We start from the raw sequence: 57,671 nt of genomic DNA, 5'->3' as shown, positions 1-57,671 counted from the left end.
ACTTTATTCATATAGTCAGTCGGGTCTTCGTCATTAGGTAATAACTTATAGAACATAACGCACTCTCCACCTTTTAAATAAACAAGAAATTTTATGTATTCATTACCTTTAAAAACACTTAACATCGTGAGAGTTCCTCCTTAGTGAATATCATTTGTCTTAAAGTCATTAAATTAAACGACTTTATTTTCGATATAGTACAATTCCTACCTTATTTATTAAGGTTTTTTGCTATTATTTTTAAACTCTTTTATTATTACTGGACATATGGGAATTAGGTTCAGAATCCTCTTGAATATTCTTAGGTTTCCTTTGAAACGTTTGCAAATACCTATCGCTTTTAATGATCATTTCCGTTTTCTGCTGGTCCTTATATTCATTTTTCCTCAAATTCCCGAATACGAGAACATTCTTCCCTACTAGCTGCTTTTCCGTATAAGTGAACTCTTTCCAGTGCTTTTGGAAGATAACAATGGTGAAAGGTACTGAGTTTTCTTCTAGGGTAATATACATAACCTTTTCTAACTTGATTAGTTTTGTCACCTTTCCATAAACAAAGTATCCGACGTTCTGAAGGACATTGTCATTCCATAAAAGTTCATGGGCTTGCTCCTGGTTAACTACTAATTCAGATATAGGTACCTTTCTACCTCCGCCGACATTTACTAGAATTGACGATAATATATCAGGTTCATATTCCGTAAGAAGCTTTACAACTCCTTTGACGGAGCTAATAGATTGAGGTGTCAGATTTTCATTTTTCAACTTCACTTCTTTTTTCGTCTTTTCGCTTTGCTCTCTTTCGGTTGTATTTTTCTCCTTATCTGGGTCTAACCCACTCATACTTAGTCGAATGACAATTTCTTTTACCCCTTTATTCAAGACTTCTGCTTGATACTCCTTTACCTTTGAAATTGATTCAACAAGGTCCAGCCGTTGATAGAAGCCACAATTAGCCACGTGTTTTGAATCTCCTTTTCCGGAGGTCTTAAAATGTGCCACTCTCCCTTCTTCAGCTGCATCGATATAAATCAATGGAGCATTACAATTTTTATCGAGACAGTATATCCTGGTCCCATGTGTAGATTCATTGTATTCTGAAGATGAAATAATTCCTCCGTTATGCAACTTCGCTGATAACATACCAATTCCCCTTTCCACATGAAAAAAGACGCACGTTCCCTAGAAATTAAGGGAATGTGCGTCCTCCGCCACATTTCAAATATTTGTTATTAATTATAATAAATTATAACATAGCAACTAATAAAAAAGAACCCTCATACGAGGGTTGGAAGGTTGTATTATAGCTTTACAATTGAATTTATACCGATGTTTTTAGCTGTTTCATTTAATGCTTCTGTATACTCATATATTTTGTTTTGAATTTGATTCACTAATTCATTTGTATCTCTTTGAAGAAACTTGATTAATTCTCCCATTTCCTTCAAAGTATTACCCGACTTCTGAATTCGGACTTCTACAAATAAATCGTGGCCACCAATTGGTTGTTCAGTAAAATCCTTTACCGTAACTAACGCATAATCTTTATTTGTTTCAATAAGGATCAGTGCTGCATTGTCCGTCTGTTGAATAATTTCTTGTGCAACTTTAGTTACTCCAAATACTTCAGTTACCTTTTGATTTAAAATTTGGTTGTTTAACATGTTCATTCCTCCAAGTGTATGTGATTTTAATATATATATAAAGAAGTAGAGTTATTCCAGATAGAGTAACCTTACTACATTTCTTTCTAATAACCGATACAGCCTATCGTAACTTAATTCTATTTTTCATTGAAATATTTTCTACAATAATTTATCATGATTCACACTCATAAGTCTTTAATAAATTGAAAGCTATTATATAGAGTATTTCCTTCCGATTACAGTCTTTTCGGGATATTCGTAAAGATTATCTAACCACGTTGAGTAATCATAGGTAACGATAATATCCGCACCAGGACAACCAACGTGTAAACTATCTAATAAAACGGCCAGCTCTCTGTGGTCCTTTTCTGTATAATAACAATGGTATATATCTTTTCCTTTTTTTACATATGGGGGGTCAAGAAATATCGTCGAATCATCTGACCAATACGCTTCTTCTATTAAATTTATAGCATTTTCTTGAGTCACCACAATATGGTCACTCAACGAATGGATTTTTTCTATTCTTCTAATTAGTTCTTCTGGATTCCATCTTGAGAGCAGATCCTTAACAGTTCCTTTTTTTCCGCCAAGAGGATTAGCCTTCGGTACACCACTATACGCTAATCGATTAACCAACAGCGAAGACCAAGCAGCTTCAACCATATCTACTCCTTCATAGTCAGAGTTAATAACATCTTGTGCTTTAAAGTAAGCCTTATGAGTAGGTTGTTCGGTTTTAAGGCGGTCAATAATTTCGTATGGATAATGCTTCATTAACCACCAAAAAGAAAACACTCCTGTATCTAGGTCGTTTAAATGTAGTTGATCAACAACTCCAGCATTAAGCATTGCTAACTCAAAACTTCCCCCACCCGTGTACGGTGATACAATTTTTTTGGACTTTTTTTCCTGAAGGTGAGAGTACAAATATTCAACTATTCTACTCTTTCCTCCTGGATATCTGTACGGTGACATACGTTTTGACAATCTCTTTCCTAAAGGTGAAATTTGAATTTTTTCTGCATGTTTATCCTCTAAAATAAGTTTAAATCGGTGCTTAGTTGTTTGTTCATTTAGATAAGTATACCCATCACAAATTTCACACCAAAACCCTTGTTCAATAGAATCCATCTGAAAGTCTTCACTATCCGGAGTATCCATATGTCCGCAAAATGTGCATGTAATCAACAAAGCCACCACCTTTCAATCACTCGGAGAGTTTAGTCAGCATATCGTCAAACTATAACCTCCCTAGCTGCCTAAGTACTGGTTTTGAAATTCTGAGTTGCTAGTAAGTAGTAATAAATAATTAAATGTGATTATTCTTCTTTGGGTGAGGTAACCAAATTTCACCATCTTTTTGGATAACACCATATTGGCCATATCCATTTTCATCAACAAACCAGACTAGGTGTTTTCTAAACTCAGATGATTGAATGTGAACCGGTTCATTTGGCGGAGCTACACTCTTTCTTACAAACGGGCTCCATCCAAATTCGATTTCATTATTTACAACAACATCTCCATTAGATTTATTAAGGATCCAAACACCGAAATTTTTCTGTTCATCTGTAAACCAAATTAAATCATCAATAAGAGGTTCCCCAGGAGGATTAAAAGGATATCCTTCATAAAATGTATCTTTACGATGCTTATTTCTCCATTCAACTCCTAGTTCATGATACTTCATGAAGCTATCTGCTTCTTCTTTGGAGAATATCGCGTAAACTCCGCCTCTATTTTGATTTACTCTATCTATAGGGAATTGGATTACTTTTGCATTTGCCATTTTATCAACTCATTTAACTATACATATATATGTATATTATTTGTATTTCTGATTATAAAGGAATACTTGTTTTATTGTCTAGTAAAAATTAAAAAAAATAAGCTTCGTTCAAAACGAAGCTCAATAAAATCGTAAAGCAATGTATGGTAAGAACGCAAAAAAGACTGCAATAAATATAAATCCATATGACCAAAATCGCCACATACGTTGAGACTTAGGATTTTTCCTTACTTTATAAACCTTAGCCACTACAAAACAAAGTAAAGCCCCAACGATACAAAACATTACTCCCCATTGTTGGCAAAAGGAAAGGACATCTAAGAAGAAAGATTCTGACTGCGTAGTATTTGGAACTTTAGGCAATAAAGTGTCCTCTTCGAACTGGACTAAGGGTGCACTAGTTGCATTACCTAGAATCATTCTTCTTCCTCCTCATCATCCGCAAGAAAATCATCTAAATTATATTTTGGTTTCCCCGACCGTTCCAAGTCTTTATATGTACCTTCATTATTTACTGTACAATTTATTATTTTGCCGTTCTGAAATTCAACGGTTAACCTCCCTTGCGGGACAATACGTGTCGCTAAGTATCTTGTAATTATATAATACAGGTACCTAATGTTGTTCTTTAGATAGAGTTCATCATAATTCTTTGATGGAAATAGAACTTCGAAATCACCACCACTATTACTAATAATAGAATATTTATCACTGATCCTTGGTGGTGAATTAAAGGCATAAATAATCTCTAATATACCATGCCCGTGCTCAGGGCTAGATAAATGCGGTGATTCCTCTGTTAAGCGTTTGATCAATAATTCCATTGTCATGTCATTAAGAGTTTCTGCTGTATAGACAATTTCATTCCTCTTCATAACTATCCCCCGTGACTTTAGTTTTACAAATATATATAAGTTCCGACATAAATTGACATTATTTCCATTCTATTATACATATATATGCGTAATATTTAAACGATTTTTTTAGATTTTCTATTTTCTCCCTCTTTAATAGGTCTTATTTACGAAGTCATTAGACTCATATAAAAACCGATTAAAGAGAGAGAAAAAAATTTTCTCTCTTCCCGTAATCATATAGCTTCCTTCACTTCTTGCTCAGTCTTGTTATTGTTAACTTCCCAAATATTAATAAAATGCCATACACCTTTATGGACTTCTACTTGCGAAATAATCACATCTCCAACAGACAACGTTTGGACTTTATTGTGATAAACCATTCTCTCTCCAGTTCCATCACTAATAACCGCTGACATTTCATCTAACACATCCATAACCTTTCCCGCAACGTAATATAAACCTTGCATTGGACGGTCATTCATATGTAAATCAACTTCAGGGAATGAGAACCAGGCTGCAGGTTCCTCATATACTGTAACGTTTGGTAGCTGAATTTCCTCTTGTTTAGGTTGAAACTTGCTAACAAACTCTAATGCTTTTTCATCTAAATCAAGTTCCTTCAACTGAACTTCCTTTACAGGGAAATCAATTACCTCTTGACCTAGATCATGAGTAACGGGTTGTACTGATAGTGACTTCTCGATAGGAATATCGGATGCAAGCTTTACACTTTTCAAGGTAGATTTCTCCAATTCAAAAAGTTCATTCCGTAACCTTATAGACTCCGCTTCTTCTCTTATTTGTAAAGCATAGAATTTTTCTGTATTTGCCCTAGCACGCTGTTCAGCACTCTTTGAGAATAAGGATAACGAAACAGCAAATAGACCAACGCAAATACAAACGCACAAGAATCCTAGCACAAACATATTATTCCTCCTAAGTGTATTGTAAATAGTTATCTTCAATTGCTCGTAAAACCCGGAAAAACAAAAAAACCCCACGGGCAAAATTCTCCTAAAAAGAAAATTAATGCAACCCGTAGGGTTTAAAACTTCAAGTTCAGGCTCAAAAGAGCAAATAAAAAAATAACTACGATTAGTATACCAATTAGCAAATAAAAACTCAATCAACTTTCACGATTTTATTTTCATAACTTTTATAATTTGTAAAGTACGCTTCCATTTGTTCATTAGAATCAGTTGGTGAAAGGACCATTCGCTTTAATTGTCTCTGACTACCTGGGAATGAAAATGATATAGAATCAATAATATTTGAGAGCCTACTTACAATCGGTCTAGTTCTCTTATATTCAACCTCTAGCTGTTTATTGGATTTGAATCTTCTATCCATTAAAGCCCTAGCTAGGTATTCTATGTCTTCATTATTTATTTGGTCACTCATAAGTTTATTAAGTCGATATTCATCGCCTGTTACTTTTTCTTTTTTCCAATATGTTAGTGAACAATAATCAATAAGATATTGAATCAAATCATTTGCTTCTATATAAATTCGTGTTCGAGGAAAGTTTACTCCTGTGACATGTAAATGCCGTACGCCAATACCAACAATCTCATTTTCTAAAATATTGCGCTCAAATGTAGCCCTTGTTAGATCAAGCATTTCTACGCAATCATTAACGGATGTTAAATACTTAAATCCAAGTTCCTTCACTACATCATGATTCTGAAGAAAGGTCAAACCTTCTTCATATGAAACCACATTGTCCGCCTTAATATTAATTTGTATAGGTACCACATTACGAACACTCATATTATTAAAACCTCTTCTATTAGATTATATAAAGGATAGTATAGCATATATATGTATACCATGTAATATTATTCTCAAAAATTAAGGTATATTGTACTATATTTTTGTTAATATATTGAATAAATTATAAAACACCCTAATTCCGTTATTATTAGGGTGCTTTAATTTTACTCAATCGCATTTGTACTTCTTAAGTTTTCTATATTCAGGTAAATACACAACTTTATGGCTACTGACTTCTTTCAATGTCTTCTTAACATCAACATCACTAACAGCAAGGATATTAGTAGCAGGAATCCTTTTAACTTCCCGCTCCCGAGTCAAAACCGTAAAATGGTCTTTTTCTCTACCGATAACTGTTACTACAGTTTCATCAAACTTCACTAAAGTCATGTTGCTTGCCTCCTTTAACAAGTTTAAACTTCTCAACCTGTTCATCAGTAATAAAGCCGACTCTTCCTCCACTCATACCTGTCTGTGCATTAAAATTAAGCACATGATTGAAGATAGCTTGGCTATGGAATAAATTATTCATGATATTATTAGCTAGAAGAGCAGCCATTCGATTTGTTGCGGATCTCTGAGGATTATTGATTACTAATTCACCACAAGACTCGTCTGGAAATGAACTCTTTGCATCTTCTAGCATTTCAGGAAAAATATCGGTGACCGGTTTTAAAATGACTTCACCTTTATATTTTAAACCGACAACTACTTGGCCCGAAAACCCACTTTGTTGAACAGATAGTCGTTCTTCCTCTGTCCAATATTCCTCTGGTTTATCAAGCACCTCTACTCCTGTCACACCTGTATCAATCCATATTAGACTCTCTACATGGTCCGAATAAAAATAATCATGGAATAGTTGGCGTGTTTTGTTGTTATCGACCATACCCAATAGGAACTTCACTTGTTGATAAGAATCATTAACATCTTTATCGATAAATAATCGGTCCAGCATATCAAAGTCTTTCACATAACTAGTTACAGTTCCTGCTGATACATCGTAAACATCAGAATAACGTTCAGCCAAGGCCTCCACTTTAAAATAACCTAAATCTTCACTCAAACATAATTGATTCGCTAAATTTTTCGGCTCATATCGGTCTGCATCACAAAGGACAAGATTAACACCGAATGTAACAGCATCCTCCTTTTTCGACCTAAAACTAGCAAAATGTGTCGCTATATCTTGGCAAAGTGACCTAAAGAATGCTCCACCATTGGCACCTGCGCCAATTTGAACAAGGTCAAAAAATAATTTCTTTTTATCGTTTTCCAATATATTTAATAAATTTTTCATTAGAATATTCCTCCAAATTCGTAATGTACTATTACCATTTTGAATAGTAAAAAAGAAGAAGAGCAAATAGCCCTTCTTCTATAATCTCGAAACTCTTTTGTGCCAACTAGCTGGATAATCAGCTTCATTGGTTAAAATCGGTTCATCGAAGATGTAATCCAAAGGTAAATCGTAAAAATGACCATTCACACCTGCTCTTAATTTCATACAGGGTTGTTCTTGATCTACCTTACCGACCACTCCATAAAGTAAGAAACGTTTCTCATCATTATTGTCAACAGTTGAGAAATAGGCATCCATACTATTATGAGAATGTATTTGAAGCACCTCAATGAACCCTTCTTTTTCGTAATTAAGTTCCTCATATTCGATACGAACTTTGGAAACCCTCTGTATCGGACAATCGACAAAGTAGTCTTGCGTCTTAGGATTATAGAAAAAACTAACCATGACTTCTAAATCTGTCCCATTACTACAATAATCCCGAAAGAAAGTGATAGCTTTAGCTAACTTCTCTCCTGGAATATGTGGAAGGTTAAATTGAAAACCCTGTGGTATTTTTTCTAATTTCCTTAAATGTTCAGCAGGTACTACAATCGTGCCTAATCCAGAATGACGAATCTCGTACAATCTCCCATCATTACCCGCTACAACATTAAAAGGCTGCAAGCCACTCTCTAGTAAATCTGAGAGTGACCAGTTATAGGTGTGGATTCCTAATTTCATCCTTTAGCACCACCCGATACTTTCGGATATAACCTTTTATTTTCAGCGTCATAATCAAAGTGTGTACGTTCTTTCTCCATCTCGTAGAATTCAAGAACCATTGCTTCACGAAGAGTTTCTGTTGTAATGCCCTCTTCAGGAATATCAGGCACAAACTCAGTTACTTCATGTCGATTTCCGTAATAGTGGATTGTCCAATCTGCAAAGACCCTAATCTCCGGCTTTTTAATTGGAGCTTTCGACGTAGAAGCAGCACCTTTCGTTCCTTTAGTAGATGTGGAAACTTTCGTATTACCCTTTTCGTTCTTTACTTCCTCTTCCTTTTTTGTAACTTTAATTTCTTGATCTCCAAAAAGATTTAATTGATTAAACATATTCATTTCCTCCTAAGTGTAAGTGTGTTTTTTATACTAAAGTCTTTTTCAAGACGCCTAGCCATTCTTCAAAAGTCATATCCAACTTAACCAATGTTTCATTATCAAAATCTTGCCCTTGCAAACCCTGATACATTTCACCTAAATTCGTTCCTCGAAACGCATGATCATTGTTTTGAGAATGAAGAAAAGCAAAAGGCATCGTTCCTAAATGGGCTACAGTTTTGATTTGATACGAATTAAGGTCCGGCCAGCATGTACGTGTATCTTCAAATACATTACTGAATGGATACCGATAAAGTTGTGTATCAGGAGTGAGTACCTGGTCTTTTACACAGACTAATTGACAACCTAAAACCTTCTGTCCTCTAACAGTAAATAAAAATAGCATCTTCGGGTGTCCTACATCTTCAAACTGCTTACGATGATAATGGATATCGAAACGTTGGGAATCAACTTCAATACCAACAATCAGTGCACCATCCATCATTTCTTGATAGATGAAACAGTTTTTCGGAAGTAAAGGGCTCGAACATACCTTCTTTTTCGGAATATGGCGTTCTAAAACCTCTAAGACCCAATCTCGCTCAGCTACGAGAGACGTTGCTTTAAAAAGCGAGTGAATCATTTCTATGTCCAGAGTATTTTTTTTGACACTTTTAAGTAGTTGCTCCATTATCTTGCCAGCAAACTGTCCTACCATTTCCGTTCCTAATAAATTTATTTCTTCCAATAAATGAGTAAAGAGCTCCTGAATATGAGACCTATCCTCGAAAGTATAAATCCTACTCAGAAAACGTCTCAAAGCTTTAATTGTTTCCTCTTCGGAAAATTCTGTTGGATCAAATTTAGAAACAAGTGTTAGGAAAAATTCTGTAACAGCTTCATCATCTTCCGCTTTCTGAATATAATCAAGTGCCATACCAAGAATCGTTTTCATCTCTTCTATCATGGATTCCCCGTTAATATGTTGAACATTAAAAAAATTTTCGAACATATCATCAAAGTTCTTTTCTCTCAACAAATACTGAACTACCGCTTCATCCTCTAAAATAACTAACATTGATAATGCTAAGTCAGATGGAGTAATAGCCCTTCTATTCATTGGAATCCCTGTATTAATGTTTTCAACGATAGCTTCATGTTCACGAAGCGTGATACGTGTCTCGTTTACTTCCTTTTGTGTATTCATAATAATAGCCCTCCCAAATTTGTAATTGTTTATTAAGTGCACAAATAAACGCAAGGATTGTTTCTAAAATTTCATGAAACAGTGTGTATTTACTAGAACCGGCTATCTCTAAAATAATTCCCTGGTCTATGAAATGTCCCTCTACTTCTGCGTCACAATAATCACTTAAAGTAAATAAAGTGGATTCGATTCCAATTTGGACCATTCTGAACGCATAAAACATACTTGTTTCCTTCAATTGTTTTGTAAGATGCTGCCAACGACTTATTTCTTCGTTACATAACACAATTTTCGTCTTCGTCTCGTGTTTTTTCTCATCATATTCTTCATCAATCTTTACATCCTGAAAGAGAATATTGAGAGCATCAAAAAACAAAGACGAATCATTGTTGCTATTTTTAACGTAGAACTGCAAATCTGGATCTAACGGTCTTCCATGGTCACTCATCATTTTGGCAATCAATAAATTGTCAGCTGTATAACGAGCTTCCTCTAGGAATTGAACAGGATAAAAACAGACTTTGGCCATTAAAAAAACCTCCTAATCCTATCTCTCTTAGGTTTTAACTTTATGATTGCTTGGTTAATACCTGCGAGGGCGTTGATTTCGTAAAGTGGATTTCCTAAGTTAATACACTCTCCATCATACTGCGGATCGGATACTTCATCAGATTGATATTCAAATAGATCATCAATAACAGACTTTACTTCCGAAGCACTAAATGAAGAAAAATCAACATCCTTTAACTTTTCTGCTGTACCGAACTGCATGATATTCAAAAGATACATTCTTTGATTCAATGTGCTTTGCTCACCAAGTGCATATTCGTCTACATTTGCATTAAAGCGTTGTAAAATACTCAATATAATTCCCTCCTAAAAGTAATAAAAAAAACTGAAAGTGTAGGTTGAATAACCTATACTTCCAGCTAGTAAACGCAAAAAAGCACCCTATAATTAGACGCAATTCTGCTAAGGAATCTTCCAAAACAAATATGCATCCCATAGGGTGCTAAAACTTCCACATCAGGCTCATAGAGCAAATAAAAAATAACTATGTTATTATTCTACCAAATTCTACGAAGTACAACAATATATGTTTTTTACTAACTGCCAACTTTGGATTAGACTTTTAGTAAAGGTAACTGTGATTGGTTAGACCATTTTAAATTACTACTCTAGAAATGAACAACGATAATACATAAATTCACCAATATTAACCAAAACGCCAACACCCTCACTATTAAAAATTCAGCATCGATAAGGTAATAACAAGTCTTACTTTTCCTTTTCCCTATAAAACATAAAAATTGCCACCTTATATATTAACGGCGACAATTTCTAATCCATTCCAAGCTGTAGACCTCTTAAATTTTTGATTAATACTTAAATAAAGAATTAAGGAAGATGAACTCTTATATCGTTACTTTCTCCTTATTCAATTCTTCCATCAGCAATCTTACACCTTCAGGACTTAATGTAAGATTATTAAAATACGTTTTGTTATCCTCTCGTACTTCCCCCGTAACTGCACACTCCTTATAAGGGATAAACTTTTTCAGAATGATTTTATCCTGGTCAGTGTAAATTTCGATTGGATCCTTTTCTTTAATATTAAACGTCTTTCTTAATTCAACAGGTAATACGATTCTGCCAAGCTCATCTACCTTTCTAACTACTCCAATACTCTTCAAATTAGTTCCCCCCTAACATGTGACCCAATAGTTATTAACGTAAGCATACGCTATGCCTACATTAAATGGATCAAACCTTACTGGAATATTCTTTTCCTCATTCTCTGGATGAAGCAATATCTCAGACCAATAATAGAAATAGTTAATTTTAACTCCTTGTCCTGAGATAACTTTCGCTATATCCTTTCTAGTTGTAGGAAGAGTTAGCATAATAAACGTCTCATCGTATTTAATATATGTGTTCTTACGTTCTCCGGTTTTAGCAATTCTTTTAACAAATGTTTCTTTAGGACTCTCACCTAATGTGGTGTGTAGCATGTTATCATAAATTTCATAACACCACTCTTGTAGCATTAATTGCAGATCTTCAAGAGTCCATACCGCATGATTATCAGGATTTACTTCTTTGGTTACTTGTCGCACATTTTTCATAATTTTGGTGTTTCCTAAGCAATTGTGAATAAATTCAGAGTTTAATGTTCCAAAAAGTCTTTCACAGACTGAACCAAATCTTGGTTTAGCTCCTGGTCTTATTTTCTTCCCTTTGTTATATCTCGCAAGTAGTGTTTCAAAATACATACTTTGGAAATCCTTTCCACCGTCTACAACCACCATGTTTGGCAATCGAGAGTGTCTTCTTACGCATTCTCTTAAAACCATCATATTAGATCTATAACTTGGGGGATCAAACTTTAAATAGAAAGCGAGTATTCTACGTGAATATGCATCAACTAGAAATGTCACCCACGGTTTTCCTAAATTTTCTTCTGTTTGTGAGCATATTAATTTAATATCTAATTCAGTATGGTCAATATGACAGATTTCAAATGGCCTATCTCCATGTCTAGGAGCGGTTTCCTCTAATTCAAAATAAAAAGGTTCTGTATCATAGGCTGCTCTCGAGCCTTGCATTTTCTCTGTTTGCAAATGTTTTGGACGCTCTATGCTTCTTGTACAAAAAAGTTTTATACGATGGTGGTGAGTACCCTTTTTTCTGGCATTCTTTTTTTAAAGCTCTGTGAACTACGTTCCTTTTTTTCTGAATAATGGTTTCATATTGTTCTTCTGTATAATTGTCCATTAACTCAATTACTTCTTTCTCCAATCATTCCGTTCTATTCCCTTGGCGGTGTCTAGCAGAAATAAGACCAACATACCCATTTCCAAATATTTTTTCCGCATCTCGATATTTTTTCATCCAATCCCTAATAGTACGAACAGAAATATTATAATCGGTGTATTTACCACCATTTAGTATCCCTTGTACGACTGTGTATTTTCTATTAGCATGTTCTAATTCTATTTCTCCTGCAGATCTAATAATATGGAGGACTACTTTTTCTTCCTCATTCTCTTCCAAATGTTCAATTTCCTTAATTGCTCCCTTTGAAATTAAATCTTCAAACACAATAATAGGCATTTCCACTATCTTACCAATCTCATCTAGTAAACTTATGACACTTTCACCAAGATTTACCATTGTCAAAACTCTAGCTTCCCAATGAATTTTGTTACCTACAGATATATCAAGTGTACTTGGCTTAAAAGTATAGGATTAAATGCGTGTTGCATATTGAGATAAGCTTTATATGTTTCCCTATTTAAAAAGAGTGGGAATTTATCAAAATCAACGATTGGGTATTTATAAATATCTACATATATCATTTAGTACCATCATTGTATATACATCATAGCAGTAATGCTGTTTTGGTTAGAGAGAAGTTCATCCAATAAAATAAATGTTTATCTCCAATTAACTTCTGAATGATCTTTGATGCATCATCTGGAATATGCAACTTCTCATCTAATAAAAAATCCTCCAAAAAATGAATATTTCTTTGATAGGTCCAATCAATGTCTTTTGAAGATCTTACTCGAAATGACAGTCCATATTTTTCAGCATGTCACATGGAGGACAGCGCCAGTTCCCTTTTTCGTCAACACGATATCTATTAGGATTTTTTTCAGAGAGTTTTATTAACTCTTCATCTGTTTTCCACTCTTCCCACCCAATCTAATCCTTTTCAATTACAAAGAAATCCGCAGTATACCTGTGTCCGTTCGTTTTCTTTTTAGAACCCTCTGGATTATCATATTTTATTGGAAATGAAGGTGGCTGATCATAGTATTCTATGACATTAGGGTCATGTTCTTTTCATAAATTGCAGCTAATTCAAGCTTATGACTTTCAAATTGTATGGTTACTCCCATTTTCTTGCTCGGATAAAAACCTGGTACGTTTTTTCCCCCACTTTTTACTTTCCTGGAAGGTTCTGAACTTCTTACATTTTCAATTTGCTTGATAGCTTCCTCTGATAGATTAAATTTCTTTATTTGTTGATCTATATCCCTAATCGTCATAGCATCCTATCACTTTCAAAAAGTTAAATTTAAAAAGTCGAAAGATATACAAGAGTATATTACCGAATTATACGAATGTTTTAAATTTTTAAATAATTTATTTTTAGACTATTCCACTGTTCCCGTATATTTTTTTCTTTTACAAAATATTTTTGTTTTAATAATTTCTCTACTTTCCTTCTGCTAGGGTACTCTCCATTTTCAGATAGTTGCTGAGCGATATTATCTAATTGTTTTTTAATATTATTTTCCCTTCTCAACTTTTGTTCAGTTATATAACTCTGATAATTATCAACTATTTTTTTACATTCGATCGGGAACTTTTTATATAGTAATTTCCGATCATAGCCTATGATTTCTGCAACTTTCTTAAGAGATTTTGAATGTTCACTAATGATTTCATTATCCAAGATTCTTTTAATTATTTTATGATCAAATTTGTTCCTTAGTTTAGGACTATTTTTAGATAAATCCTTTTGAGGTAATTGAATGTTTATTGGAAGTTCTTCAATTCCAAACAATTCCAAAATAGAAATGTTTAATTGCAGACAAATTTTGATTAAACTAGGTAAAGGAATCAAATTAATTCCTTTAGTCCAATATCTAAGCGTAGTTTCAGGGATTTGAATAAATTTAGCCATTTTACCTATTTTCCCTTCGAAAAATTGCTCAGATACGTTCTTTATTGCTGAGAAACTATATTTTTTTCAAGATTCATAAAGCTTTCAGAAGAACTATTAGATACCAACTCCCCTTTAAGAACAGCTGCTCTATAGTTTTCTTAACTAGACTTCATTGCTATGGGACTATCATTTATACCTAACCAACCATAATAATGCTGGAAATAACCTGGAAGAGCCTTCCTTGAGAGAATTTGCATTGTTTTAGAACAGTTCGGACACTGCGTTCCTAAGTCTATTTTGTGCTTAGGGCAACATAGTACTTCTTTTACATACCATATAAGTTGATCATAGATTGGTGCATTATTTATCATTTTTTCCTGATAACAGACTCCACACCGAGCTTTCTCTGCTCTCATTAATCCTCTTGTTGGTAGGACCTTCCCCCAGGCTAGTAAAGTTGTCTTTTGTAAATCTGTTCTGAAATTAAGTTTCTGAATTATATTTATAAAATCTATAGCTAGTTTACCTATTCCATTTATACCACTGGATGAATCAAAGAATCCGTTCCCTCCTCTTTCAGCAATTTGTTCAATGTAGAATTTATTTAATTGGGGTGAAAGTAACTTGGATATTAATGTACCTGTCAGTACACAATGGTAACTGGCTATTCGAGAAATATAACTGGTTAAGGATTAAACAAAGAGAACTTCGTGCAAATATTTCCCTAAGATCATTCAATATTTACAAAGTTATTATTCCTATTAAAAGGATATCAATGTAACAAATTGTCTTTGATTATATGAATGACAAATTACTACCCTATGTAGTGCAGTTAGTATGGTTCACTCAATATCGGTTTTGGATCGCTAAAACCTGCACAATTTCTTCACAACTTTAAGGTAAAATTAAGTTATATAAATTGAATTAAGGTGAAAACATTGAAAAAACTTTCTATAAAACTCGGAATCCTATTTTTCTTGATCATTTTCGGTCTAATGACTTTTATGTTCTTCATTTTACATTCCGGGATAACCGATACAAGGGTAAAAGAAGAGCTACAATCCTTACAAGCAAGAGGAAATTCTCATAGGGCTATTTTAGAGAAGCACTTTGATAAAGAAACAATAGACCACGTTGTCTTAATGGAGTCAGAATCGACAACAGATGTAGTTATTACCAACAAAAATGGGAAAGTCATGGGTACATCAACACTCTCTGATGCCATAAATAAGTATCTAAATGTACCATCGGAGAATATCCCCAAAAACGGGAAAGTACTAGAGGGGGATTGGAAGGAAGAACCATTTGTTTCCACAATTAGTCCTGTGTTGGTTAACAACCAAGTGATAGGCTATGTGTTCATGTTTGAAAATACAACATCCGTTCATGCCTTGATGAATAGTTTAAATGAACATTTTTTTCTTGCAGGTTGGATATCTGTATTCTTAACTCTCATCATTATTATTTTTCTTTCAAAAGGAATAACAAAACCTCTTATAGTTATGAAGGAAGTAACAAATGAGATAAGTAAAGGAAATTTTAATGTTTCATTACCGAAAATGGCTGATGATGAATTAGGGGAATTGGCAAAATCAATAGAAACACTTGCAACAGAGCTTAATTATTTGAAGCAGCAAAGAAGTGAATTTTTGGCGAGTATCTCACATGAGTTACGAACACCTTTAACCTATATCAAGGGATATACAGATATTGTGACTAAAAGGAATCTATCTGATAAGGATAAAAGAAAATATCTTAACATAATTTCAGATGAATCAAACCGCTTATCCTTACTAATCAAAGAATTATTCGAACTAGCTAAAATGGATCAAAATTCCTTTGTCATTCATAAAGAAAATATAGATTTAAGTCTTTTTTTAACGAAAATTGAGCAAAAGTTATCTCCAGCATTTCTTGAAAAAAATATCGATTTCAAACAGGAGTGTGAAGCTAATTTATTCTTAAAGGCAGACCCTTTGAAACTTGAACAAATCTTGTTAAATCTTTTAGATAATGCAATGAAGTATTCTTCAGAAGGTTCAAATGTTATTGTAAAGGCTTGGAAATATAAGAACTCATTCCACATTACTATTGAAGACAACGGTAGAGGTATACCCGAAAAAGATATTCCTTTCATTTTCAATCGTTTCTATCGTGTTGATAAAGCAAGAACAAGGTCTACTGGGGGAGCCGGGCTTGGTCTAGCCATTGTTCAAGAGCTCGTCTATGCACATGAAGGTAAAATTACCGTTACAAGTAAAGAAAATGTCGGGTCTAAGTTTGAATTAATCTTTAGAGGAGAGTAAATGATGAGATCAATTTTACTAATTGATGATGAACCAATAATGCTTGATTTGTTGTCTTTGTATTTATCCCCAAAATATAATTGTATAAAAAAGGAATCTCCTTTAGATGCAATCCGGTATTTGGGTACCCACTCAGTAGATCTTATTTTACTGGATGTTATGATGCCAGAAATGGATGGTTGGCAAGTATGTCAGGAAATCCGAAAGCACTGGGATACCCCTATCATTATGCTAACCGCTATGAGTGAAAAGACGGATATCGTAAAAGGATTGCAATCTGGAGCAGACGATTATATTTCAAAACCTTTTGATGAAGAAGAACTAATTGCTAGAATTGAAGCTGTATTAAGAAGGCAAACAAGTAAAGTAGACAAATTTTTTTTTGATGGGTTAGTTCTAGATAATGATTCCCATCAACTTCAATATAAAGATCAAGAAATCTCATTAACACGTAAGGAATTTGCCCTTATGAATCTCTTTCTTAACCATCCAAACAAAGTGTTTACGAGAGAACACTTAATTACAAACATTTGGGGCTATGAAGTCGCAACTGAAGATCGCACCATTGACTCACATGTTAGAAATTTACGTGATAAACTTCGAAAAAAGGGGTTCCCTGCAGAGGACTATTTACAAACTGTCTGGGGCGTTGGCTATAAATGGACTAGCAAGGAATAACCTATTGATATGACAGAGCTATTTCCAAATAGTCCACTTCTAGCTAGCTTATTGAGTATCCTTCTTAATATTGCTGTTGCAATCACTGGGATAATACCCAGTACATTTATTACAATCGGAACGGTTAGTATTCTTGGTTTAAAAATAGGAATAGTAATATTAATTCTAGGGGAAGCTGCTGGTGCACTTATTAGCTTCTCCCTTTATAGAAGGGGAATTCTTAAGTTATCAAGAAACTCACAATTTAATAAGATCGAAAAAAAATTTTTGTTTAGGTTAAAAGATTTTAATGGGATTCAAGCATTTTTCATTGTTATCTTATTAAGAGTACTACCATTTGTACCATCTGGAACTGTTACTCTTACGGCAGCTGTAAGCAAAATAGGTACCATTTCTTTTTTTATGGCTAGTACGTTAGGAAAAATTCCTGCTCTAATAATTGAAGCATATTCAGTTGTGTATATTCTTAATTTTGGTACAGAATTACAAATATTAATAGCAGTAATGGTATTGTTGATGATTTTCACCTATATAATTTTGAAAAAATCCTCCAATAGGAAATCGTAGACATCAATTAATTTTACAGACAATTATAATCTCTATTATGAGCAAAATGCTCAGATATGTTCTGAGCATTTTTATATTGAGCCATCTTCTATTGTTTGGTTTCCCACTCAAGCTTCCCCTCCCCTTTTGAGATGAGGTTTTCAACACCTTCTGTGCAGGTTACTGTTCAAACTAATGAAGATCAGCTCAAGAAAATAATCTGTTTGAACCCACTATTTTTTATGGAGATGTTAAAAGAGGATACAAAGAATTATTCACAACTTGCTCATATTTTCTCCATAATAACTCCACAGTTGATCGATATGATTAAGGTAAGAAAGGAGATGAAGGTGACATGAAAAAGAAAATACTTGTAGGAATTCTAACAGGAGGATTAATTTTAGGTGCCGGTACTTTTGCTTTTGCCCAAACGAACGAAGAAGGGGATGGAGTAAGTAAATTTGAACAAATGCAACCCCAAATTGAAAAAATGCACCCTGATTTAACTGAAAAGGAGCAAAAAGAAATGTTTGATGCATGCCATGGAGATGGCGGTATGATGCAAAATCATCACGATAATAATAGCAGCAGCAATATGATGAATGATTTTTGATTTAACTATTGTATTTATTAAGACACAAGAGGTACTGGAGTTTTCGACTGTAGATTTATTAGCAGTCATGAACAGCTCTCAGTACCTTTTCTATTACATTATTTAATGTAGAACATGAAAATAAAGAAAGAGTTGACATATTACCAACAACCCTTTCTAGTTATACCATTCATTTACTTTTTCTTTAAATGAGCACCAATATTAACAGTTTAATCTTCTATTATAAGATAGAGTTGATAATTCTCAACTATTTTTTGCACGCGTTAAACTCTATGTACCATTGGCAATGAGAATAAATATATATTAGCCAGAGTCAAAAGCAACATAAAGAAATAATATGGAGCTAACTGCTTAAGAGGACCTTTATTACCAATCCGATAGACTGTATACATAGAGCCAACAAAGCCAAGAAATACGATTGCGTATTGAATCCATTGGACAGATGAACCTGATAATAAAGACAAATCACCACTCATATTAATCCCAAATAGTCCAACTGTATTAAACCAAATTGCTTTTCCTTCAGTAATAATATGAAATAAATTGTGTGCTAAGTGTCCAGCTAAATCCAAAGGAATAATAGCGTATCCAAAGCGAACAAAATTCTCTTTAACCTTCTCCTCATTGCCTTTTAGCAAAGTAGCAACTTTAGCTGTACCTAATAACAAAAGAATAGGTAGAATCATCGAGATTACAAATGCAACGGAAAAGTTTACCGTGTAATTTGTTGTTCCTGTAAACGAGCCGATTACTCCTAATATATCTTCCCAAATTTCTAACATGGTAATGTTTTGTACAAATACAATTCCCATAATGACAGCTGCAAGTGATGCATGTTCCAATTTCGGTTTCTTTATTCCCCATAATTCCTGAGTTGGAACACGAGGAGATATTCTAATTGAATTATTAGGGCAGGATTTAACACAATTTCCGCACAAATTACATTCAGCACTTGAATCCATCGTTCTAACAAATTGAAACATTGGACAGCCTTCTGCATTTTCACTACCTTTAAAACAAGATTGAGTCTTACATGTTTTGCATATATCTGGTGTTCCACATAATTCCAACATGCCAGAACGTGAATAGTTCCCTGCAAGTCCTCCAAGGAAGCAAAGATTTTTACAAAAAGTTCTTCTTTCGTAAAAAACCGAAGTAATTACAACCATAGTTACTAAAACCAGTAATAAATATCCGGAACCTCTTGGTGATTCAACAATCCCCCATACATGATCACTCCAGGTAATCATGATAAAGAATAGGTCGATTAGCCAAATACCATACTTTTTTAGAAACTTAGGTGTTGGTTTTTCGCTGCCCGCAAACTTTCTAACAAGGTCACTTAATTTTCCAAAAGGACATACGGCACACCAAAATCTTCCGGCAACAATAAAAAGTACTGGAATAATTGGCCACCACAACACCCAAGTCATAGAAGTTCCAAAATTTCTACTTGGATTAACTGTACCCATTACCAATTCATATACGATTATGGAAAACACTATAAATGCTATCCATTGGAAAATGCCAGGATACCATCTACTCTTAACAAACTTCTTAATAATTGGTATATCTAAAAAATTGAAAGGTCTCTTGGTATTCCTAACTTCTTTTCTAGGCATCGCCAATTTATACCACCCTCTTCCTTATTCTTTTATTCCATAATCCAAAGGCAAGAAACGAAAGATTAATTGCTCCAAATATACTTAAAACAGTATAGTTAGGAGGAGTTTCTACAATCACCTCTGTTCCATGCCCATGTCCGCCTTCTGAAGTAGCATCTTTATGATCAGAACTTTCTATCCCATTCATATCGCTATGTTCATCAGGTGTCATGTTGTGTTCATTATGGGTACCATCTCCACTTACCTCACCATCTTTAAACATTTCAATATCCTCAGTTATTTCTTTTGTGTCGTCATGCCCCTCGTCTGCTATAGCATAGGACGCAGGATATAACAATAAAGCAGTCACAACAAATACTCTTAATTTCAACCTGTATCACCACCTTGTTTGTTAACGTAGTAATTATGAGAACTCCATAAATATAAATGATAATTTTGCAGAAACCATGGGGAAATTAAGGAATGTTTATGACTGCCCTGTGAATAAAGTCACTATACAAAAATCAAAAAACTACCTCATAAGAGATAGTTTTTTTGATGATTCAAAGAAAGCGAATCTATTTATTATTTAGGCTCTGTTAAAGGTAAATGTTGCTAATTGATCCTGTTTATTATGCAATTTAATTAAATTTAGATTTATCCAAAGTAAGAACCGAAATATTAAAACCATCTATTAAATTCGAAACAATAGATGGCTTTGTGTAGTTTATTTTATTTTACAGGTTGGCAACATAAACTGCCTTCACCTTTTTCAAGAGCAGACTTTAAGCTACTTAGAACACCTGACCAAGCCATTTGATGCCATTCAAATGCTTCTTTCCAATTATCATCTTCTTTAAATCCTGTATGTTCAATAATAACTTTTGTAGTTTTGGTATCAACTGGTTCAAAACTAACATTTACGGTAGTTAATTCATTTTCAATATTCATTATAGATTCAAATTGATCTGGGCCTTTCCAAGTGAATCGTAATTCTTTTTCGTCAACCATTTTAACAATCTTGCACCCTTTCGTATTCATTCCAGTTTTATTCCCAGGAATAAAATAAAGTTCATAAGCCCCACCTTCTATAGCTTCTATGACTGTTTCAGGTGCGAACCATTCTGAAACCCGTTCAGATATTGTCCAAGCGTACCAAACTAAAAGTAAAGGGGCAATAATTGTAACTTCATTAATAATGGTTCTATCATTTGTAGTGGTTGTCAAAACAAATCCTCCTTTTGTAAATATTTTCATTTGTAGAATACCATTAATAGTAAATAGAATAAAGAATTTTCTGATTTATCTTTTCAGAAGAAAGATTGTGAAGGGTTGAACTTAAAGTAATGAGTTGCGTTAGTTGAACAAGTATAAAGGAAACCCTATTTATAAGAATTTCCTTTAATTTTTACACCTTTATCAACAATAATTTTTAATAGAGACTATATTTAGGAGAATTAGTTAGATGTTCTAGGTCCAATTTAGTTAATTTTTCAAAGTTCCTTTATCCATTAATGTTTCCCAATTTTGTCCTCCGTCTTCACTAATGAGAAGACTATTTTCAAACGTTACTACCGCAATTTTTTCTGTATCCTCTGGATTAATAGCAAAATAAGCTACAGCATCTTCTTCAAGGTACAGACCTATATTCTTCCAAGAAGCCCCATAATCTTTGCTAATCATAACTCCAGCTTCATTCTCTAAAATAGAATAGCTTATTAAATCATTCGTACCTGGAATAGTACTTATAGAAGTAATTAAACGCGAATTATCAACGTTTTCCCAATTTTGTCCTCCATTCTCGGAACGCAATACACCTTCATTCGTTCCTGCAAGCAATACATTTTCATCACTTGGTAGAGAGACTAAAGTATAGATTCCATGTAAATCTTTAGGTAACCCTGTTGCTTTTATTTTCTCCCAGCTACTTCCCTTATCTATACTTTTATAAATTCCTGCTTCATATTTATCACTTTCCATCTGAATGACTCCAAATAATAGATTTGGGTTTGAATGATTTGAAGTTAAAACATGGAAATCAACCTCTCCAAGTAATGATTTTGATTCCCAATTCTGACCATTATCGTTGCTTTCCATTAATCCTAAAGGGTCTGGAAGATCGGACTCAGGCCCAGGATGACCGCTTGTTAACATAGTACCGTCGGATTGTACATGAAATCCCATGAAGTCAAAATCCACATCACCTGTAAAGGACCAATTTTCTCCATTATCCTTTGTTTGAATTAACCCTTCATGAGAAGCAAGATATATCGCATTATCCTTCGTATATGCAAGACCGTGGACATGTTCTACTTTATAGTCACTATCAACTTTCTTATTCTCTGCGCTATCATCATCCGAACTACACGCTGACAAGGATAATCCTGCTACTAAGATTCCAGTAAGTATTTTTATTTTCTTCATTTCATTCTCCTTCTAGATTGGCTGACATCGCTTTTTTACTAACAAAATAAGTTTAGTCAAAAACTATGCAGATTTTATGGAGTTTCTATAATTTTCTTATCCGGGCTTAAGGTTAACTCTCTAAAGATAGAACTCATTAATAATATGTGTTTATCTATTTTAAGATCTGCTCTCTCTATATTTCCTATCGTATCCCTATTTACATTTGCTCCCCATAACCTTACAGTCAGTGGATTTAGAACATCCATTACCAATCCTATTAGTTCTTTATCACTTCTCATATGTTCTAACATATAGATTTGGCCAGTTGGTTTACACACTCTCCTTAATTCCATCAGTCCCTTTATAGGATCTGGTACTGAGCAAAATACACAGGTAGATACTATCGAATCAAAACTATCATCTGGAAAGGGTAAATCCTGAATATCCGCTTCCCTCAGTTCAGTGGGAAATTCGAAACCCCCACTTATTACCTTATCTTTAGCATGCTCAAGCATTCCCCTACTAAAATCGATTCCAGTAAGTGAAGTAATTTGATTTGAATAATATTGTAGATTTACTCCTGTCCCAATTCCAACTTCAAGTACTTCACCAGATACCTGTGAAAGTAAATCTACTCTCCATTTTTCTTTTATCATTCTATCCATCATTTCATAAATACCAGAAATACGATTATAGCGCTTTTTAATTTCTTCACTTGTATTCATTTTTTGGATCCCACCTAACCTAACATTTTTTATCTGGTTTTAATTTAAAAGGCTCTGTACAAGCGATTGAATAATTAATAGGACAATGAAGATTATTTTTTAAGACCATTTATTCTTTTATCAGGACATCATAATTTCTTCTTTTGCCTTTTAATTATTTATTCCATACCCCATGTTAGTAATCTATTCCAGAACAATTTTAAAAGATAAATGTGAAAATTTTATGCAGATGGAGGTATGTCATAAGAGTAAAGACCCAACTCGAATATTTCAAATAAAAATGACCTCCATTTTCAATAAAGGTCATTCCAACTAAATAAATCTTTTCTTCGTTATCTTTATTTCAAAAAATTAATTATCATGTTGTTCCATATTAGAATGAGTAGGATCTTCGGATGGACCAGTTACTGCTGTAATTCCATAGTAAGACCCTACCACTACAAGAAGATAAATAGTTGCTGAAAGTATCCATTTTTTCATTTTGCATCTCTCCCTATAATTTTACTTTTTGTAGTCGTAAGGCATTTAATACAACAGATACTGAGCTAAAAGCCATTGCAGCGCCTGCAAGCCAAGGAGCTAAAAGTCCAATTGCAGCGATTGGAATACCTATCGTGTTATAAGCAAGAGCCCAAAAGAGGTTTTGCTTAATATTTCTCATCGTTTTATGACTCATCAAGATAGAATCTGGAATACTGTTCAAATCTCCACGAATCAAGGTGATATCAGCAGCTTCCATAGCAACATCAGTGCCCGTTCCAATTGCCATTCCAATATCAGCAGTCGCAAGTGCTGGTGCATCATTGATACCGTCCCCTACCATTGCTACAATCTTACCTTCTGCTTGAAGTTTCTTAACCTCTTCAGCTTTTCCTTCAGGTAACACCTCAGCAATAACATGGTCTACTCCAGCTTGTTTAGCGATTGCATTAGCAGTTTGTTGATTATCACCTGTAATCATAATAACTTGTAGCCCCATTTCCTTCATACGTTTAATAGCTCCTGTTGAGGTTTCTTTTATTGTGTCCGCGACAGCAACCAGACCTGCATATGAGCCATCAATAGCAACTAACATAGCTGTTTTTCCTTGTTTTTCGAGATCCTCCATTTTCGCTAAGACATTCTCGACATTCACATTGTTTTGTTTCATAAGTCGGCGTGTTCCAACAAAAACTGTTTTGCCGTCAACAACTGCTTTTATTCCATATCCGGGGATATTTTCAAAGTCTGTGACATCGTTTAAATCTATTGACTTTTCTTTAATTCCTTCTACGATTGCCTGAGCTAAAGGATGCTCAGATTGTTTTTCGGCAGATCCCACTAAAGACAGAAACTCCACTTCATTTTGCTCTGTTATTACATTCGTAAGTACCGGTGCTCCATTTGTTATCGTACCAGTCTTATCTAGTATGACGGTATTTACACTGTGAGTCTTTTCAAGATGCTCTCCACCTTTAAAAAGGATTCCATACTCAGCAGAACGACCAGAACCAGCCATAATTGACGTTGGTGTTGCAAGCCCCAATGCACATGGACAAGCAATTACTAGGACAGCAATTAATTTCTCTAGAGCTTCAGCAAAATTTCCTGGATCTACCCATATATACCAAATTAAGAATGTAATAACTGCAATGCCTACAACAATAGGAACAAAAATACCTGATATAGAATCAGCCATACGCTGAATTGGAGCTTTTGAACCTTGTGCTTCTTCTACTACTTTTATGATTTGTGCCAAAGCTGTTTCTTTTCCGACCTTGGTGGCCTTAATCTTAATAAATCCATTTTTGTTAAGTGTAGCCCCAATAACTTTATCTCCAATTGTTTTATCCACTGGAACACTTTCTCCTGTTAGCATTGATTCATCAATAGCAGAGCTACCTTCTATGACCTCTCCATCAACAGGAATTTTTTCTCCTGGCTTAATCAATAAGATATCTCCAGAAATCACTTCTTCCAACGGAACAATCTCATCTCTTCCATCACGAAGGACAGTAGCAGTTTTAGCCTGCAACCCCATTAATTTTTTGATTGCCTCCGATGATTTTCCTTTTGCTCTAGCTTCGAAAAGTTTTCCAAGAATGATTAATGTAATTAAGATCGCACTCGTTTCAAAATACAGACCTACTGAATGAGTACTACTTCCAATCGTTTGAATCGCGAGGTAAACACTGTAAAAGTAAGCAGCTGAGGTACCTAGTGCAACCAGTACATCCATATTGGCACTTTTATTTTTGAGTGCTTTATAAGCACCTACATAGAACTGCTTACCTATAAAAAATTGCACAGGTGTCGCTAAAGCCATTTGGACCCATGGATTCATCAGAGCTTCAGGAACATAAAGGCTTGAGGTAAAACTAAAGTGTCCAAACATTGCCCAAAGCAGTGGAACTGATAGTATTGCCGAAAAGATAAACTTCCCTTGTTGTTTCTCAATTTCCTTTTGGCGATGGTCAACCGTTTCTAGTTCATTTTCATCACTTTTTATCATGGCTCCATAGCCTAAATCCTCTACCTTTTGAATCATATCTTTCGTAGAAACAACAGAAGGATTATATTCTACTGATGCTTTCTCAAGTGCTAAGTTAACACTTGCTTGGACAACTCCATCTAATTTATTGAGCCCCTTTTCAATTCTTGTTGCACATGCTGCACAAGTCATTCCGGTTAGAACTAATTCTTTCTTTTCAGTTACAACATCGTAGCCTAGGTCCCTTATCTTTTTCTGTATATCTGTAGGGCCCATGACATTAGAGTCAAACTTCACCATCGCTTTTTCAAGTGCAAGATTTACATTTGCCTCTTGGACACCATCCATTTTCCTTAACCCTTTTTCAATTCTTGTTGCACATGCAGCACAGGTCATACCGGTTACTTGAAACTGGTTTTCTAAAATTTTCTCACTCATACTTTCAACACCTCATACCTATACAGGGTATATTTTTTTGTAAAAGAAGACGTGCTTTAACAGCACGCGCTTCTGTTTCATTAATCTACATCATAACCTTGTTCATCGATTGTTTCTTTAATGGTATCTAATGTTACCTTGTTAGAATCGAATTCTACATCTACAGTACCATTTTCTAAATGAACTTTTACTTCAGAAACTCCATTGAGCTTTCCAACGCTTCCTTCTATGGTATTTACACAATGTCCACAAGACATTCCCTGTACGTTAAGAGTTATTTTTTCCATTTATATCGACTCCTTTTATTTTTTAATTAATTTATCAACGGTTATAAGAACCTCATCCAAAACATCCATATCTCCTTCTTGAATTCTATCTACAACACACTCTTTTAGGTGTGTATCAAGAAGAATTTTCGCAACACCATTTAATGCTGCTTGACTGGCAGAAATCTGAGTAATGACATCATCACAGTAAGTATCTTTTTCAATTAATCCTTTTATACCCCGAATTTGACCCTCAATCCGGTTTAGCCTAGTTATAAGATTTTTTTTAGTCTTTTCAGAATGGTGGCTTTTCCTTTGACTTGAAATTTCAGTACAATGTTCCCCAGTTATTGGTTCTTTATCAAATTCGGTTGCCATTTTATCCCCCTCCTTGTTTTTATAATACTATACCCCCCTACCCTATGCAAAGGGTTGTTTTGTTAAAAATTCATTTTTTACTTTTGTTTTCGCTGTAACAGAATCTCTAATTTTAGTATGCTAAGAAAAATTAGTTAAAAACCATGAATTAGATCCGGCGAACTTAATTTTTCTTAATCATTGAAGAGAGTGTGCTTATTTCTTTTTGAAGCCGTTTATTTTCATCTTCTAGTACAGATATTTTATAATCCAATTCATTGGAAGAATTATGATGCTTATGTCCTCCCCCATGACTATGTCCCTTCATCATGAAAATCATCATCAACGGACATACAAGCAACAGTAAATATTGAAGCCATTCCATTTTAATCACTCCTATCTTTTTCTTAATCATACAAAGAAAATATGGAGTTTTTATCAAGATTTAATTGTACTTAAAATTTTCACCCTCCAATTGAGTTAATTCACGTAAATGTAATAAGATGTAACCCTTTTGTTCTTCTCTCTTCAAATTCCTTTAGACATAAAAAGAGCTCTCCTTTTTGGAAAAGCTCTTCTTTATATCTAAGAATATATCTTTATTCCGCTGGTGATAATTCACTTTCTGTAACCCATTTGTGATTTTTAACTTCCTCACCGCCAGTAGTTGGTGTGAAATCAACCATATAGACTGTTGTTTTCTCAGCTGAATCAATTTCGACAGTAGCGTCTTTCATCCCTTGCATATGTGAGGCATCTGTCTTCACTTCCGTACCTGGAGCAAGTGGAGCTTCTCCTGCATCAATGAGTTCTTCATGAATAACCCATTTATGATTTGTAACTCTCTCTCCACCTGTGGTCGGGGTATAGGAAACTGCATATGCCGTTGTATCAAAAGCCCCTACAATAGTTGCTTCTGCACCTTTCATCCCTTCCATGTGATCAGATTGAATGATTGCTTTGCCGCCAACTGGGTAAGTTGGGTTTTCTTCCGACTTTATGCTTTCTGGAATATCACCCGAACTTGACATGTCCATATTATCGTGTTCCATCCCCTCCATACCTTCTGCAGAATCATCAGTCGATTCTCCCATATCCATATTTTCATGACTTGTATTGTCTGTGTCTTCATTCGTTGATTTGTTATCCTCATTATTTGCACATGCACCAAGAACTAGTAGTAAAGCTGCAAGCATAATAAATAGAATTCCTTTTTTTCTATTGTTATGTTTCATTCTTACATCCTCCTTTTCTCGATGTAGTATACCCAAAAGTTATGCAGATTTTGTGCATTTTCATATTTCTACTATAAAAATTAATATAATTTAGATCTTAATCTAATCGAAACTGCAAATAATAAATAACAATATTAATATCTTCTTGCAATTTGAAACATCAACCATTAAGCAGTTACTTGTTCTTTAATAATTTCGATTCCAATACGGTTAACAAACTTAAAAAATGGTTCTCTTTTTTTACCTTTGTCCGCATATATCTCAATTATTTTATCAATGACTTCATATAATTGTTCTGACTCCAACTTTTCCATAAATAACGTCCCGATCTGGGCATCTTTCCCTTTTGCCTTACCAGCAAGGTATAAATCATATCTTTCCCTTACTTTCATGACACCTATGTCATTGACTAATGGTTCACCACACCCAACAGGACAGCCTGTATAGGCGGGGCGAAGTGTAAAGGGAACTGGTTTACCTGCTATCCGCCTATTCAGTTCAATCGCAACCGGCATTCCTTCCTCTTCTTCTCCTTTACAAAAATTGCAGGTTCTTAAACTTTTTACAAAATTCCCAACCGGATATACGGAAATACCCACTTCTCGGAATTTTTCTTTGGTATCTTCCAACTGACTTTCAGGTATTTCAATGTAGAGTTGCTGGAATGTGGTCAATTCTAGTTCGGAATCGCTCCCCATATGTTCAGCTATTACAGAAAGTTGCTTGGCACTTAATTTGCTGCCAAATTTTATACCTCCGTTTATGGCCAGTTTGACCATCGTCTCTTTATTCTCCATGAGTAAATCCCCCTTTTCATTTAATACCTTCTTTATACATTGCTTATGAAGATATTCTCTTTCAGCTAAGCTCAGTACATATCATATTAAATTATACCCCTAATAGGTATATTAAGTGTATTAAATTTTTGTGCAGATTTAGTGCAGAAGTTAAGAAATCTGCACAAAAACTTCAAACTTTTGTACTAAAATGTTTTCATATCAACCTATTTTGTTAAATGAGGAGAGTACATATGAACAACTACTTCGTCCAATTGTTACGAGAATATCGTTCAGATGTCGAATCGGTATATCAAACATGGTTTATTAATAATGATGAACGTTTAAAGGCATTTAGAACAATACGAAATGGAATAAAACAAGTAATAGAAGACATTGAAAATGATGAATTCGGGAGTGATTTTAAGGGTTCTTCTTTGGAAGTAGTTGTAACAGCTATCGCGGAACAAAAACAAGTTTTTGAAGGTGCAGCTCACGCATTTTACTGGAAACCAAAACTTAGAATACCTGATATCTATGAAAATGAGGAAAATAAAAAATCATTCGGAGGATTCCTTGAGAGTTGTCTTCAGTGTACAAAAGAGCAACAGTTAATCAACGAAGTAAAAAAGCTAAATGAGAAAAAAATAAAGGGTCTTGGGCCGGCTGTTGCGAACATTCTATATTTTCTTCATCCGACTATATTCCCCCCATTTAATACAGCCATTGTTAACGGATTTAACCTTCTTTTTGATGAAAAAATTAAACTTGGATCTTGGGAGGAGTATCTTCGTATGCATGAAATGATTTTGGACTTCAACGAAAAATTTAACACTTTCCTTTCAAAAGATCTAGGCGCTATCTGTGGCCTTCTCTTCGAAATAGGGACTGCAAAATTAATTATTAATGAAAATCATGACCTTGCTCTTAAACAAATGAAAAAACGAGAAAAAACAAATCGTAAAAGACATGCTGAAGTAATAAATGATGTACTTGAAAATAATGAACATACGGAAATGCAATATCACTTAGCTAAATTAGGAAACTCCCTCGGATATCGTGTGTGGGTAGCTAGAAATGACCATAAACGCGAATGGAATAATCAGAAACTTGGGGAATACTCCCTTGATCAATTAAAACTAAATGAAGTTCCAATACAGGTAAAGGACACTATTTCCTTGATTGATGTTCTATGGTTAGATGCTAACGATAAAATCATTTGTGCCTTTGAAGTAGAGAAAAGTACATCAATCTATTCTGGAATTCTAAGACTATATGATTTAGCTCTCACTATGAATGACCAAGATTGTAAGTTTTACCTAGTCGCCCCTAATAAAAGGCAAAAAGAAATCAGAGCACAGCTGCTAAGGCCATCTTTTCAGCATGATCAAATGTGCAGTATTTCATATATTCTCTTTTCAGACCTTCGGTGTGACTGTGATGCTATGTGTAAATTTGGTGCTGATGCAAGCGTATTAGACAAAATATCCATGAATATCTAGAAGAAAGAGCTTTGCCATTTTTACCGAATTATTCACAAACGTTATCTCTCGGACAAAGATTATATCATTCTGATCTCATTACCTACAGCCCCGAATACATTCGGGGCTTATTGATGATCATAATTCTATTTTCTATACCCAATATGTAATTGTATCAAGAATCCCTAATATTATCATGATACCCCCAGCCAACTTTTGAACAATCAAACCAATCTTTCTACCTTTCTTTTTCATTAGTTTCCCACTTAGTCCTAAATACCATATTAGAAATATAGCTAATATCAATGGCAAGGATGTTCCAACTGCAAATACACTAGGAAGTATCCCACCATAAGAAACAGACATAGCCATTGGCATCAATGTCACAAAAAACAGAATAAACATTGTAGGGCAAAATCCTAGTGTAAAGCTTACACCCATTAAAAATGCTCCTAATTTCCCTTTTTTTGTAAATCTCTTCGGTATGCGACCTAAAGAAACAATCTTAGTAAATTTGATAAGTCCTATCATATAAAGACCAATAATAATCAAAATCGGCCCAACCGTTTTTCTAAACCAAGGAAAATAGAGTGTAAAGGTTGATTTAACCTCACTCCCTACCATCCATACAATAAACCCAAACATGGAGAAGACAATGATTTTTCCAATAATAAAAAACACAACTTCTCCCCAAGCTACTTGTTTTTGTACTGACTTATTTCCGTAGAACATTACAGCACCTAGATTTGCTGTAAATTGACATGGTGCAAGAGCTCCAACAATTCCAAGGAAAAAGGCAAATAGCAAAGGAATTCCTTCCAAGTTTCTAGCTAGATTTAAAAAGGGCTGGGTGAACATACTACTAATTTGACTAAAAACTTCATACATTTACTTTGACCTCTTTTTCTAATTTGCTTTGATTCTTAACTTTGTTGTTAAGTTTTGTTTTACTTTACCAATGGACTTGATCAATTGTGATTACAATCTCAATAACTCCCATTCTACTATTTATATATGAAAAAAGTGTGCAGAAACAAAGCATTATTTATACAGTAAATAAATTGATAATCTGCAAAGTTTCTTCACATTTTCGTTGTATATTTACAATAAATTATCCTTTTTGAAGAAGAATCTTCGCTAAATCAAAAATGACTAGCTATTTGATTCAAACCACTCAAAATTTTAACAATGAAAGTTTTCATGGAGGTAAAGATGATATTTTATAAAAAGATATCAAAAACAGGTCAAGTTAATCTCCCAAAAGAGATTTGTACAGAATTAAACCTTGTGGATGGTGAGTATTTATTTATTTATAAATACCAGCAAAGTGTAGTAATTGAAAAGCAACATGAGAATGTAACATTTAACCAATGTATACTTCGAAATGGTAAGATATCAATCCCCGTGGAGCTACGTAAATTAACAGATATCACTCAAAATACTTTATTAGAAGTGCAGAGTAACAAATCTGATGAAAAGATTATTATTACCCCAGTAAAAGATAAACTCTTCAGTGAAGCTTAATTCGTATTTTTAGATAAAAACCATTTTTATCTCGCTATTTTCGCAAAATTTGAATCATTAATGAACCATCAGTCGATGGTTCTTAAAGGTTATCTCGTTTCTTTGTTCTGTTAAATACCGAAACTAAAGACAAGATAAAAGTTATAAGTAAAAATAAAATAGTTCCAATAGAGCTCATAATTGCATTAGAAGTTCCTTCATCCATCTCATTTGGACCGGATATATAATTGCCTATCAGGCAAGTGCTTACACTAACGACTAGCAAAACTATTGAAATAAATAATAAATAGTTTATTTTTCTTAAACACAAATTCTCAACCAATCATATCAACTGAGACTGAACTTTTACCAAATAAGTTAAATAAATTTTCATTATGTGGTATATGCATTACATTTTAATTAATGCTTTAAAAAAACAAACTTTAGAAAACCACCCTTTATTAAAATTAAAAAAGGTACACTTTATACTAAGCCATTCTCTTTTGAAGTACCCGCATAGGAAATAGCACATATAAAACAACTATCGCAGCGGGTTTCGCAGAAGAAATCACACTGCTTTTACTTTTGAAATGGTAAAATAAGTTACAATTCAAATATGGTTGTTCTTCAACTAACGAGTGCAGGATAGTTTAATAATGCTGGTTAATAAAAGCATAAATAGTTCATCATTATATGGTATTATTTACCTAATTGTACCATTAGTAATCTATTGTTAAATAAGAGCATATACAAGATATAACAATTCAATTTTAAGGCGTGAAAATGATGAATTATATACCTGAAAAAGTTGAAGAAATTGTAAACTAGCATATTAAAATGGTTGAATTAAGTTTACCAAATTTCCTTGAAGCATATTATATTTATGGCTCTGTTTCGTTTGGAGCATTTGATTTCAGTAAAAGCGATATTGACTTTATTATCGTTACGAAAAGAAAAGCCAACGAAACAGATATAAATATTTCGAAAAAAATTCATAGTGATTTGCATAGAAAATTTAACAAAACAATTTTAGATGGAATCTATTTGCTAAAGCATGATATTGAATCCCTAAACAAAGGTGAAATTCCGTGTCTTCGGTTTAACGATGGAGAATTTAAAGGTATTAAGACGTTTGATAGAAACTCAGTTGATGCTTTCGGGTTAAAAAAATGGGGCATACCGTAAAAGGGCAAGATATAGGAGACATGAAATATACGGTTGACTTTGACATTTTAATTAACAAAATGAGGAACAATCTTAAAACTTACTGGCTTAATTGGGTAAATGCTTGTAGGAGGTTTCCTTCCATTGGATACATTGCCTTATTTGTTAGCCCAAAAGCTATTGAATGGGGAATTTTGGGTATTTCCCGCCTTTATTATACGTTTAATGGAAGGGATATAACATCAAAAGTTGGGGCAAGTGAATATGCATTACAGACTGTTCCTCAAAAGTGGCATAAGATTATTAAAGAATCCATGAGATTACGAAAAGATAACAAAAATTCTTTTTACAATTCTATCTTCGAAAGAAGAAATGACGCTTTAGGTTATATGGATTATATAATACAAGAAATTAATGGTCTTTTTGAATGAAAGAGTAGTGCGGAACCAACTTATTTAAAAATAGTAAAGATTGTGAAAAAATGTACTCAAATTAAACGGATGCATTAATTTAATAATTTTGGTTGAGCCGACAGCTATCTGTCGGTTTTTTAGTGGCAGGAATAGCGTGCAAAATCGTATACTAATCGTCACTGCATAATTTTTTTAGGCAGTCGTTAATTGGTAAGAGGCTTATACAGCGATTTAACCATCCCATTTAATAGAAAACATTGTTAAATCAATAAAAAAGCAGAGATTACTCAGGTGCGAATTGCTCTGCTATTATATAGACTTTTACATATGCTTTTATAGGTGCGGGTACTCCAAAAGAGAACGGCTTAACTTTATACGAAGTGCCCTTCTTTTTACTACCACAAAAAACATAGATATTTTAAGTAAACAGTTTCAAAATTAACACCATTACAGATCCTAAACCGATCAGGCTCCCCAAAAAAATTAATATGGCATTACGCGTCTCTCTCTTTTCAAGTCTTTTGTATTCCTTATACGTAATTTCTTTTTTTGCAAACTTCAAACCATTTAGACTTGGACCTACCTGATAAAGCGTTCCATCCACATCTCTTAGAATCACTTTGGAAACCAACGGTAATTCTTTTCCTTCTTGAATGTCCCCACTCACAAAACCGTCAACTGAAAATACTGTTTTAACATAAGCATACCGTGTATTTTTCCGTATTTGTTCACTCAAATCATATACCTGCTGCTCAATGAAGTTATTTGATACACACAATTTAGTTCACCTCGGTACCTTTCATTCGGTGTATTCTCTAAAAGATAAATAGGAGCAAGTTTTTTGGGTTAAACCAACTTTTTCTTTAATCTTATGTCGAAGTCTTGCCTATTGTCAAAGCTTTAGAGAAGCATCATATGTTTGAAAATTTTTCAAATGGCCAATTTGTTTATTTATTTTTGTAAGTATAAATATATTGGTATTTTGCATAATCTTTTCTACGTCTAAACCAGATTGCAAATACTGCTACCATAATCAGGACTAACGAAACAACTTGAGCTATGCGTAAAGAATCTGTAAGCATTAAGCTGTCTGTTCTTAGTCCTTCTACAAAAAAACGGCCAAGAGAATACCAGACAACATAGGAAAGAAAAAGTTCCCCTATTTTTGGCTGTAACCTTCTTATTATGATTAGAATGAAGAATCCAACAATATTCCAAATAGATTCATATAAGAAAGTTGGGTGATAATAAGAATCGTTTATATACATTTGATTAATAATAAAATCAGGCAATGAAAGGTTTTCTAGAAAAGTCCTGGTTACCTCCGTGCCATGGGCTTCCTGGTTCATAAAGTTTCCCCACCGCCCAATGGCTTGCCCAAGAATAATACTTGGTGCTGCAACATCGGCAAGTTTCCAAAATGAAACACCCCTCTTTTTTGCAAAAACAATCGCTGTTATTACAGCACCAATTAATGCTCCGTGGATTGCAATTCCACCTTCCCAAATAGCAATAATTTCTCTAGGGTTCTCTGAATAATAATCCCATTTAAATAGTACATAATAAATTCTTGCACTAACAATTGCTATCGGAATGGCCCAAAGTAAAAGATCACTAAAAATGTCTTTTGGGAGACCCAATTTTTTTGTTTCCCTTGTGGCAAGTAACCATCCTAGTGCAATTCCAATTCCAATAATAATGCCGTACCAATATATTGTAAATGGTCCAATTTCGAGAGCCACTCTGTTTAATGGTTGTATATTTTCCATTTTCTCAACCTCACCTCTATATTTCCTTTACGATAGAATACATGATATCTATCGAGATTTTGTGCATTTTGAAAAAGAACCGAAAATTATTAAATCTTTATAAAGGACCAAATAAAAAGCTTATCCTCCTTCAAAAAGGATAAGCCCAAATTATCTAATTAAAATTTCTACTCTTCGTACATGTCCCTTTAAATGTTTTTTGGATAGTAACCAGTATTCATGTTTACACTTGCCACACCTGTAAAGGATTGAGCCACCCTTCCACCTTAGTCAGTCTAAATTCAAATCCCAATTTATAATCTTGACTTTTCTATTGCATAACTAAGTACTCCTCTACTCAAGGCAAATAGGTTATAGCCTGACTCCCCATTTGCTTCCAAGCTTCTAAGAAATCATCTTTCTTAACTCCTTTATTTTTCACTCCATCTATTGGGTCATTAAAATAGATTGTTTGATTATCATAACCAGTAATTAATACAGAATGCTCTTTATAAGTAATCTTTACATTTCCGTTCGGAGTATTCCATTTTTCAAAAGCAGTTTCAGGTAGCTTTCTGAATGTTGTGTTAGTAATAACCCACACGGGATTGCCAAGGGAAAGATAGATTTGCAGTTCAGAAAATTCACTCCCTGTCAAATCAACTATTTTTTTTGGCAGATATTGTTCTGCCAATTTTCTGATTGGTTTATGATACACTCCATACCCTCTATTTTCGTAGGAATACATATCACCAATGAACCCGTCATTAGGGTCACCCCAGTAAAAGTAGCCGTTTTCCTTTTTGAAGGGAACCGTACTTTTCTCTACTTTAGTTGCCAATTCCATTTTATCTACACTAATTTCTTTGTATTGCAAAAGCATTGCTAGGCTAGTGACTTCACATCCTCTTGGTAATTCAGGAAATTGTTTAATAATAGGTGCATCTATGAGGACTTGTTCTTTAATTTTCACGATTGTTCCATTAGGGCCGGTGGACTGTTCGTTATTCTTTGCTATTTTCGGTTCTCTATCATTAATTAAGTCAACTAAGTTTACTTTCTCTACTTTTCCTAACATAAATATTAGAAGAAGGGAAATAAGTGTATAAGTAAAACAGATAATAGATGGGTACTTTAAGCTCTGAAATTTACGAAACAGCAAAACAGAAAGGACGATACTTATTAAACCAAACAAAACAATTATAAAGATCATCTTCTAAGCTCCGATTTTATGAAACATTATTGATTGTTTACTTCTTCTTTCACCTTAGTTGGAATAAATACGGTTTTTCTAGGTTAATCAATTTCTGCTTAAAACACGCAATGTTCTAAAGGCTCCATTACTCCAATTTAGGACAGGATCTCCGCCGATTATTCAACCTCCAAAATCTTTTCCTAAACTAGTTCAATCTTATCAACACTTTCATCTAAATTTATTTAATTATGTCCCAATATTCTTGATAGAAATAGAAATTAATGTGAAAAGGTGACTGACAATACCATATTCCTCATAGTGTTTTTGTAGTATATACAATAAATTTGTAGAAAATGTGTAGATAGTAAACTAAAAGATATATTTTTTTCTACTAGATTTTTTATATCTTCATAGATTCTACAAATTTAAATAGTAGTTTATTCTTTAGTGCAAAAGTCGCGCTACATCAAATAATAGATTATTTCTAAAAAAAACTAGGTAGGTGAAATTTATGTGTGGTTTTGTTGGATGTATGTATAATAAACCTCAAAAGATAGAACAAGATATGAAAATTAAAATAGAAATGATGAACTCATTAATTACCCATCGAGGTCCTGACTCTGAGGGTTATTATTTTGATGATTATATTAGTTTTGGTTTTAGAAGACTGAGTATTATTGATATAGAAAGTGGAAATCAACCCCTTTCATATGAAGACGAACGTTATTGGATGATATTTAATGGCGAAATTTATAACTATCTTGAGTTGCGTGAGGAATTAATTAAAAAAGGATATAAATTTTCAACACAATCTGATACGGAAGTGATAATTGCGCTATATTCTGATATTAAAGAACAAACCGTAAAAAAGCTAAGAGGTATGTTTTCCTTTGTTATTTGGGACAAAATTAATCACGAGTTATTTGGGGCAAGAGATCAATTCGGCATTAAACCATTCTTTTATTCAGAACAAGATGATGCTTTATACTTTGCATCTGAAAAAAAGAGTATTCTACTAGCTATTTCTTCCTCAGTAGATCATGATTCTTTGCAACACTATCTTAGCTTTCAATATGTGCCTGAACCATATACCCTTACAAATGGCATAAAAAAACTCCAACCTGGCCATTATTTTATTAAAAAACCTGGTAGAACGTTTAGAGCCGTGGAATATTGGAAGCCACAATTTCAACCTAAAAATATGCAAGAATCACAACTTATTAAGGAAATTCAAGAAGTTCTAATAGATTCGGTTAGTAAGCATATGCGTAGTGATGTTCCTGTTGGTTCATTTTTATCGGGAGGAATTGATTCATCTTTTATAGTCTCATTGGCTAAAGAAGTGAATCCTCGTTTAAAAACTTTTTCTGTTGGATTTGAAACTGAAGGTTTTAGTGAAGTAACTGTTGCCCAAGAGACAGCATCGGCTCTGGAGTTAGAGAATATTAACTTTATAATTACACCTGAAGAGTTTCTAAAAGAGCTCCCTAAAGTTATTTGGCACATGGATGATCCATTAGCTGACCCAGCTGCAGTACCATTGTATTTTGTTGCAAGAGAGGCAAGGAAACATGTCAAAGTGGTATTATCTGGAGAAGGTGCAGATGAATTGTTTGGCGGTTACAATATATATAGAGAGCCAGAATCGCTCAAACTATTTAACTATATTCCCGATCCAGTTAAGCAGTTGTTAAGAACCTTTGGAAACATTCTCCCGGATGGAGTTAAAGGCAAAAGCTTTATTAAACGTGGAGTTACTCCATTAGAAGAGAGATACATTGGGAATGCAAAAATGTTTGAAGAAAAGGACAAAAAATTGCTCCTTACCGATTATAAAAGTAATTTAGATTATAGAAATATAACGAAACAAGTGTATAGACTATCTGTTGGATATGATGAAATCACCAAAATGCAACACCTTGATATTTATACATGGCTTCGAGGTGATATATTATTAAAGGCCGATAAAATGACAATGGCCCACTCCCTTGAACTGAGAGTTCCTTTTTTAGATAGAGAAGTATTCAAAGTTGCATCCAAAATTCATTACAAACAAAAAATTAATAATCACACTACGAAATACATCTTGCGAAAAGCAGCAGAAGGAATTGTCCCGGCTCACATCTTAAATCGAAAAAAATTAGGATTTCCTGTTCCTATCCGTCACTGGCTTAAAAATGAATTATACGAGTGGGCTATTGATTTAGTTCGCTCAAGCCCAACAGATTACTTATTTAATAAACAAGAAGTATTCAACTTATTGGATCAACATGTAACTAATAAGAAGGATAACAGCCGTAAACTATGGACAATCCTTGTTTTCATGATTTGGCACCAAATATATGTAGAAAACATATATGAATTTGGCCATGAAAAAGTGAAAAATGAAAATTCAAAACAACTTGAACTTATAAGTTAGCTCCAAAAAGCCCAAGCATAATGACTAATACTGCTTGGGCTTTTTTGTCAAATAGTATAATGACACAAAAACAATATATAAGAAATTCATACAATTTTATTCTTTTTGACTTAGAAAAATCCCATACCTTCTAAAGTACTAGCGCTCTATATTCAATGGAAAGCTTACACGAAATTCTGTACCTGAGCCATATTCACTAGTAACTTTTATATTACCTTGTAAGAGCTTAACCAGTTCGTAAACAATGGCAAGCCCTAGTCCTGTCCCACCCATTTCTCTAGATCGTGATTTCTCAACACGATGAAAACGATCAAAAATGAATGGGAGGTCTTCTTCTGGTATTCCAATTCCGGTGTCTTTTATGGTGATTGAGACTGAATTATTTTGTTGTTTAGCCTCCACAACTATTTTTCCTTTTTCAGTATAGTTAATTGCATTCTCTAAAAGATTTAATAGAACTTGCTGAATACGTGTTCCATCGGAGTATATAGAAGGCAACGTATTCTTAATAATCGCTAATTCTAAGTCCTTACTTTGAGCTTTTACTTTCACTTTTCGTGTCACTTCTTCTAATAATTCTTCAATATCGACCAATTGATAATATAACTTTGTTTTACCCTCTTCCATTTTAGATAACTCAAATAAATCTTGTATAAGTTTCGATAGTCGCTCAGACTCATTCTCAATAATAATTGAGTAAGTCTCCAGCTCTTTTTCATCATTATATTGGTGAGTCTTTATCAATTGTGCATATCCTTTTAGATAAGAAATTGGTGTACGGAGTTCATGTGAAATATTTGCTAATAATTCGCTTCGATTAGTCCGATAATTATTCAATTCTAAGCTAAGTTTATTAATGGCTTTACCTAGTGATCCTATTTCATCGTTTGATATGATATTAATCTGTGTTGCCAAATTGCCTTTAGCAATTTCTCTTGTTGCTCTCTCCATTATAATCAAAGGTTTAGAAATCTTTCTTGAAACAAATAGTGTATAACAGAGAGCTAATATAATTGCACCAACAATGGATATAATAATCCAATTTCTTATACCATGCATAAGTTGGTGTATTTTATCAATTGACGAAAAAACAAAGATACCTCCTCCAAATTTACCTTCCACTATTAATGGTCTTCCAACAAAAAAGAATTCTTCATTTGTTTCAGGATTATTATAGCCCCTATCAAAATACTTTCCTTCTCGTAATAATTGAAACAAATCACTTTGAATCTGTTGTCCTTTTTGGAACTCTACTAGCGAACTTGAAAGAATAATTCCATTTTCATCAAAGATTATTATCTCTCCCCCGGTTGTAGAACTTATATAGTCGAAAATTTTCGGATCAACCCCAAAGTTATTTTCAAATGTGTTTTTCAATTTGTCGGCGTATTGATTTACATTTTTGTGTACCTGTTCAGAATATAACTCCAAGAAAATACGATCTATAATAAAACCCAATGGTACTAAAATAATAAGAAATAAGAACATCATGATGCATCCTAGCTTCAGAAATATTCCTCTAGTTTTCATTTCATGTCCTCTAGCAAATTAAATTTGTACCCTACTCCCCATACTGTCTGTATAAAATTTATATCCTCTAATACCTTTTTAAGCTTGATTCGTATATTTTTAATATGAGAATCAACATTTCGTAAATCCCTAATCTCGTTATATTGCCAAATTTTATCTAGTAATATTTCCCTCGTAAATACGCGATTGGGGTTTGAAGCAAGCAATGATAATAAATCAAATTCTTTTGCTGTCAATTCTATATACTGCTGATTCACAAAAAGCTGCCGACTATCAATATCCATTCGAAACAAATCGTTATAATAAACGCACTTATTCTCTTCTGATGATTCATGTCTTGAATGTTCATACCTTCGTAATAATGCTCTTATTCTTGCTTTTAGTTCCTCAAACTCAAAAGGTTTTACAAGATAATCATCAGCACCTATCTCTAGACCCATTACTTTGTCGGATAATTCAGATCTAGCCGTTAACATAAGAATAGGTACCTCCTCGTCTTCCTCTCTAATTTTTTTGCATACTTCCCAGCCCGATACATAAGGTAGCATTACATCCAGTATAATTACATCAAATGATTCTTCTAGAATTAAATCTATAGCAGTTTGTCCATCTTTTGCTTCCACAATATCATAATCATTTCCTAAGTGTATCTTTAGTAAATTCATCATATATCTTTCATCTTCCACTACTAATATTTTTTTCATCTACATCCTCCTTTAACTATGGGATAAATAATCACAAAAGAACGTGAAGTTAAGTATGGGCCCTCTTACAACAAAAACAAAGAAATAAACTATCCTCTTTAAATGTCTTCAGAAAAGTATTTTCTTTGAGAAATGAAAGGTAATTGAATATGATACTAATTTAATGAACATATATTGTAGAAATAACACTAAAATTTGAAGAAAATATGGAGAAAAGATAACTTAATCGTAGCTAACCACCACATAATAAAAAGTCGAAATTCAATCTTAGGAAATCTGACTTTTTCTACACTCTTTGAGTACTATTACTATTGTTATTACTTTTCTCTAAATACACATCTAAAAATACTTTAAACATTGAGTCTTTTCTTTTTTCTTAGAAAAATTTAATTAACTCAATAACATATGGAAAAACAAAATGTCTTAGTGCAACTCAGTAAAGTTCAGAATTGTACTTCTTCCTTTTCACAACTATTTCGTGAGCCACTCTGTCTAGAGGTTGTATGGTTTCCATTTATCAGTCACATATCTTTATGATCTTTCAATATCCAATACATGATATACATTGAGGTTTTGTCCGTTTTGAAAAGCAACAGAGCATAATTAAATGTCTTCAATAAATACAAAATAAAAAGGCTTATCCTCGTTCAAAAAGGATAAGCCCAAATTATCTAATTAAAAATTTGCTACTCTTCGTACATGCCCTTTAAATGTTTTTTGATAGTAGCCAGAGTTCATGTTGGCAATTGCCACACCTGTAGAGGATTGAGAGCCTATAAATTTCCCTCCACCAAGGTAAATTGCAACGTGTCCATCCCTCTTGTACGTATCAAAGAATACTAAATCCCCTGGGCGTGCTTCACTAAGAGATATCTTTGTACCTTGTGTTCTTAGGGCCTCTGTACTTGAACCAATACTAATACCAGCCTGTCTAAATGCCCAGCTCACGAAAGCGGAACAATCAAATCTTCCATTGGCAATGTCATAAGCATTTCTACCGCCACCAAAAACATAGACAGAGTTCCCAATGTATTTATTTCCTGCTGTTAAAACGGTATTTAAACTTCCGTCATTTGCAGGAGGTGTATAGGCAACCTTCCCACCACTTTTACCTGAGTTACTATTGCTTTCTTTTGATGATGATGAAGTGTTTTGAACAGTAACTTTTTGGGTGACCTTTTGAGCTTCCTGTTCAGCTTGAACTTTTGCTTCTAATTCACTCAACTTGGCCTTATTACCTTTTTGCGCTTCTTCTAGATCGTTCTTTAATGTATCATTTTGTTCCTTTTGTTGTAGCAAAAGAGATTTCATTCCATCCAGTTCTGTTTTCTTTCCAGTTAGCTCTTCCAGTTTTTTCTTAACCTCAGTTTGCTTCTCTTCAACTGCAGCTTTATCTAATTCATGTTGTTTGATAAGGTCACTATCTGCATTTGCAATTTGAGATACTGCAAATACACGATCAATGAAATCACTAAAATCTTCTGAGCCTAAAAGAACTTCTATATAACTAACTTTTCCTCCAGATTCCTGAAATGATTGAGCTCGACTCTTTAAGATTTCCGTTCTCTTTGCAATGGTTTCATTTAATACCTTTATCTCTTCTTCAAGCTTTTGAATTTCAGCCTGTTCCATTTTAATATCACTTTCAGTTTGAGCAATTAGTTTATTATTTTCCTGTATTGCTATATCTGTTTTCTTGACCTTCTCTTTTAAAACAGACAATTTATTTTCCGTATCATTAATAGTTTTTTCAACTTGTTGAATTTGTGTGGAATATTCTGCACTTACAGAAGGGATAGAAATTAGACTCCCCACTCCTAAAATAATTGACGTATTCAGGACTAATAGTTTCTTTTTCAACATTCGTTTTTCCTCCAACCTTCTAGGTTTCTACAAGTTTTATTAAAATGTTTAATAATGTTTATTTTTTCAACCATAAATGACAAATTTCACTCTATTAATACAAATTTCTTCTTTTTTAGAATATAGTAGTCTTTTATTTCGATCAAAGGTAATAATTTTACAGTTATGTTTCATTTATTGGTATCAGGTCTTAAAAACATAAAAAATACCGTTCCTTTAAAAATAAGAAACGGTATTTTTATATTCTTAATTATTAATAGATAATAGTGAATCTTTATTATTCCATGATGCTAATCCCATTTGGAATCTTTCCAACTTCAATAGTTTCAAGTACTTTATTTTGTTCTGTATCAATTATTGTAACAGTATTCTCAAACATATTTGTTACATAAAGGCGTTTGTTGTCTGAACTTGTCACTACTCCATGAGCTCCTTTTCCTGTTTCAATGGTTGCTGTTACCTTCTTTGTAGCTAACTCAACAACCGTAACAGAATTAGATGGAGAATCTTCAGTCCCTTGGTTTGCTACATAAGCATATTGATTATTTCCATTAATATATACCTGTGCAGGTCCTTTCCCAACCTCAACTTTTTCTACTTGATCAGTTTCTAAATCAACAATTGCAAGCATATTTTCTGCATTTAAGGTAGCGACTAGTATTTTTCCGTCATTGGTCACTCCAGTTGTCACAGGCGTTAAACCGACTGTAATCTTTTTCTCTTCCTGCATTGTTTCAAGGTTTAAAACACTAATAGTATCCTCGTTCATATTTGCAACATATGCTTTCTGACTATCAGCAGAAATTCTAAACCCATGCGGTCCTTTACCAGTATCAATTGTTTGAATCACCGAGAAGTTTTCCATATCAATAACTGAGACATTATTATCTTCATTATTTGATACTAACGCATATTTTCCATCCTCTGTAAAAACAAAGTGCGCTGGATGATTACCAACCTCAACTGTCTTTATTTGTTCGCTTGTTTGGGTATCAAAGAATATTGCCTTTCCGTTCATCTCCATCGACACATCCCCATGAGAATCTTCTTCATGTGAATCCTCATCATGAGAGCTGTCACTTTCAGATTCTTGTCCATGATTCATTGACGGAACAACTGTTGCACCAAGCATTTTTCCATCTGGAGAAACTTGCACATTGTGTACAGCACCTTCTACTTTAATTGTTTCAACTACTTCATTTGTCGCTGATTTGATTTTGGAAATACTTCCTCCTTCATCTGCAGTGAAGTAATATTTTACGTTTTGTGTTTCGGGATCTTTTGATTCTGCTACTTTCTCAGAAGTTTTTGTTTCTTCTTGCACCTTCTCTTTAGATACTGAATTTTGATTAGTGTTAGAACTACACCCAGCCAAAACTGCACCAGAAATTAACAAAGTAATTAGATTTAATTTAGTCTTATTCATATAACGCTTCCTCCTTTATTGAATCTATTTGAAATATTAGTAGCCCTGAAGCATGCAACACGTGATATACATCACTTTGTAAAAAAAAGGAGAAACATCTTAAAATATTGTGAAAATCTATAAAAACTGCATACTTTTCCATTACAATAAAGAAATTTTGATAAGAAAAAGTCAGTTAAATTGCCAATTAATCTTGATTAATAAACAAAAATTAAAGAGCTTACCAATTAAATGATAAGCCCTAATCGACATGCTATGATCGTGTAACCTTTATCTATTTGATTTTTCATCATTTGTTTAATACATAGCTTACGCCCCATATAGTGATGACCAAAAGAGTCCATAAGAGAAAAAAGCCTTTGGATGATAATTTCTTCGATTTACCATTCTTATGACTTTGACAACATCCCATTTTATCACCAACTCTTATTTGTTCTCCCTTTTCTCTGGACTTAGTACCGCAATATAAACATTCCCAGCTTGGACATATGATTTAAATGTGTCTAAAGGTCTCGGCGGAGGTCCACCTACATTCATACCATATTGATCATACTGTCCTCCATGACAAGGGCAATTAAAAAGCACACCATTTTCTTTCATTTCTACATCAGCATCTCCTACTGTACAACCAAGATGAGTGCAAATTGGAGACATAATGAGTAAAGAGTTATCCTTTTTGTTTTTATTAATATAAACAAAGCTTTCCATCACTTGTTCTTCCCACGCATCCTTAATTGTCACTTTATAAGGGACCTTTTTAGGAAAATTCCCTTTTTCCAATTCACTTAATGGCCCTAGATTTGCCATTGCGCTTGTATCAACGTCACTTTTATCATCATCACTACAAGCTGTAAGTCCAATAGGCAACACCGAAACAGCAAATAACCCAGCTGTACCTTTCAACGATTTGCTTAGAAAATCTCTCCTTTTTAACATTAGGTACCCTCCTTTACTTAAAGGTACCACTTAAATATGCAGAAAATTTGAATTTTTACTAATTGGGCTCCTTACAATACATTGAACCTTTTTGTTATATCTCTTAGATTGCTCGAAATATTTGATAGTGCTTTAGTTGCATCATTTATTTCCCCAATTGCTACAAGTTGCTCTTGGCTAGAGGCGGAAACTTGGATAGAATTTTGAGTGTTTTTTCTTGCAACTGTCGAAATTTGATCTATTGTTAGAGTAATTTTTTCTGAACTTGTAGACATTCTTTTTGCTGCCTTTAGTATATTTTCCATTTCAAAGTTTATTTTTGTCGTTGATTGAGAAATTACTGAGAATTTCTCTTTTGTATCATTTGTAATTTCAATGCCTTCTTCTACATTTTTTATAACAGCTCTCATAGTTTCCACAGATGCCTCTGTTGCTCTCTGAATATGGTCAATGAGAATAGCAATCCTTTCTGTAGATTGGTTGGACTGTTCAGCTAGTCTTCTTACCTCTTCTGCAACCACAGCAAAACCTTTGCCTGAATCACCAGCTCTGGCGGCCTCTATCGCTGCGTTCAAAGCAAGTAAATTAGTTTGATTAGCTATATCAGAAATAACATTCAAAATTTGTACAATTTCTTGAGAACGTTCCTGAAGTAATTGAATAGATGTATCCGATTCACTTACAGAATTTTGAATTAACTTCATTTGACCAACTGTTTTGTCTACTGCGTTTTCTCCTTCAAAAGCATGTTCTGTTGTTTGATGAGAAAGGAGAGATACTTTTTCAGTATTACCGACAATTTCCTTAATGCCTTCATTCATTTCCGTAATTTCCACGGCCACTTTCTCAATGCCGCTAGTTTGACCTTCTGTACCTGTTGCAACCGCTAGAATGGAGTTAGAAATTTGCACGGAAACTAGATTAGTTTCGTTTGCATTTTCAGAAAGCTGTTCAGAAGATTGAGCCATTTTAACAGATGTATGATTAATGTTTTCTACAATATCTCTCAAATTTCGAACCATTATTTCAAAGGAGCCTACTAATTGACCTATTTCATCCTTGGATTTTTTTGGTATTGTCACTGTTAAATCTCCTTCAGCCACTTCCCTCGTTAAATCAAGCAGTGATTTTAAAGGGGCAACCACAATCCTCTGAATGAAAAATGCAGCTATTATTGTTGCAAAAATGATGTTGATGGCTGTACTTATGTAAATCCCATAGGTTGTCTGAATGCTATGGTCAAGCAAAGAATTTAAATAGCCTGTCAATGGAACACTTATTAGAAGTGCCCCTATTATTACGATATTCACTTTTATCGTTAAACTATGAAATTTTTCTTTCTGATCTCCTTCTAATTTACCGTTTTCCATCTGCTTTTTCCTCCTTAGTTATCTCTATACTATCGATGTGATTTATGGACAAAGACAACTGTACATTACAAATATGCAGAAAGTATCCAAACTTATATGTTCATTGGCTTTCTTTAGAAAATAAATTCTTCAAAATATGTATCATCAATTGTTAGAACGTAAGTTATCTCATTTTCATTGCAATTTGAACATTTTTTGAACTTTTATATAAAAATGTGATTTTTGCCCTTGCTTTTTATAAAAATCCATAATTTCTGCAAACCTTTCTACTAAGCTCATTTTGACATAAGGAATTGGAGGGTTTTACTGTGAAACTAAAGCTAACTGTATTATTATCAGCAATCATTCTCTTTTTAGCTGCTTGTTCTTCGGAGCAAGACACTAAGACAGAGAATAGCAAGCAAAAAGAAACCGAAACAACTGCAAGCAAAGTAGAAGGCTTAACTTCAACTGATACTGAAACATTAACAGGTAATGAATTTGAGCTTGTAGCGAAAGAAGTCTCCCATCCATTAAACAGTAAGGTAACTGTAACAGCATGGACATTCAACGGTTCTGTTCCAGGTGCACAAATTCGGGTAAATGAGGGTGAAAAGGTCAAAATCCATTTTAAGAATGAACTTCCTGACCCAACCTCTATTCATTGGCATGGTATTCCTGTAGCAAATGAAATGGATGGTATTCCAGGTGTAACTCAAAATGCGGTTCAGCCGGGTGAAACTTTCACATATGAATTTACTGCTACGGTTCCTGGTACCTATATGTACCACACCCATCAGGAAGCTGTAAATCAGATGGATAAAGGACTATACGGTTCGTTTATTGTTGAACCGAAAGAAAAAACATATGATCGCGATTACACGATCATGCTAGACGAATGGATGAGTGATCAAGAAGCTTCAGCAACTATGAGTGAGGAAATGGAAGAGATGGATGGCATGGATCACAGCAGTATGAGTGGAATGAATCATGACTCCGGCTCTGAAGGTGACGAACATGGTGGAGAAAGCATGGTGCACGATATGTCTGCTTATGACATCTTTACCATGAACGGGAAAAGTGGAGATTCGGTCGAACCCCTAGAGGTCAAAGAGGGTGAAGTAGTTCGAATTCGTTTAGCGAATGTTGGATATCTGTCCCACAATTTCCACTTACATGGACATAAATTTAAAGTGGTAGCAATTGATGGTCAAGAACTGAATGAACCAAAAGAAATAGATAATGAGTTAGTGGCAATTGCTCCTGGTGAGCGTTATGATATTGAATTCACGGCAAATAATCCTGGTGAATGGTATCTCGAATGTCACGGTGATATGGAAGGAACTGCAGGTATGAAAGCATTGATTCAATATGAAGGAAACAATGAATCAATAGACCAGTCTAATCAAAGTGAGAGTCTTCCGGTTTTCAATTTCGTTAATTACGGAACTCCAACAGCTGGTGAATTTACGTTAGATCAGAAATATGATATTGAGTACACCATGGATCTTAACGGAAATAATATGGACAATATTTGGTCCATTAACGGAAAATCCTTCCCAAATATAGATGGCCTAAACGTTAAAAAAGGAGATTTAGTCAAAGTAACTTTAATCAATAACTCGCCAGAAGGCGTCGATCATCCAATGCATCTACACGGGCACTTCTTCCAAGTATTAAGTAAAAACGGAAAACCAGTAGAAGGTTCTCCAATCATAAAAGATACGATTAATTTAAAATCAGGTGATGAATATGTAGTAGCATTCAAAGCTGATAATCCTGGTAACTGGCTTTTCCATTGTCATGATTTACACCATGCAACAGCAGGAATGGTGGACCTAATCAAATATGAAGGGTTCCAACCTGGTTTCACTCCTGATCCTGAAGCTAATAATAAACCTGAGTAATGTAGCTCATAAAAATCGTGACTGAGGTTATTGAGAAATAGACTCATTATTATGACAGTTAAAACTCTTTTGAATGTTTAGTACTTTATCAATACTACCTTATTTGGTAATCAAGGTCTACAAAGGATTTAAATTACAAGAACTTCGAATAAAACAAAAAAACTGGTCCAGCGCATCAGTTTTTTTGTTTTGTCCATTCATTTAATCAATGCTCTGTATTTGAAAAGCTTATTTCGTGCGGTGTTTTTCCAAGTTTGATTTTCTTAACAATTTCAAAACTCTCATCAACTACTACTGTAAGATCATTTGAATCCTTGTTTGTCACGTAAAGTTTTTCACTACCTGGTACAAAAGAAACATGATTAGCTGTATCTCCTGTAATGACCCTCTTGGTAATTTCGTAATTTTCCAAGTTTAGTTTTATGAGGTCATTAGAACTACGGTTTGCTGCATATAAGAACTTTCCATCGGGTGAAAGCTCTAACCCGTGTGTGCCATCTCCTGTTTCAATAGTCTTAATCACTTTCTGTTTTAGAACGTCAACAACAGAAATAGTTCCATCTGTAACATTTGCAGTGAATATATATTTATCGTCCATTGATGGTTCTAATTCATTTGGAGTAGTTCCTACAGGTATAGTTGCAATTACTTCCATTTTCTTTGTATCGATTAAAGATATATCATTCGACATAACATTTGATATAAATGCTAGACTACCATCATTGCTAAAATCAATATGGGCGGGACTTTTTGAAGGAGATTGAATCTCCTTGATAATTTCCTCGATTTCGGTATCTACTACTTTAATAAAATTGTATTGTTCTCCTTCCTTTAAATCACCACTTGCTAAGTACAAGTAACGGCCATCTGGAGTAATGTCGATTCCATGAAGATTTACTCCAGTATCGATTTTCTTTTCAATATCTCCCGAATCAGAATTGATAATAAATAGCTCTCCCTTGTCATAATTACCCGCATATATTTTTTCTCCATCTAAGCTTATTTCAATACCATCTGAAAGTTGATTATCTACTTTTATTGTCCGGACCACTTCATCCTTCTTAGTGTCGATAACTGATATTGTTCCCTCACCTGCATTTGGAATATATGCGAGAGAGGTTTCTTCTTTTGTATAGATGTAAATAATTGCAAATACGATAAATACACCAATCAGTATTAGTCCTATTTTTTTCATTTATTTAACCCCTCCTTCGCTACTATTCTTTTTTAAAAACTTCAGCTAGTTCATTTTTCTCCCATATAAAAGACCTTGAAGGGATATTCTCGATATTTTCTAATTTTAAGTTAATTCGATCATCTAAAATTTCTCCATTCCATGTTAAATATCCGACCAAATGATGTGAGTCTTCATTTGCCAATTCCCACTTAAATACACCATTTGGATTTTCTTTTGTTCCAAAAGAAAGTTCTGCAAGTTGGTCTATATCGTATTGAAGTATATCTCCCGAATGTGTGTTAAAGGTTATTTCAAAGAAAAGCTTATTGGATGAACTTTTTTCGGGCACTAAAGTTGCTTGAATTGCAACCGTTCCCTGTGAATCAGTCCTTTGTAATGAATTATTTGTAGCCTCTTCTTTTTTATTTTTTGTTGTGGGACTTTCTATTTGTTTTGCAATTGTATCTTCCTCTGGCACAGTTCTTGGAACATTTAATTGACCTATATAAAACCATCCAATAAATAAAACTATGAATACTGCTCCTAAAGACATTAATAGGTTCTTTTTATTCATGGTTTATCTCCACCTTCCTATCTTTATTTGGCACATATATCATCGCAAGAATATGTGCAGATTTGGTGGAGAACTTTAGAAGATTTTATAAACTTAAGTGATAAACATTCTTGTTATTTCCTTAACATTCTTTAATACCGTACCAGTATCTAACAAAGGCAAATTTATTAGTTGATAGGTTTTAGTTCTCTTATTTCTGGATTGCAAAAAAATACTGCCTTTAAATATTCTCTATTTCATTACAATATTTTGACAATTCGTGGTGTTGAAACACTATAAATTGTTCAGCCCCTCATGAATCTCTTCATTACTATGGCTTCTGCTGACTTCTTGCGACTAACCGTTTTCAACTGTACTACTGTGCATCCGCAAGACCTCCCAGGGTAAGACAACTATCTTTCCTCTTTTACTCGCCTGATTTACTCTACAAAGTTACGCACATCTTTCGGACTTTGACTTGTTATGGTCTCATCCCTTTATAAAGCCTTAATATCAGATTTCTGTTCGTCGAGCCAAGATTTTATTCCACGCTTCCTCCAGCCCTTACCTCACGGTAAGTACCTTGCGCTTCCTTAGTGGTTGGTCGATGTGTACCCCCACAGTGGACTTTCACCAGCTAGATAGTTTTGCCATGCCTGGCACACATAAAAAAGGACAGTCAATGACTGCCCTTCCTCATTAGAAATTGAACACGAGTTGATTCTCTGTTGGAGCTTTCTGTGTACGCTTTTTCTTATAGCTGGATAAATCAATAACGCTGATAAACCCGCCATCATCTTCGGCCACTTCCTGCTCTTGTGAGAAATCAAACACGAATAATGATTCATCTTGTTCAACTTCTTTTTCCTCTGTATTTTGTAATATAGGTGAAGTTGCAACACCACAGAGCTTTAATGTTGTTTCAGCTAGTTCCTTCATGCGTAAATCTAACACTTGTTGGAATTCACTCTCAGCAATCATTTCAAGCTCTTCAAACTCTTTAGCAGCAAGTTCTTCCCAAGCATTTGCAAGGTCAGCTTCAGCAAAACATTGTGCTAAATCAGTCGCTAGTGAAGATTGTTCATCATAAGAGTACTTAGAAAGTTCCCCGCGATCTAATCTTCCTTCTGTCATTAATGCATGACCACGAGCACTCATTACCTTCTTAAATTGAGATACCTCTTGAGTTCCGTTTAATATTGGAATTAATACTTTACATAGTCGGTGCTGACCGATTCTGTGACTTCTTTTAGCTGCTTGTCTGAAGACATTCACTTCATACGTTAATTGGTTTGCAATAATTGTTGGCCATGCTAACAGATCCAAACCTACCTCGACCAATTTCATATTGGTGATTACAACTTTTACACCATCTTCCTCGTACTTTTGAAGAACTTCAGAACGTTTCTCGGTATTAGATTCATTGAGTATTCTCATTTCCTCTCTTTTAACACCGTTCTCTTCAAGAATTTGAAAAGTACGTTCATTTAATTGATATTCTCCTGTGTAAGTATTATAAATAACAACTCCTCGATTTTCAGCTAGCTCACTCTTAATTTGATTAATAAGCCACTCTTCTTTTGAAGTATAGCCGGTTAATTTTGGTGCTGTAATAATATCCTCACCAATAGCATCTGCAAAACCAAAGTTATAAAATGCACCTAAATCGGGTCTAGCTGCGTAATTTAATACAGCAGGGTTAAACTTCGACCAAGCTCCTTTTGCGCCTGCATGAGCCAATTTTAGGCATTTGTCATACATTTGTTCATGGAACTCACGATACGCTGCACCATGTTCTGGTTTTGGTTCAATAAAGATTGGCTTTTCTACTAATTCCACCAGTGGTAAACCTAAATCATCAATATCAAGGAATGCTGTTTTGTGTAATAGAAACTGAGCTGTCATTTGTGGTGCAATACCGGGTTCTTCAGTAGGTTGCATAGGTTTTCTACGCTGCCTAGTTACCCATCCGGCTGAAGATGAATTCACTGCATCTTGAAGAAATACAACCTGTTTTAATTTGCCGTATTTCTCCGCCCACGCAAGATCTCCTGTAGAATCTGTAAAACCTTTTTCAATTAAGTCTTTCGGCGTCGTTCTCCATAATAGTTCTTTCATAGAGCTCGCTTTACCGTTGACCAAGGTACCTGTAAGGTTAAGGTTTTTCTTAGCTGATTTTACAATCTTATCGTAAGCATCTCCACGACCCGATCCACCCGCTTTACATTGATGAGCTTCATCTACAATCGCTAAGTCAAAATACTTCTTCATCTTTTTGAAGACTTTTGAAATATTCGTAGTAGGAGTGTTTCGAGTTTCACCAAGGTTTTTTACAGCTGGTCGATACAGTTTGGTTCCACAAACTTCCTCTTCAGAATCTACATGACCTTTAGGGAAAAGAACATACGAACATTTCATGAATTGCTTGGTGCGTCTCCACTTTACTGAATAGTCTTTTGGAATCCCATTGTGCCTCATCATTTTCTCTACCCTAGCATCCGCTAACCTTTCAGCAGAAGGTTTTTCACCATAAGCCACATCAGACCATTCAAGACCGAACCACTCACCTTCAACTTTCTTCATGAGTTGTCTTCCACAATCAGGACAATGCCATCCGTAATGCTTTTTACCATTTACCCGCTTCCAAATACCAGAAAAGTAAGGTTCAGCATCTCTTTTGGCTTTATCGATACCAACAATGGTAATCTCCATCTCACCAGGAGCGGGTCTGTAACCATTACGAACTTTTTCTAGCATTTGTAAGGCTTCATTTGCCGAACGAATAATGGTTGTTTTCGCATACGGTAACGTTTTTCCAATTTCTTTTGTTTGCCACTTTCGTAGTGTAATACCAGGAGCGGAAAGTAAAACTGCCATTCCCTTCTTGGCCCTATTCCGCTTTCTTCTTTCATGAAGAACATGAGCGACACCACAAGCTTGAATCGATTTTCCCGTTCCCATGTTAGCTGCTGTCCATTCAGAGTTTGAAATCTCTAAACCGTTGATTATACCTTGAATAACATGTGCTTGGGCAGGAAATGGAATACGTGACATTGTAGCAATCGCAGGATCTAATTTATCCATCATAGTATGAAGAGGTTTCAATTCAGCAAGCAATTTGTTCATTGCTTGTGCATTGTTAATCATATACTCTTTCATGGACCATTTTGGATTAAAGACTCCATTTACCTCGGATTTAGGAATGATAAGCATACCATTCTTTAATGCCGATTCCACGATTTCAAGTACCTCTTTTTCATTTCCATCAAATCGTACAGCTCGTAGATTAGGATAAAGTCCTAAGAAGTCAGGATTTTGAATCACTTCTAATTCCTCATACATGAATCCAAATAACCCCGAATACTGTTCTTTAAATTCAATAGGTAGACCAAAACGTTCTATCACATGAGCCGAGATATCGTCTTTGATATTTCCATTCACTGAGATAATGTAGCCTTTGCTATTGTCGTCACCTTGTATAACGTTGTTAATCCCATCAATCGTAGCTAGAGAATTAAAGACCATTCCATGAGCAACGTCACCCATACCAATTCTTCTATCTAGGCGCCTAAATGCGTCAGAAGAACGATTGAATATCAAATCGTTGATACGCACTTCACGAGCTTCAATAATTCCCGCTGTGATCGCAACAACACTTTCGGGTACTCCAACGTAACTAGCTGCTACAATTTCTTTTTTGTCTACTACTGCAAAATGTAGTCGTGCATCAAAACTTCTTTCTACGGATTGTATGGTAATTCTCATAATGTATTTGCCATAACTACACAAAAAGTTAGGGTTACCCCCTAACTCTTTAAAAGTAGTTAGAGGGCTATCCCTCCTTGTTGTGTATTGTAATTGTTATGAATTCATATTAGGTACTAATGTTCCTTTTTTTGAGATTTTGTTATATCTTCAGATTGTGCAATAAAATTCACGATTTAAAATAAATATCACCAGTTTTTATCTCTACACCATAAGCAGTATTACATTTTTCGCAAATAGTATATTTCCCTGCAATGTCTTGATAAATATTTTTATCATTTACTTGTTACACATGACTACAATTAACACATTTTTTGTATTCCATTTTTATCTCCTATGCGCATGTAATTTTTATTTAGATTCAAAAAATCCCTATACTTTTTTATGCTTATTGCAAGCAACAACCTTAGTTGGAATATCTTTTCCGTGTTTAGGGTTTCTTGCCATCACAAACCCTTTTGTAGTTGCTTCTTTTTCACAGTTACCATATTGACATCTTATCATCTAAATCTCCTCCTTAGTGTAATTATTAATAGAGTTTTAATCACATATTTTGTTAGATTCATTAACTTTACAAATCTCAACTTCTTCACAATTTTTCATTAATTAATCGATAAAGCCATGCTCACTATATTGAATATGAGCATATGCTTCATCAATTCTCTTCGCTTTTCTAAATTCAACTATATTCTCTATAATAAATTGGCTTGCTTGTTTACTAGTACTCCCATTAAAAGAGATAGAGATATTAAGAATGCTAGTAATACGTTGAATAAGTCGAATTTGCTTAAATGAAATAGGTTTACTTGAGACCATGTTCATCGAGAGAAATCCTCCTAAATGTTGCATTTTCTTGCAAATGCACTACTCAATGCACGATTAATCACCCAGCGATTCATTACAATCTTTTTCATTAATTCCATATCTTCAGAAGCCATTAGACACACTGCCTCGTTTAGCTTCCTTGTAGTTGGAGAATGACGTTGATCTATAGTCGGGCTTTTAATGACATCTAAATATTGCACAATGCCTTTTTCAAAATTCGACAATTCACTCATTGTAAAACCTCCCATATAACATTCCCTTCAACAATGTCGATATCCTCATGTGCAAGCATAGTCTCAATCATGATTTTGTGGCCTTCCTCACCCCAAAAGGAATGAAGATTATACACAAAGTAGCTTCGGTTCTCTGGCCTATATTCAATATCCCCAGCTCCAATGATTTCTTCTCCGGAAAGGAAGACTTGAAACAGTCCTGCGACTGGCTCAAATCTCAAAGGAGAAAAATCAAAGTGGCTTGGAATCCAATAGGTCTGACTTACCTCAATACGTTCATGACCTTTACACCGTTTACAGTTCATATCCAGCACTTCACACGAACAAGCCAGGACTGTAATCATTTCGCAACACCTTCTTCGGGTTGCTCGATCGCAATGTAACCTGGGTTCTGTTCATAATTAAAGTGGCTTTCTACTATACCATGTAACTCTGCAAGTGCATTATGGTAGGAAATTTCATTTGTATACGTGAGAGTGATTGTATCTTCAACTTCTGATTCATTGGAAGGTACTTCAAAAATAATACTTCCAATATTCTTTCTAAAGTCGAAGTGGACTTCAACTATATTTGATTCTGTATCACTCAATGCCTCCAAGAAAGCTTCACTTGTAACATAAGACACCTTATTCTGATTCATTATTTTAATCCTCCTATTGCAATTCATGAATACCGTCTTGTGCAAAAACACGTACAACGGATTTATGATGCTTTGTATAAATTTCCTTTTTTACTAGACCTTCATCATCATCGACTTCTGCCAATTCTGTTACAGGCTTAGTCAATCCGACAACAATGTGTGTTCCCATATTCCCACCGACTGCACCTGCTGCAATGGCAATTCCAGCATGAGCTAATTTAAGTGGTAAAAGAGGACGTTTCATTGTGCTTTTTTTGACTTCGGGGGTTACCCTTTTTTCAAATTCGTGAAAAACCGTAGATTCTTTCAGATCACGAAATAACTCAACGGCCTTAAGTTTACCCGCTCGAAAGATAGAAATCGGTTCTTTTGAAGGTTCAATATAAAATTCTTCCTCGATCTCTTCCAGGGTTGGTAATACTTCTGGTCCTGCATTACCAATCTCCTTCAAATATTCACGGGTTTCTTTTACTACATCACGAGATTGAGGGCTACCGAAATATCCAAAGACCACAACTTGCTTAAAAACATCATAAGCATCATCTGTGAACCGGTATACCTTTATATCTCGAAAGCGTTCTGATAAAATCATCGCGCATTTATCCAACACATATTGAGGGACACAAAACATCAGCAATCCATTGTTTGCAAAGACGTTTTTTGATTTAGAAGATAAAGTTCTCAAAAATCGAAGCTCTGTCCGTTCATGAAATACTTCGTCGTAAGGAGGATTCAACCAAACTGCATTGTAATTCCCCTCAGTTCGAATATTTTCATACCCATCATGAATTGCATGGTCGATAACATCTTTAGCCTTATGAAATCTTGTTTCTTCCAATTCAACGCCATACGTGGTAACAGTAAGATTCTGCAAGGTGGTAAAATTATCACCTAATTGTTTTAGCGCTTCTCCTTCACCAGCACAAGGATCAAAGAGATTCAAGTAACCTTGTTCCCCTCGTAACCTTATATGCGGTAAAATTAAACTCATTTGTCCTTCCGGTGTTGCGTAAAATCCACCCTTTGATTGTGAAGCGATACGTGCCATAAAAGATTCCTCCTAAAGTGTGTAATATATATTAAATAGAAAAAGCCGATTCGTTTCCGAACCGACTTGTCTCTTCCTACGCTGTAAATTTGTTACCGTTTATTTCGCCGATAAAAATATCATGAATTTTTCTTTCTTCACCCTTCCACTCAACTACAAGAAAGACCTGGTCTTTTACCTGTAGATTAGGTATCCACTCTAGGAAAGTAGCCATAATTGGCTTATCATTTCCACGGAGAGTAACAGCTATCTCTTGTCCCTTTTGAAGATTCATAGATTAAGAAATCCCCCTCTTCCTAGTAGGGATTGGGGAAATTTCGTAATTGACCTTGCAATCCGGGTACATTTTAGAAATGGCCGCTTTCACTTCTTTCTCCGTACCAATTTTCATGGTACTGAGAACGTGACCTTCAGAACGTCTAATGGTGATTTTATAAGGATGAACTTCTGTATTCATCTTCATTTTAAAGAAAGCGGGACATACTTCAATATCTGTCACGATATCTGTCCTTATCACTTGCTTATAGCCATTAGAATTGACTTCGATACAAGCTGGTTGACCGATTGAAAGTTCTTTCAACGTCACTTCTCCTTGCACGAAATGTCCATTCCTGGTATAACCCGACTTACTTAACTCATAAGTTACCTTTTCTGTGTTAAATACCGCCTTCATATTAATTCCTCCTAAGTGTGTATGTAATAGGGCACTCGATTAGAGATACCCTTTTTCCTTCAAACTAGTAAACTTGTTATCACCGATGATAACGTGATCAAGCACATCAATCCCTATGATCTTTCCGGATTCAACAAGGCGTTTTGTGACCTCTATATCTTCACTGGAAGGAGCAGGATCGCCACTTGGATGATTATGTGCAACGATAACTGATGCAGCACATCTCATAACACCCTCATGGAAGTAGGGTAAGAACCCAGTGCCTTGCTTAGTTTCCTAAGTAGGTTTCCAAGAACTCCCCCCCAAACCGTACGTACTCCTCTCAGAGTATACGGCTTTCCATTTATCAATCTAACTTCCC

Annotated in this window: 66 protein-coding genes and 2 pseudogenes (1 of these 68 running past the window's edge); 10 read left to right on the top strand and 58 right to left on the bottom strand. The window is 34.4% G+C overall.

The window, feature by feature from the left end; genetic code table 11:
• The 24 genes and pseudogenes from FA727_RS19350 to FA727_RS25120 form a co-directional block, all read right to left on the bottom strand.
• A protein-coding gene (locus tag FA727_RS19350) for a hypothetical protein (RefSeq protein ID WP_136833187.1) crosses the window boundary here: on the bottom strand, positions 1–125 show its start. Its footprint begins 157 nt before the window's first position; only the first 125 of its 282 coding nucleotides appear in the window; its start codon is at positions 123–125; its stop codon lies off the left edge, out of view.
• Between the two features lie 115 nt (positions 126–240).
• Complete coding sequence (locus FA727_RS19345) at positions 241–1,143, bottom strand: hypothetical protein (protein WP_136833186.1); 903 nt, start codon at positions 1,141–1,143, stop codon at positions 241–243.
• Positions 1,144–1,301: 158 nt separating this feature from the next.
• The gene (locus FA727_RS19340; protein ID WP_136833185.1) at positions 1,302–1,664 is read right to left on the bottom strand and encodes a hypothetical protein; all 363 of its coding nucleotides are present in this window, start codon (positions 1,662–1,664) and stop codon (positions 1,302–1,304) included.
• Positions 1,665–1,859: 195 nt separating this feature from the next.
• Positions 1,860–2,846: a DNA adenine methylase gene (locus FA727_RS19335; RefSeq protein WP_438646638.1), complete on the bottom strand. Its 987-nt coding sequence runs from the start codon at positions 2,844–2,846 to the stop codon at positions 1,860–1,862.
• Positions 2,847–2,958: 112 nt separating this feature from the next.
• Positions 2,959–3,438 (bottom strand): hypothetical protein, encoded by a 480-nt coding sequence (locus tag FA727_RS19330; RefSeq protein ID WP_136833184.1) that lies wholly within the window; start codon positions 3,436–3,438, stop codon positions 2,959–2,961.
• 120 nt (positions 3,439–3,558) lie between these two features.
• Positions 3,559–3,858, bottom strand: a complete 300-nt coding sequence (locus FA727_RS19325) for a hypothetical protein (RefSeq protein ID WP_136833183.1) — start codon at positions 3,856–3,858, stop codon at positions 3,559–3,561.
• Complete coding sequence (locus tag FA727_RS19320) at positions 3,855–4,313, bottom strand: hypothetical protein (protein WP_136833182.1); 459 nt, start codon at positions 4,311–4,313, stop codon at positions 3,855–3,857. Before FA727_RS19320 ends, FA727_RS19325 begins: the two co-directional genes overlap by 4 nt.
• Before the next feature lie 215 nt (positions 4,314–4,528).
• On the bottom strand, positions 4,529–5,221 hold the full coding sequence (locus tag FA727_RS19315) for a hypothetical protein (protein WP_136833181.1): 693 nt from the start codon (positions 5,219–5,221) through the stop codon (positions 4,529–4,531).
• A 196-nt stretch (positions 5,222–5,417) separates the two neighbouring features.
• Positions 5,418–6,065, bottom strand: a complete 648-nt coding sequence (locus FA727_RS19310) for a hypothetical protein (RefSeq protein ID WP_136833180.1) — start codon at positions 6,063–6,065, stop codon at positions 5,418–5,420.
• 171 nt (positions 6,066–6,236) lie between these two features.
• Positions 6,237–6,458, bottom strand: a complete 222-nt coding sequence (locus FA727_RS19305) for a hypothetical protein (protein WP_136833179.1) — start codon at positions 6,456–6,458, stop codon at positions 6,237–6,239.
• Positions 6,439–7,368, bottom strand: a complete 930-nt coding sequence (locus tag FA727_RS19300; RefSeq protein WP_136833178.1) for a ThiF family adenylyltransferase — start codon at positions 7,366–7,368, stop codon at positions 6,439–6,441. Before FA727_RS19300 ends, FA727_RS19305 begins: the two co-directional genes overlap by 20 nt.
• A 78-nt stretch (positions 7,369–7,446) precedes the next feature.
• Positions 7,447–8,094, bottom strand: a complete 648-nt coding sequence (locus FA727_RS19295) for a hypothetical protein (protein ID WP_136833177.1) — start codon at positions 8,092–8,094, stop codon at positions 7,447–7,449.
• Positions 8,091–8,468 (bottom strand): hypothetical protein, encoded by a 378-nt coding sequence (locus FA727_RS19290; protein ID WP_126410762.1) that lies wholly within the window; start codon positions 8,466–8,468, stop codon positions 8,091–8,093. The genes FA727_RS19295 and FA727_RS19290 overlap by 4 nt, the downstream gene beginning before the upstream one ends.
• A gap of 31 nt (positions 8,469–8,499) precedes the next feature.
• Entirely contained in the window at positions 8,500–9,660 is a 1,161-nt protein-coding gene (locus FA727_RS19285; protein WP_136833176.1) for a hypothetical protein, read from the bottom strand.
• Positions 9,614–10,189, bottom strand: coding sequence for a hypothetical protein (locus FA727_RS19280; protein ID WP_136833175.1), 576 nt, complete (start codon positions 10,187–10,189; stop codon positions 9,614–9,616). Before FA727_RS19280 ends, FA727_RS19285 begins: the two co-directional genes overlap by 47 nt.
• Positions 10,189–10,524 (bottom strand): hypothetical protein, encoded by a 336-nt coding sequence (locus FA727_RS19275; protein WP_136833174.1) that lies wholly within the window; start codon positions 10,522–10,524, stop codon positions 10,189–10,191. The genes FA727_RS19280 and FA727_RS19275 overlap by 1 nt, the downstream gene beginning before the upstream one ends.
• Positions 10,525–11,075: 551 nt before the next feature.
• The gene (locus tag FA727_RS19270) at positions 11,076–11,354 is read right to left on the bottom strand and encodes an AbrB/MazE/SpoVT family DNA-binding domain-containing protein (RefSeq protein WP_136833173.1); all 279 of its coding nucleotides are present in this window, start codon (positions 11,352–11,354) and stop codon (positions 11,076–11,078) included.
• Positions 11,355–11,366: 12 nt separating this feature from the next.
• Positions 11,367–12,281, bottom strand: a complete 915-nt coding sequence (locus FA727_RS19265) for a TnsB C-terminal domain-containing protein (RefSeq protein WP_136833172.1) — start codon at positions 12,279–12,281, stop codon at positions 11,367–11,369.
• A 178-nt stretch (positions 12,282–12,459) separates the two neighbouring features.
• Positions 12,460–12,840, bottom strand: a complete 381-nt coding sequence (locus FA727_RS19260) for a helix-turn-helix domain-containing protein (protein ID WP_136833171.1) — start codon at positions 12,838–12,840, stop codon at positions 12,460–12,462.
• A gap of 202 nt (positions 12,841–13,042) precedes the next feature.
• Positions 13,043–13,177: a hypothetical protein gene (locus tag FA727_RS24995; RefSeq protein ID WP_281280925.1), complete on the bottom strand. Its 135-nt coding sequence runs from the start codon at positions 13,175–13,177 to the stop codon at positions 13,043–13,045.
• 191 nt (positions 13,178–13,368) lie between these two features.
• A complete protein-coding gene (locus tag FA727_RS25060; RefSeq protein WP_306461678.1) occupies positions 13,369–13,455 on the bottom strand; it encodes a hypothetical protein in 87 nt (28 codons plus the stop codon).
• A gap of 29 nt (positions 13,456–13,484) precedes the next feature.
• Positions 13,485–13,715, bottom strand: coding sequence for a hypothetical protein (locus FA727_RS19255; RefSeq protein WP_136833170.1), 231 nt, complete (start codon positions 13,713–13,715; stop codon positions 13,485–13,487).
• An 80-nt stretch (positions 13,716–13,795) separates the two neighbouring features.
• On the bottom strand, positions 13,796–14,356 hold the full coding sequence (locus FA727_RS19250) for a hypothetical protein (protein WP_136833169.1): 561 nt from the start codon (positions 14,354–14,356) through the stop codon (positions 13,796–13,798).
• A 140-nt stretch (positions 14,357–14,496) separates the two neighbouring features.
• Positions 14,497–15,018: pseudogene (locus FA727_RS25120) on the bottom strand (TniQ family protein); the annotation flags it as partial.
• Positions 15,019–15,276: 258 nt separating this feature from the next.
• Between FA727_RS25120 and FA727_RS19240 the strand changes: the two are divergent.
• The 4 genes from FA727_RS19240 (at position 15,277) to FA727_RS19225 (ending at position 18,481) form a co-directional block, all read left to right on the top strand.
• Positions 15,277–16,644, top strand: coding sequence for a sensor histidine kinase (locus FA727_RS19240; protein WP_136833168.1), 1,368 nt, complete (start codon positions 15,277–15,279; stop codon positions 16,642–16,644).
• 3 nt (positions 16,645–16,647) lie between these two features.
• Positions 16,648–17,322 (top strand): response regulator transcription factor, encoded by a 675-nt coding sequence (locus FA727_RS19235; RefSeq protein WP_136833167.1) that lies wholly within the window; start codon positions 16,648–16,650, stop codon positions 17,320–17,322.
• A 9-nt stretch (positions 17,323–17,331) separates the two neighbouring features.
• Positions 17,332–17,889 carry a TVP38/TMEM64 family protein gene (locus tag FA727_RS19230; RefSeq protein WP_136833166.1) on the top strand — a complete coding sequence of 186 codons (558 nt, stop codon included), beginning with the start codon at positions 17,332–17,334 and terminating at the stop codon, positions 17,887–17,889.
• Between the two features lie 334 nt (positions 17,890–18,223).
• Positions 18,224–18,481 carry a hypothetical protein gene (locus tag FA727_RS19225; RefSeq protein ID WP_136833165.1) on the top strand — a complete coding sequence of 86 codons (258 nt, stop codon included), beginning with the start codon at positions 18,224–18,226 and terminating at the stop codon, positions 18,479–18,481.
• A gap of 263 nt (positions 18,482–18,744) precedes the next feature.
• Here the strand turns inward: FA727_RS19225 and FA727_RS19220 are convergent, their stop codons facing one another.
• The 12 genes from FA727_RS19220 to FA727_RS19170 all read right to left on the bottom strand — a co-directional run bounded on the left by FA727_RS19220 (position 18,745) and on the right by FA727_RS19170 (position 28,779).
• Positions 18,745–19,953, bottom strand: coding sequence for a 4Fe-4S binding protein (locus tag FA727_RS19220; RefSeq protein WP_246041971.1), 1,209 nt, complete (start codon positions 19,951–19,953; stop codon positions 18,745–18,747).
• Positions 19,954–20,110: 157 nt separating this feature from the next.
• On the bottom strand, positions 20,111–20,476 hold the full coding sequence (locus FA727_RS19215) for a hypothetical protein (protein WP_136833164.1): 366 nt from the start codon (positions 20,474–20,476) through the stop codon (positions 20,111–20,113).
• A gap of 341 nt (positions 20,477–20,817) precedes the next feature.
• Positions 20,818–21,312: an SRPBCC family protein gene (locus FA727_RS19210; protein WP_136833163.1), complete on the bottom strand. Its 495-nt coding sequence runs from the start codon at positions 21,310–21,312 to the stop codon at positions 20,818–20,820.
• Between the two features lie 258 nt (positions 21,313–21,570).
• Positions 21,571–22,509 (bottom strand): F510_1955 family glycosylhydrolase, encoded by a 939-nt coding sequence (locus FA727_RS19205; protein ID WP_136833162.1) that lies wholly within the window; start codon positions 22,507–22,509, stop codon positions 21,571–21,573.
• A gap of 74 nt (positions 22,510–22,583) precedes the next feature.
• Positions 22,584–23,216, bottom strand: coding sequence for a class I SAM-dependent methyltransferase (locus FA727_RS19200; protein WP_136833161.1), 633 nt, complete (start codon positions 23,214–23,216; stop codon positions 22,584–22,586).
• Positions 23,217–23,567: 351 nt separating this feature from the next.
• Positions 23,568–23,696 (bottom strand): hypothetical protein, encoded by a 129-nt coding sequence (locus tag FA727_RS24990; protein WP_281280924.1) that lies wholly within the window; start codon positions 23,694–23,696, stop codon positions 23,568–23,570.
• 13 nt (positions 23,697–23,709) lie between these two features.
• On the bottom strand, positions 23,710–26,124 hold the full coding sequence (locus FA727_RS19195; protein ID WP_136833160.1) for a heavy metal translocating P-type ATPase: 2,415 nt from the start codon (positions 26,122–26,124) through the stop codon (positions 23,710–23,712).
• Between the two features lie 80 nt (positions 26,125–26,204).
• The gene (copZ, locus tag FA727_RS19190) at positions 26,205–26,411 is read right to left on the bottom strand and encodes a copper chaperone CopZ (RefSeq protein WP_136833159.1); all 207 of its coding nucleotides are present in this window, start codon (positions 26,409–26,411) and stop codon (positions 26,205–26,207) included.
• A gap of 15 nt (positions 26,412–26,426) precedes the next feature.
• Positions 26,427–26,768 (bottom strand): metal-sensitive transcriptional regulator, encoded by a 342-nt coding sequence (locus FA727_RS19185; protein WP_136833158.1) that lies wholly within the window; start codon positions 26,766–26,768, stop codon positions 26,427–26,429.
• Positions 26,769–26,931: 163 nt separating this feature from the next.
• Positions 26,932–27,132 (bottom strand): DUF2933 domain-containing protein, encoded by a 201-nt coding sequence (locus tag FA727_RS19180; RefSeq protein ID WP_136833157.1) that lies wholly within the window; start codon positions 27,130–27,132, stop codon positions 26,932–26,934.
• 214 nt (positions 27,133–27,346) lie between these two features.
• Complete coding sequence (locus FA727_RS19175) at positions 27,347–27,982, bottom strand: YdhK family protein (protein ID WP_136833156.1); 636 nt, start codon at positions 27,980–27,982, stop codon at positions 27,347–27,349.
• 167 nt (positions 27,983–28,149) lie between these two features.
• A complete protein-coding gene (locus FA727_RS19170) occupies positions 28,150–28,779 on the bottom strand; it encodes an NAD(P)/FAD-dependent oxidoreductase (RefSeq protein WP_136833155.1) in 630 nt (209 codons plus the stop codon).
• A 233-nt stretch (positions 28,780–29,012) separates the two neighbouring features.
• On the opposite strand from FA727_RS19170, the gene FA727_RS19165 reads away from it, so the two are divergent.
• Positions 29,013–30,260, top strand: coding sequence for a type II restriction enzyme NmeDI-related protein (locus FA727_RS19165; RefSeq protein WP_136833154.1), 1,248 nt, complete (start codon positions 29,013–29,015; stop codon positions 30,258–30,260).
• Between the two features lie 132 nt (positions 30,261–30,392).
• Here FA727_RS19165 and FA727_RS19160 read toward each other — a convergent pair whose 3' ends face one another.
• Complete coding sequence (locus FA727_RS19160) at positions 30,393–31,127, bottom strand: urease accessory protein UreH domain-containing protein (RefSeq protein ID WP_136833153.1); 735 nt, start codon at positions 31,125–31,127, stop codon at positions 30,393–30,395.
• 312 nt (positions 31,128–31,439) lie between these two features.
• Here FA727_RS19160 and FA727_RS19155 point away from each other — a divergent pair, with 312 nt between their 5' ends.
• The 3 genes from FA727_RS19155 to FA727_RS24560 all read left to right on the top strand — a co-directional run bounded on the left by FA727_RS19155 (position 31,440) and on the right by FA727_RS24560 (position 33,337).
• Positions 31,440–31,763 carry an AbrB/MazE/SpoVT family DNA-binding domain-containing protein gene (locus tag FA727_RS19155; protein ID WP_158318918.1) on the top strand — a complete coding sequence of 108 codons (324 nt, stop codon included), beginning with the start codon at positions 31,440–31,442 and terminating at the stop codon, positions 31,761–31,763.
• An 816-nt stretch (positions 31,764–32,579) separates the two neighbouring features.
• Positions 32,580–32,927 (top strand): hypothetical protein, encoded by a 348-nt coding sequence (locus FA727_RS24565; protein WP_206663849.1) that lies wholly within the window; start codon positions 32,580–32,582, stop codon positions 32,925–32,927.
• A gap of 20 nt (positions 32,928–32,947) precedes the next feature.
• On the top strand, positions 32,948–33,337 hold the full coding sequence (locus FA727_RS24560) for an aminoglycoside adenylyltransferase domain-containing protein (RefSeq protein ID WP_206663848.1): 390 nt from the start codon (positions 32,948–32,950) through the stop codon (positions 33,335–33,337).
• A gap of 400 nt (positions 33,338–33,737) precedes the next feature.
• Here FA727_RS24560 and FA727_RS19145 read toward each other — a convergent pair whose 3' ends face one another.
• The 3 genes from FA727_RS19145 to FA727_RS19135 all read right to left on the bottom strand — a co-directional run bounded on the left by FA727_RS19145 (position 33,738) and on the right by FA727_RS19135 (position 36,280).
• Positions 33,738–34,055, bottom strand: coding sequence for a hypothetical protein (locus FA727_RS19145; protein ID WP_136833151.1), 318 nt, complete (start codon positions 34,053–34,055; stop codon positions 33,738–33,740).
• Positions 34,056–34,266: 211 nt separating this feature from the next.
• Positions 34,267–35,088 carry a prolipoprotein diacylglyceryl transferase gene (lgt, locus tag FA727_RS19140; RefSeq protein WP_136833150.1) on the bottom strand — a complete coding sequence of 274 codons (822 nt, stop codon included), beginning with the start codon at positions 35,086–35,088 and terminating at the stop codon, positions 34,267–34,269.
• A gap of 337 nt (positions 35,089–35,425) precedes the next feature.
• Positions 35,426–36,280, bottom strand: a complete 855-nt coding sequence (locus FA727_RS19135) for a C39 family peptidase (protein ID WP_136833149.1) — start codon at positions 36,278–36,280, stop codon at positions 35,426–35,428.
• 493 nt (positions 36,281–36,773) lie between these two features.
• On the opposite strand from FA727_RS19135, the gene asnB reads away from it, so the two are divergent.
• On the top strand, positions 36,774–38,681 hold the full coding sequence (asnB, locus tag FA727_RS19130) for an asparagine synthase (glutamine-hydrolyzing) (protein ID WP_136833148.1): 1,908 nt from the start codon (positions 36,774–36,776) through the stop codon (positions 38,679–38,681).
• Positions 38,682–38,819: 138 nt separating this feature from the next.
• On the opposite strand, the gene FA727_RS19125 is transcribed toward asnB, so the two are convergent.
• The 6 genes from FA727_RS19125 to FA727_RS19100 form a co-directional block, all read right to left on the bottom strand.
• Complete coding sequence (locus tag FA727_RS19125; protein ID WP_136833147.1) at positions 38,820–40,211, bottom strand: HAMP domain-containing sensor histidine kinase; 1,392 nt, start codon at positions 40,209–40,211, stop codon at positions 38,820–38,822.
• Positions 40,208–40,915: a response regulator transcription factor gene (locus FA727_RS19120; protein WP_136833146.1), complete on the bottom strand. Its 708-nt coding sequence runs from the start codon at positions 40,913–40,915 to the stop codon at positions 40,208–40,210. The genes FA727_RS19125 and FA727_RS19120 overlap by 4 nt, the downstream gene beginning before the upstream one ends.
• Positions 40,916–41,590: 675 nt before the next feature.
• Positions 41,591–42,778 (bottom strand): coiled-coil domain-containing protein, encoded by a 1,188-nt coding sequence (locus FA727_RS19115; RefSeq protein ID WP_136833145.1) that lies wholly within the window; start codon positions 42,776–42,778, stop codon positions 41,591–41,593.
• 277 nt (positions 42,779–43,055) lie between these two features.
• Entirely contained in the window at positions 43,056–44,204 is a 1,149-nt protein-coding gene (locus tag FA727_RS19110; RefSeq protein WP_136833144.1) for a YncE family protein, read from the bottom strand.
• 426 nt (positions 44,205–44,630) lie between these two features.
• Positions 44,631–45,140, bottom strand: a complete 510-nt coding sequence (locus FA727_RS19105; RefSeq protein ID WP_136833143.1) for a QcrA and Rieske domain-containing protein — start codon at positions 45,138–45,140, stop codon at positions 44,631–44,633.
• A 71-nt stretch (positions 45,141–45,211) separates the two neighbouring features.
• Positions 45,212–46,510 (bottom strand): methyl-accepting chemotaxis protein, encoded by a 1,299-nt coding sequence (locus FA727_RS19100; protein WP_136833142.1) that lies wholly within the window; start codon positions 46,508–46,510, stop codon positions 45,212–45,214.
• A 308-nt stretch (positions 46,511–46,818) separates the two neighbouring features.
• On the opposite strand from FA727_RS19100, the gene FA727_RS19095 reads away from it, so the two are divergent.
• Positions 46,819–48,396 carry a multicopper oxidase family protein gene (locus FA727_RS19095; RefSeq protein WP_136833141.1) on the top strand — a complete coding sequence of 526 codons (1,578 nt, stop codon included), beginning with the start codon at positions 46,819–46,821 and terminating at the stop codon, positions 48,394–48,396.
• A 205-nt stretch (positions 48,397–48,601) separates the two neighbouring features.
• Here FA727_RS19095 and FA727_RS19090 read toward each other — a convergent pair whose 3' ends face one another.
• The 12 genes and pseudogenes from FA727_RS19090 to FA727_RS19040 form a co-directional block, all read right to left on the bottom strand.
• On the bottom strand, positions 48,602–49,591 hold the full coding sequence (locus tag FA727_RS19090) for a cytochrome D1 domain-containing protein (protein WP_136833140.1): 990 nt from the start codon (positions 49,589–49,591) through the stop codon (positions 48,602–48,604).
• 22 nt (positions 49,592–49,613) lie between these two features.
• Positions 49,614–50,147 (bottom strand): hypothetical protein, encoded by a 534-nt coding sequence (locus tag FA727_RS19085; protein WP_136833139.1) that lies wholly within the window; start codon positions 50,145–50,147, stop codon positions 49,614–49,616.
• 678 nt (positions 50,148–50,825) lie between these two features.
• Positions 50,826–53,891, bottom strand: a complete 3,066-nt coding sequence (locus FA727_RS19080; RefSeq protein WP_158318917.1) for a helicase-related protein — start codon at positions 53,889–53,891, stop codon at positions 50,826–50,828.
• Between the two features lie 372 nt (positions 53,892–54,263).
• Entirely contained in the window at positions 54,264–54,395 is a 132-nt protein-coding gene (locus FA727_RS24985; RefSeq protein WP_281280922.1) for a hypothetical protein, read from the bottom strand.
• Positions 54,396–54,497: 102 nt separating this feature from the next.
• A complete protein-coding gene (locus FA727_RS19075; RefSeq protein ID WP_136833137.1) occupies positions 54,498–54,713 on the bottom strand; it encodes a hypothetical protein in 216 nt (71 codons plus the stop codon).
• 14 nt (positions 54,714–54,727) lie between these two features.
• On the bottom strand, positions 54,728–54,949 hold the full coding sequence (locus FA727_RS19070; protein ID WP_136833136.1) for a hypothetical protein: 222 nt from the start codon (positions 54,947–54,949) through the stop codon (positions 54,728–54,730).
• The gene (locus FA727_RS19065; RefSeq protein WP_136833135.1) at positions 54,946–55,293 is read right to left on the bottom strand and encodes a hypothetical protein; all 348 of its coding nucleotides are present in this window, start codon (positions 55,291–55,293) and stop codon (positions 54,946–54,948) included. The genes FA727_RS19070 and FA727_RS19065 overlap by 4 nt, the downstream gene beginning before the upstream one ends.
• Positions 55,290–55,589 carry a hypothetical protein gene (locus FA727_RS19060; protein ID WP_136833134.1) on the bottom strand — a complete coding sequence of 100 codons (300 nt, stop codon included), beginning with the start codon at positions 55,587–55,589 and terminating at the stop codon, positions 55,290–55,292. Before FA727_RS19060 ends, FA727_RS19065 begins: the two co-directional genes overlap by 4 nt.
• A gap of 13 nt (positions 55,590–55,602) precedes the next feature.
• Positions 55,603–56,637 carry a DUF6094 domain-containing protein gene (locus FA727_RS19055; protein ID WP_136833133.1) on the bottom strand — a complete coding sequence of 345 codons (1,035 nt, stop codon included), beginning with the start codon at positions 56,635–56,637 and terminating at the stop codon, positions 55,603–55,605.
• 76 nt (positions 56,638–56,713) lie between these two features.
• Positions 56,714–56,911, bottom strand: coding sequence for a hypothetical protein (locus FA727_RS19050; RefSeq protein ID WP_136833132.1), 198 nt, complete (start codon positions 56,909–56,911; stop codon positions 56,714–56,716).
• A 3-nt stretch (positions 56,912–56,914) separates the two neighbouring features.
• Positions 56,915–57,310 carry a hypothetical protein gene (locus FA727_RS19045; protein ID WP_136833131.1) on the bottom strand — a complete coding sequence of 132 codons (396 nt, stop codon included), beginning with the start codon at positions 57,308–57,310 and terminating at the stop codon, positions 56,915–56,917.
• 39 nt (positions 57,311–57,349) lie between these two features.
• Positions 57,350–57,538 (bottom strand): annotated as a pseudogene (locus FA727_RS19040) (JAB domain-containing protein); the annotation flags it as partial.
• Between the last annotated feature and the right edge of the window lie 133 nt (positions 57,539–57,671).

It is taken from the genome of Robertmurraya kyonggiensis (assembly GCF_005116465.1).
In the GTDB taxonomy this organism is placed as follows: Bacteria; Bacillota; Bacilli; order Bacillales; family Cytobacillaceae; genus Robertmurraya; species Robertmurraya kyonggiensis.
The sequence above is the reverse complement of the archived record's forward strand: the minus strand, read 5'-3'. Positions and strand labels throughout refer to the sequence as shown.

Coding starts and splice junctions, on each gene's coding strand:
- FA727_RS24990 (WP_281280924.1), bottom strand. CDS start 23,696: ATGAAAAAATGGATACTTTCAGCAACTATTTATCTTCTTGTAGTGGTA.
- FA727_RS19135 (WP_136833149.1), bottom strand. CDS start 36,280: ATGATCTTTATAATTGTTTTGTTTGGTTTAATAAGTATCGTCCTTTCT.
- FA727_RS19165 (WP_136833154.1), top strand. CDS start 29,013: ATGAACAACTACTTCGTCCAATTGTTACGAGAATATCGTTCAGATGTC.
- FA727_RS19220 (WP_246041971.1), bottom strand. CDS start 19,953: ATGGGTACAGTTAATCCAAGTAGAAATTTTGGAACTTCTATGACTTGG.
- FA727_RS19175 (WP_136833156.1), bottom strand. CDS start 27,982: ATGAAACATAACAATAGAAAAAAAGGAATTCTATTTATTATGCTTGCA.
- FA727_RS19045 (WP_136833131.1), bottom strand. CDS start 57,310: ATGAAGGCGGTATTTAACACAGAAAAGGTAACTTATGAGTTAAGTAAG.
- FA727_RS19300 (WP_136833178.1), bottom strand. CDS start 7,368: ATGAAAAATTTATTAAATATATTGGAAAACGATAAAAAGAAATTATTT.
- FA727_RS19280 (WP_136833175.1), bottom strand. CDS start 10,189: ATGGCCAAAGTCTGTTTTTATCCTGTTCAATTCCTAGAGGAAGCTCGT.
- FA727_RS19250 (WP_136833169.1), bottom strand. CDS start 14,356: ATGGCTAAATTTATTCAAATCCCTGAAACTACGCTTAGATATTGGACT.
- asnB (WP_136833148.1), top strand. CDS start 36,774: ATGTGTGGTTTTGTTGGATGTATGTATAATAAACCTCAAAAGATAGAA.
- FA727_RS19080 (WP_158318917.1), bottom strand. CDS start 53,891: ATGAGAATTACCATACAATCCGTAGAAAGAAGTTTTGATGCACGACTA.
- FA727_RS19340 (WP_136833185.1), bottom strand. CDS start 1,664: ATGTTAAACAACCAAATTTTAAATCAAAAGGTAACTGAAGTATTTGGA.
- FA727_RS19105 (WP_136833143.1), bottom strand. CDS start 45,140: ATGTTAAAAAGGAGAGATTTTCTAAGCAAATCGTTGAAAGGTACAGCT.
- FA727_RS19065 (WP_136833135.1), bottom strand. CDS start 55,293: ATGATTACAGTCCTGGCTTGTTCGTGTGAAGTGCTGGATATGAACTGT.
- FA727_RS19195 (WP_136833160.1), bottom strand. CDS start 26,124: ATGAGTGAGAAAATTTTAGAAAACCAGTTTCAAGTAACCGGTATGACC.
- FA727_RS19325 (WP_136833183.1), bottom strand. CDS start 3,858: ATGATTCTAGGTAATGCAACTAGTGCACCCTTAGTCCAGTTCGAAGAG.
- FA727_RS19345 (WP_136833186.1), bottom strand. CDS start 1,143: ATGTTATCAGCGAAGTTGCATAACGGAGGAATTATTTCATCTTCAGAA.
- copZ (WP_136833159.1), bottom strand. CDS start 26,411: ATGGAAAAAATAACTCTTAACGTACAGGGAATGTCTTGTGGACATTGT.
- FA727_RS19120 (WP_136833146.1), bottom strand. CDS start 40,915: ATGAAAAAAATATTAGTAGTGGAAGATGAAAGATATATGATGAATTTA.
- FA727_RS19235 (WP_136833167.1), top strand. CDS start 16,648: ATGAGATCAATTTTACTAATTGATGATGAACCAATAATGCTTGATTTG.
- FA727_RS19255 (WP_136833170.1), bottom strand. CDS start 13,715: ATGACGATTAGGGATATAGATCAACAAATAAAGAAATTTAATCTATCA.
- FA727_RS19320 (WP_136833182.1), bottom strand. CDS start 4,313: ATGAAGAGGAATGAAATTGTCTATACAGCAGAAACTCTTAATGACATG.
- FA727_RS19200 (WP_136833161.1), bottom strand. CDS start 23,216: ATGAATACAAGTGAAGAAATTAAAAAGCGCTATAATCGTATTTCTGGT.
- FA727_RS19285 (WP_136833176.1), bottom strand. CDS start 9,660: ATGAATACACAAAAGGAAGTAAACGAGACACGTATCACGCTTCGTGAA.
- FA727_RS24565 (WP_206663849.1), top strand. CDS start 32,580: ATGGTTGAATTAAGTTTACCAAATTTCCTTGAAGCATATTATATTTAT.
- FA727_RS19225 (WP_136833165.1), top strand. CDS start 18,224: ATGAAAAAGAAAATACTTGTAGGAATTCTAACAGGAGGATTAATTTTA.
- FA727_RS19170 (WP_136833155.1), bottom strand. CDS start 28,779: ATGGAGAATAAAGAGACGATGGTCAAACTGGCCATAAACGGAGGTATA.
- FA727_RS19185 (WP_136833158.1), bottom strand. CDS start 26,768: ATGGCAACCGAATTTGATAAAGAACCAATAACTGGGGAACATTGTACT.
- FA727_RS24560 (WP_206663848.1), top strand. CDS start 32,948: ATGAAATATACGGTTGACTTTGACATTTTAATTAACAAAATGAGGAAC.
- FA727_RS19055 (WP_136833133.1), bottom strand. CDS start 56,637: ATGGCACGTATCGCTTCACAATCAAAGGGTGGATTTTACGCAACACCG.
- FA727_RS19180 (WP_136833157.1), bottom strand. CDS start 27,132: ATGGAATGGCTTCAATATTTACTGTTGCTTGTATGTCCGTTGATGATG.
- FA727_RS24985 (WP_281280922.1), bottom strand. CDS start 54,395: ATGATAAGATGTCAATATGGTAACTGTGAAAAAGAAGCAACTACAAAA.
- FA727_RS19070 (WP_136833136.1), bottom strand. CDS start 54,949: ATGAGTGAATTGTCGAATTTTGAAAAAGGCATTGTGCAATATTTAGAT.
- FA727_RS19230 (WP_136833166.1), top strand. CDS start 17,332: ATGACAGAGCTATTTCCAAATAGTCCACTTCTAGCTAGCTTATTGAGT.
- FA727_RS19060 (WP_136833134.1), bottom strand. CDS start 55,589: ATGAATCAGAATAAGGTGTCTTATGTTACAAGTGAAGCTTTCTTGGAG.
- lgt (WP_136833150.1), bottom strand. CDS start 35,088: ATGGAAAATATACAACCATTAAACAGAGTGGCTCTCGAAATTGGACCA.
- FA727_RS19330 (WP_136833184.1), bottom strand. CDS start 3,438: ATGGCAAATGCAAAAGTAATCCAATTCCCTATAGATAGAGTAAATCAA.
- FA727_RS19305 (WP_136833179.1), bottom strand. CDS start 6,458: ATGACTTTAGTGAAGTTTGATGAAACTGTAGTAACAGTTATCGGTAGA.
- FA727_RS19075 (WP_136833137.1), bottom strand. CDS start 54,713: ATGAACATGGTCTCAAGTAAACCTATTTCATTTAAGCAAATTCGACTT.
- FA727_RS19085 (WP_136833139.1), bottom strand. CDS start 50,147: ATGAATAAAAAGAACCTATTAATGTCTTTAGGAGCAGTATTCATAGTT.
- FA727_RS19160 (WP_136833153.1), bottom strand. CDS start 31,127: ATGTATGAAGTTTTTAGTCAAATTAGTAGTATGTTCACCCAGCCCTTT.
- FA727_RS19090 (WP_136833140.1), bottom strand. CDS start 49,591: ATGAAAAAAATAGGACTAATACTGATTGGTGTATTTATCGTATTTGCA.
- FA727_RS19315 (WP_136833181.1), bottom strand. CDS start 5,221: ATGTTTGTGCTAGGATTCTTGTGCGTTTGTATTTGCGTTGGTCTATTT.
- FA727_RS19290 (WP_126410762.1), bottom strand. CDS start 8,468: ATGTTTAATCAATTAAATCTTTTTGGAGATCAAGAAATTAAAGTTACA.
- FA727_RS19125 (WP_136833147.1), bottom strand. CDS start 40,211: ATGAAAACTAGAGGAATATTTCTGAAGCTAGGATGCATCATGATGTTC.
- FA727_RS19310 (WP_136833180.1), bottom strand. CDS start 6,065: ATGAGTGTTCGTAATGTGGTACCTATACAAATTAATATTAAGGCGGAC.
- FA727_RS19050 (WP_136833132.1), bottom strand. CDS start 56,911: ATGAATCTTCAAAAGGGACAAGAGATAGCTGTTACTCTCCGTGGAAAT.
- FA727_RS19100 (WP_136833142.1), bottom strand. CDS start 46,510: ATGGAAAACGGTAAATTAGAAGGAGATCAGAAAGAAAAATTTCATAGT.
- FA727_RS19295 (WP_136833177.1), bottom strand. CDS start 8,094: ATGAAATTAGGAATCCACACCTATAACTGGTCACTCTCAGATTTACTA.
- FA727_RS19110 (WP_136833144.1), bottom strand. CDS start 44,204: ATGAATAAGACTAAATTAAATCTAATTACTTTGTTAATTTCTGGTGCA.
- FA727_RS19155 (WP_158318918.1), top strand. CDS start 31,440: ATGGAGGTAAAGATGATATTTTATAAAAAGATATCAAAAACAGGTCAA.
- FA727_RS19205 (WP_136833162.1), bottom strand. CDS start 22,509: ATGAAGAAAATAAAAATACTTACTGGAATCTTAGTAGCAGGATTATCC.
- FA727_RS19115 (WP_136833145.1), bottom strand. CDS start 42,778: ATGTTGAAAAAGAAACTATTAGTCCTGAATACGTCAATTATTTTAGGA.